This is a genomic window from Flavobacterium sp. FlaQc-30 (genome assembly GCF_044005885.1).
In the GTDB taxonomy this organism is placed as follows: Bacteria; Bacteroidota; Bacteroidia; order Flavobacteriales; family Flavobacteriaceae; genus Flavobacterium.
The window spans coordinates 346,028-403,698 of sequence record NZ_JBIPCO010000006.1 but is presented as its reverse complement, the minus strand read 5'-3'; the positions used below and the strand labels follow the sequence as shown (position 1 = coordinate 403,698).

The 57,671-nt window shown below is 32.6% G+C and carries 49 protein-coding genes (1 of these 49 cut by a window edge); 37 read left to right on the top strand and 12 right to left on the bottom strand.

What is annotated here, in order from left to right:
- Positions 1 to 93: 93 nt before the first annotated feature.
- On the bottom strand, positions 94 to 3,534 hold the full coding sequence (locus ACHRV0_RS15670; RefSeq protein WP_395441508.1) for a methylmalonyl-CoA mutase family protein: 3,441 nt from the start codon (positions 3,532 to 3,534) through the stop codon (positions 94 to 96).
- 290 nt (positions 3,535 to 3,824) lie between these two features.
- Here ACHRV0_RS15670 and ACHRV0_RS15665 point away from each other — a divergent pair, with 290 nt between their 5' ends.
- The 5 genes from ACHRV0_RS15665 (at position 3,825) to purU (ending at position 9,168) form a co-directional block, all read left to right on the top strand.
- Entirely contained in the window at positions 3,825 to 5,387 is a 1,563-nt protein-coding gene (locus tag ACHRV0_RS15665; protein WP_395441507.1) for a murein L,D-transpeptidase, read from the top strand.
- Positions 5,388 to 5,560: 173 nt separating this feature from the next.
- A complete protein-coding gene (locus ACHRV0_RS15660) occupies positions 5,561 to 5,914 on the top strand; it encodes a hypothetical protein (RefSeq protein WP_395441506.1) in 354 nt (117 codons plus the stop codon).
- A gap of 107 nt (positions 5,915 to 6,021) precedes the next feature.
- Positions 6,022 to 7,281 (top strand): hypothetical protein, encoded by a 1,260-nt coding sequence (locus ACHRV0_RS15655; RefSeq protein ID WP_395441505.1) that lies wholly within the window; start codon positions 6,022 to 6,024, stop codon positions 7,279 to 7,281.
- A gap of 217 nt (positions 7,282 to 7,498) precedes the next feature.
- Complete coding sequence (locus tag ACHRV0_RS15650) at positions 7,499 to 8,221, top strand: DUF4197 domain-containing protein (protein WP_129024996.1); 723 nt, start codon at positions 7,499 to 7,501, stop codon at positions 8,219 to 8,221.
- Between the two features lie 92 nt (positions 8,222 to 8,313).
- Positions 8,314 to 9,168, top strand: coding sequence for a formyltetrahydrofolate deformylase (gene purU / locus ACHRV0_RS15645; RefSeq protein ID WP_089055188.1), 855 nt, complete (start codon positions 8,314 to 8,316; stop codon positions 9,166 to 9,168).
- Between the two features lie 329 nt (positions 9,169 to 9,497).
- On the opposite strand, the gene ACHRV0_RS15640 is transcribed toward purU, so the two are convergent.
- From ACHRV0_RS15640 to pyrF, 3 genes are all read right to left on the bottom strand, one after another.
- Positions 9,498 to 10,991: a catalase gene (locus ACHRV0_RS15640; protein WP_129024998.1), complete on the bottom strand. Its 1,494-nt coding sequence runs from the start codon at positions 10,989 to 10,991 to the stop codon at positions 9,498 to 9,500.
- A gap of 734 nt (positions 10,992 to 11,725) precedes the next feature.
- The gene (locus ACHRV0_RS15635) at positions 11,726 to 12,526 is read right to left on the bottom strand and encodes an ABC transporter substrate-binding protein (protein WP_395441504.1); all 801 of its coding nucleotides are present in this window, start codon (positions 12,524 to 12,526) and stop codon (positions 11,726 to 11,728) included.
- 125 nt (positions 12,527 to 12,651) lie between these two features.
- Positions 12,652 to 13,473, bottom strand: a complete 822-nt coding sequence (gene pyrF / locus ACHRV0_RS15630; protein WP_129025002.1) for an orotidine-5'-phosphate decarboxylase — start codon at positions 13,471 to 13,473, stop codon at positions 12,652 to 12,654.
- 272 nt (positions 13,474 to 13,745) lie between these two features.
- On the opposite strand from pyrF, the gene ACHRV0_RS15625 reads away from it, so the two are divergent.
- The 8 genes from ACHRV0_RS15625 to ACHRV0_RS15590 all read left to right on the top strand — a co-directional run bounded on the left by ACHRV0_RS15625 (position 13,746) and on the right by ACHRV0_RS15590 (position 19,380).
- The gene (locus tag ACHRV0_RS15625; protein WP_129025004.1) at positions 13,746 to 14,219 is read left to right on the top strand and encodes a Dps family protein; all 474 of its coding nucleotides are present in this window, start codon (positions 13,746 to 13,748) and stop codon (positions 14,217 to 14,219) included.
- Between the two features lie 431 nt (positions 14,220 to 14,650).
- Positions 14,651 to 15,208 (top strand): AraC family transcriptional regulator, encoded by a 558-nt coding sequence (locus ACHRV0_RS15620; RefSeq protein ID WP_089055193.1) that lies wholly within the window; start codon positions 14,651 to 14,653, stop codon positions 15,206 to 15,208.
- 13 nt (positions 15,209 to 15,221) lie between these two features.
- Positions 15,222 to 15,668, top strand: a complete 447-nt coding sequence (locus tag ACHRV0_RS15615) for a response regulator (protein ID WP_089056501.1) — start codon at positions 15,222 to 15,224, stop codon at positions 15,666 to 15,668.
- Positions 15,669 to 15,678: 10 nt separating this feature from the next.
- Complete coding sequence (locus ACHRV0_RS15610) at positions 15,679 to 17,463, top strand: CHASE3 domain-containing protein (protein WP_089055195.1); 1,785 nt, start codon at positions 15,679 to 15,681, stop codon at positions 17,461 to 17,463.
- A gap of 196 nt (positions 17,464 to 17,659) precedes the next feature.
- On the top strand, positions 17,660 to 18,181 hold the full coding sequence (locus tag ACHRV0_RS15605; protein WP_241686596.1) for a DUF4142 domain-containing protein: 522 nt from the start codon (positions 17,660 to 17,662) through the stop codon (positions 18,179 to 18,181).
- A 132-nt stretch (positions 18,182 to 18,313) separates the two neighbouring features.
- Positions 18,314 to 18,598, top strand: coding sequence for a YtxH domain-containing protein (locus ACHRV0_RS15600; protein ID WP_089055197.1), 285 nt, complete (start codon positions 18,314 to 18,316; stop codon positions 18,596 to 18,598).
- A 34-nt stretch (positions 18,599 to 18,632) separates the two neighbouring features.
- On the top strand, positions 18,633 to 18,992 hold the full coding sequence (locus ACHRV0_RS15595; protein WP_129025008.1) for a hypothetical protein: 360 nt from the start codon (positions 18,633 to 18,635) through the stop codon (positions 18,990 to 18,992).
- A 31-nt stretch (positions 18,993 to 19,023) separates the two neighbouring features.
- Positions 19,024 to 19,380 (top strand): hypothetical protein, encoded by a 357-nt coding sequence (locus ACHRV0_RS15590; RefSeq protein WP_129025010.1) that lies wholly within the window; start codon positions 19,024 to 19,026, stop codon positions 19,378 to 19,380.
- A gap of 547 nt (positions 19,381 to 19,927) precedes the next feature.
- Here the strand turns inward: ACHRV0_RS15590 and ACHRV0_RS15585 are convergent.
- Together ACHRV0_RS15585 and prfA are read right to left on the bottom strand one after the other, a co-directional pair.
- On the bottom strand, positions 19,928 to 21,259 hold the full coding sequence (locus ACHRV0_RS15585; protein ID WP_395441503.1) for a DUF5723 family protein: 1,332 nt from the start codon (positions 21,257 to 21,259) through the stop codon (positions 19,928 to 19,930).
- Positions 21,260 to 21,710: 451 nt separating this feature from the next.
- Entirely contained in the window at positions 21,711 to 22,787 is a 1,077-nt protein-coding gene (prfA, locus tag ACHRV0_RS15580; RefSeq protein WP_089056494.1) for a peptide chain release factor 1, read from the bottom strand.
- 372 nt (positions 22,788 to 23,159) lie between these two features.
- On the opposite strand from prfA, the gene ACHRV0_RS15575 reads away from it, so the two are divergent.
- The 4 genes from ACHRV0_RS15575 (at position 23,160) to ACHRV0_RS15560 (ending at position 28,269) form a co-directional block, all read left to right on the top strand.
- Complete coding sequence (locus tag ACHRV0_RS15575) at positions 23,160 to 25,298, top strand: hypothetical protein (RefSeq protein ID WP_395441502.1); 2,139 nt, start codon at positions 23,160 to 23,162, stop codon at positions 25,296 to 25,298.
- Positions 25,299 to 25,616: 318 nt separating this feature from the next.
- Positions 25,617 to 26,321 (top strand): hypothetical protein, encoded by a 705-nt coding sequence (locus ACHRV0_RS15570; RefSeq protein WP_395441501.1) that lies wholly within the window; start codon positions 25,617 to 25,619, stop codon positions 26,319 to 26,321.
- Between the two features lie 903 nt (positions 26,322 to 27,224).
- Positions 27,225 to 27,776 (top strand): hypothetical protein, encoded by a 552-nt coding sequence (locus tag ACHRV0_RS15565; protein WP_395441500.1) that lies wholly within the window; start codon positions 27,225 to 27,227, stop codon positions 27,774 to 27,776.
- 130 nt (positions 27,777 to 27,906) lie between these two features.
- Positions 27,907 to 28,269, top strand: a complete 363-nt coding sequence (locus ACHRV0_RS15560) for a hypothetical protein (RefSeq protein WP_395441499.1) — start codon at positions 27,907 to 27,909, stop codon at positions 28,267 to 28,269.
- Positions 28,270 to 28,311: 42 nt separating this feature from the next.
- Here ACHRV0_RS15560 and ACHRV0_RS15555 read toward each other — a convergent pair whose 3' ends face one another.
- A complete protein-coding gene (locus tag ACHRV0_RS15555) occupies positions 28,312 to 28,644 on the bottom strand; it encodes a hypothetical protein (protein WP_395441498.1) in 333 nt (110 codons plus the stop codon).
- Positions 28,645 to 28,756: 112 nt separating this feature from the next.
- Here ACHRV0_RS15555 and ACHRV0_RS15550 point away from each other — a divergent pair, with 112 nt between their 5' ends.
- From ACHRV0_RS15550 to ACHRV0_RS15510, 9 genes are all read left to right on the top strand, one after another.
- Positions 28,757 to 28,993, top strand: coding sequence for a helix-turn-helix domain-containing protein (locus ACHRV0_RS15550; protein ID WP_370431869.1), 237 nt, complete (start codon positions 28,757 to 28,759; stop codon positions 28,991 to 28,993).
- 126 nt (positions 28,994 to 29,119) lie between these two features.
- On the top strand, positions 29,120 to 29,320 hold the full coding sequence (locus ACHRV0_RS15545) for a YqaE/Pmp3 family membrane protein (protein ID WP_395441497.1): 201 nt from the start codon (positions 29,120 to 29,122) through the stop codon (positions 29,318 to 29,320).
- Between the two features lie 182 nt (positions 29,321 to 29,502).
- On the top strand, positions 29,503 to 29,934 hold the full coding sequence (locus ACHRV0_RS15540; protein WP_370431871.1) for a hypothetical protein: 432 nt from the start codon (positions 29,503 to 29,505) through the stop codon (positions 29,932 to 29,934).
- Between the two features lie 160 nt (positions 29,935 to 30,094).
- Positions 30,095 to 30,472: a VOC family protein gene (locus ACHRV0_RS15535; RefSeq protein WP_129025031.1), complete on the top strand. Its 378-nt coding sequence runs from the start codon at positions 30,095 to 30,097 to the stop codon at positions 30,470 to 30,472.
- 92 nt (positions 30,473 to 30,564) lie between these two features.
- Positions 30,565 to 31,644, top strand: a complete 1,080-nt coding sequence (locus ACHRV0_RS15530) for an acyltransferase family protein (RefSeq protein WP_395441496.1) — start codon at positions 30,565 to 30,567, stop codon at positions 31,642 to 31,644.
- A gap of 160 nt (positions 31,645 to 31,804) precedes the next feature.
- A complete protein-coding gene (locus ACHRV0_RS15525; protein WP_395441495.1) occupies positions 31,805 to 32,560 on the top strand; it encodes a DUF6597 domain-containing transcriptional factor in 756 nt (251 codons plus the stop codon).
- Positions 32,561 to 32,590: 30 nt separating this feature from the next.
- Positions 32,591 to 33,760 carry an FAD-dependent oxidoreductase gene (locus ACHRV0_RS15520; protein ID WP_395441494.1) on the top strand — a complete coding sequence of 390 codons (1,170 nt, stop codon included), beginning with the start codon at positions 32,591 to 32,593 and terminating at the stop codon, positions 33,758 to 33,760.
- Positions 33,761 to 34,083: 323 nt separating this feature from the next.
- The gene (locus ACHRV0_RS15515) at positions 34,084 to 36,387 is read left to right on the top strand and encodes a DNA topoisomerase 3 (RefSeq protein WP_395441493.1); all 2,304 of its coding nucleotides are present in this window, start codon (positions 34,084 to 34,086) and stop codon (positions 36,385 to 36,387) included.
- 760 nt (positions 36,388 to 37,147) lie between these two features.
- Positions 37,148 to 37,624 (top strand): DUF6265 family protein, encoded by a 477-nt coding sequence (locus ACHRV0_RS15510; protein WP_395441492.1) that lies wholly within the window; start codon positions 37,148 to 37,150, stop codon positions 37,622 to 37,624.
- Positions 37,625 to 37,897: 273 nt separating this feature from the next.
- On the opposite strand, the gene ACHRV0_RS15505 is transcribed toward ACHRV0_RS15510, so the two are convergent.
- Complete coding sequence (locus ACHRV0_RS15505) at positions 37,898 to 39,058, bottom strand: MFS transporter (RefSeq protein WP_089055220.1); 1,161 nt, start codon at positions 39,056 to 39,058, stop codon at positions 37,898 to 37,900.
- Positions 39,059 to 39,382: 324 nt separating this feature from the next.
- Here ACHRV0_RS15505 and ACHRV0_RS15500 point away from each other — a divergent pair, with 324 nt between their 5' ends.
- The 4 genes from ACHRV0_RS15500 to ACHRV0_RS15485 all read left to right on the top strand — a co-directional run bounded on the left by ACHRV0_RS15500 (position 39,383) and on the right by ACHRV0_RS15485 (position 44,910).
- A complete protein-coding gene (locus ACHRV0_RS15500; RefSeq protein ID WP_395441491.1) occupies positions 39,383 to 40,108 on the top strand; it encodes a DUF4198 domain-containing protein in 726 nt (241 codons plus the stop codon).
- Positions 40,109 to 40,381: 273 nt separating this feature from the next.
- Complete coding sequence (locus ACHRV0_RS15495) at positions 40,382 to 42,628, top strand: TonB-dependent siderophore receptor (RefSeq protein ID WP_395441490.1); 2,247 nt, start codon at positions 40,382 to 40,384, stop codon at positions 42,626 to 42,628.
- Between the two features lie 201 nt (positions 42,629 to 42,829).
- Positions 42,830 to 44,143, top strand: coding sequence for an APC family permease (locus ACHRV0_RS15490; RefSeq protein WP_129025864.1), 1,314 nt, complete (start codon positions 42,830 to 42,832; stop codon positions 44,141 to 44,143).
- A 143-nt stretch (positions 44,144 to 44,286) separates the two neighbouring features.
- Positions 44,287 to 44,910, top strand: a complete 624-nt coding sequence (locus ACHRV0_RS15485; RefSeq protein ID WP_395441489.1) for a GyrI-like domain-containing protein — start codon at positions 44,287 to 44,289, stop codon at positions 44,908 to 44,910.
- Positions 44,911 to 45,130: 220 nt separating this feature from the next.
- Here the strand turns inward: ACHRV0_RS15485 and ACHRV0_RS15480 are convergent, their stop codons facing one another.
- Complete coding sequence (locus ACHRV0_RS15480) at positions 45,131 to 47,764, bottom strand: valine--tRNA ligase (protein WP_395441488.1); 2,634 nt, start codon at positions 47,762 to 47,764, stop codon at positions 45,131 to 45,133.
- 274 nt (positions 47,765 to 48,038) lie between these two features.
- Between ACHRV0_RS15480 and ACHRV0_RS15475 the strand changes: the two genes are divergently transcribed.
- Positions 48,039 to 48,419, top strand: a complete 381-nt coding sequence (locus tag ACHRV0_RS15475) for a DUF1573 domain-containing protein (protein WP_089059823.1) — start codon at positions 48,039 to 48,041, stop codon at positions 48,417 to 48,419.
- Positions 48,420 to 48,518: 99 nt separating this feature from the next.
- Here the strand turns inward: ACHRV0_RS15475 and ACHRV0_RS15470 are convergent, their stop codons facing one another.
- On the bottom strand, positions 48,519 to 49,010 hold the full coding sequence (locus ACHRV0_RS15470) for a hypothetical protein (protein WP_395441487.1): 492 nt from the start codon (positions 49,008 to 49,010) through the stop codon (positions 48,519 to 48,521).
- A gap of 173 nt (positions 49,011 to 49,183) precedes the next feature.
- The gene (locus ACHRV0_RS15465; RefSeq protein ID WP_395441486.1) at positions 49,184 to 50,512 is read right to left on the bottom strand and encodes a PDZ domain-containing protein; all 1,329 of its coding nucleotides are present in this window, start codon (positions 50,510 to 50,512) and stop codon (positions 49,184 to 49,186) included.
- A 122-nt stretch (positions 50,513 to 50,634) separates the two neighbouring features.
- On the opposite strand from ACHRV0_RS15465, the gene ACHRV0_RS15460 reads away from it, so the two are divergent.
- The 6 genes from ACHRV0_RS15460 to lgt all read left to right on the top strand — a co-directional run bounded on the left by ACHRV0_RS15460 (position 50,635) and on the right by lgt (position 56,045).
- Positions 50,635 to 51,831, top strand: coding sequence for a pyridoxal phosphate-dependent aminotransferase (locus ACHRV0_RS15460; RefSeq protein ID WP_395441485.1), 1,197 nt, complete (start codon positions 50,635 to 50,637; stop codon positions 51,829 to 51,831).
- Between the two features lie 202 nt (positions 51,832 to 52,033).
- A complete protein-coding gene (gene folE / locus ACHRV0_RS15455; protein WP_129025852.1) occupies positions 52,034 to 52,705 on the top strand; it encodes a GTP cyclohydrolase I FolE in 672 nt (223 codons plus the stop codon).
- 93 nt (positions 52,706 to 52,798) lie between these two features.
- Entirely contained in the window at positions 52,799 to 53,164 is a 366-nt protein-coding gene (locus tag ACHRV0_RS15450; RefSeq protein WP_395441484.1) for a four helix bundle protein, read from the top strand.
- 81 nt (positions 53,165 to 53,245) lie between these two features.
- Positions 53,246 to 54,724, top strand: coding sequence for a cysteine--tRNA ligase (gene cysS / locus ACHRV0_RS15445; RefSeq protein WP_395441483.1), 1,479 nt, complete (start codon positions 53,246 to 53,248; stop codon positions 54,722 to 54,724).
- Positions 54,725 to 54,799: 75 nt separating this feature from the next.
- A complete protein-coding gene (yidD, locus tag ACHRV0_RS15440; protein WP_395441482.1) occupies positions 54,800 to 55,048 on the top strand; it encodes a membrane protein insertion efficiency factor YidD in 249 nt (82 codons plus the stop codon).
- 64 nt (positions 55,049 to 55,112) lie between these two features.
- Positions 55,113 to 56,045 (top strand): prolipoprotein diacylglyceryl transferase, encoded by a 933-nt coding sequence (gene lgt, locus ACHRV0_RS15435; RefSeq protein WP_395441481.1) that lies wholly within the window; start codon positions 55,113 to 55,115, stop codon positions 56,043 to 56,045.
- A 476-nt stretch (positions 56,046 to 56,521) separates the two neighbouring features.
- Here lgt and secDF read toward each other — a convergent pair whose 3' ends face one another.
- Positions 56,522 to 57,671, bottom strand: partial view of a protein translocase subunit SecDF gene (gene secDF / locus ACHRV0_RS15430; RefSeq protein WP_129024225.1) — the 3' end only. 1,826 nt of this gene lie beyond the right edge of the window; 1,150 of the gene's 2,976 nt are visible here — the last part of the coding sequence; its start codon lies off the right edge, out of view — the gene reads right to left on this strand; it ends in the stop codon at positions 56,522 to 56,524.

The following is a 57,671-nucleotide window of genomic DNA, read 5'->3' as shown; positions in this document are numbered from 1 at the left end:
AACTTTAAATTTATGAGCTAAACCTCAATTGAACGTAACAAAAAACCTCCCATTTCTGAGAGGTTCTTCTATATCAATAAAAAGATAAAAATCCTACATATTCCTTCTATACTGCCCGCCAACTTCAAACAACGCCGAAGTAATCTGACCTAAAGAACAAACCTTTGTAGCTTCCATTAAATGATCAAATAAGTTTTCGTTTTTAATAGCCGCTTCTTGCAGTTTACTTAAATGCTCGTTTACTTTTGCTTCGTGAAACTGGTGTAAATTATCCAGCATCGTGATTTGATATTGTTTTTCTTCTTCGGTGGCACGAATTACTTCTGCCGGAATTACCGTTGGCGAACCTTTTGAACTCAAGAATGTATTTACACCCACAATTGGAAAATCGCCATTGTGTTTTAAGGTTTCGTAATACAAACTTTCTTCCTGAATTTTAGATCTTTGATACATCGTTTCCATTGCGCCTAGAACTCCGCCTCTTTCTGTAATTCTGTCGAATTCCTGTAAAACCGCTGCTTCCACTAAATCAGTTAATTCTTCGATGATGAACGAACCTTGAATTGGATTTTCGTTTTTCGCTAAACCTAATTCTTTATTAATAATCAGCTGAATCGCCATGGCACGACGTACAGATTCTTCTGTTGGCGTTGTAATCGCTTCGTCGTAAGCATTGGTGTGAAGCGAATTACAGTTATCGTAAATCGCATACAAAGCTTGTAAAGTGGTTCTAATATCGTTGAAATCAATTTCCTGTGCGTGTAACGAACGTCCAGAAGTCTGAATATGATATTTCAACATTTGTGCTCTTTCATTGGCTCCGTATTTGTTTTTCATGGCTTTTGCCCAAATTTTACGTGCCACACGACCAATAACTGAATATTCAGGATCAACTCCGTTTGAGAAGAAGAACGATAAGTTTGGTCCAAAATCGTTAATGTTCATTCCGCGGCTCAAATAATATTCCACGTAAGTGAAACCATTTGAAAGCGTAAATGCCAATTGCGTAATTGGGTTTGCTCCCGCCTCTGCAATATGATATCCTGAAATTGAAACCGAATAGAAATTACGAACGTTTTTAGTAATAAAATATTCCTGAACGTCTCCCATTAATCGCAACGCAAATTCAGTTGAGAAAATACAAGTATTCTGCGCCTGATCTTCTTTCAAAATATCAGCCTGAACCGTTCCACGAACTTGCGATAACGTTTTTACTTTTATTTCATTATAAACCTCCAAAGGCAAAACCTGATCTCCGGTAACGCCCAAAAGCATTAATCCTAAACCATTATTTCCTTCTGGTAAATCGCCTTGGTATTTTGGTCTTTCAATACCTTTAGCAGCATATATTTTGTTGATTTTTGCCTCAACTTCTTTTTCTAATTCGTTGGCTTTGATGTACAATTCGCATTGCTGATCGATTGCCGCGTTCATAAAAAAGCCTAACAACATTGGCGCAGGCCCATTAATTGTCATACTTACAGATGTTAAAGCATGAACCAAGTCAAAACCTGAATACAACTTTTTAGCATCGTCTAAACAACAAATTGAAACTCCCGCATTCCCGATTTTCCCATAAATATCTGGGCGTAAATCTGGATCGTTTCCGTATAAAGTAACACTGTCAAAAGCAGTCGAAAGTCGTTTTGCAGGCAATCCTGCACTTACATAATGAAAACGTTTATTAGTTCTTTCTGGTCCGCCCTCGCCCGCAAACATTCTTGACGGATCTTCGCCTTCACGCTTAAACGGATACAATCCCGAAGCAAACGGAAATTCTCCAGGAACATTTTCCTGTAAATTCCAACGCAAAATATCGCCCCAGCCTTCATATTTAGGTAAAGCAATTTTCGGAATCTGTAAATGTGACAAACTTTCAGAATGTGTTGCAATCTTGATTTCTTTATCGCGAACTTTAAACGAGTAGACTGGATTTTTGTATTTTGCTACTTTTTCATCCCAATTCAGAATAATTTCCCAATTGTACGGATCTAAGTCCATTTTTACTTTATCAAATTGATTTAGTAAAAGATTTAAAAAGATTCTGTTTTCGTCAAGTCCTTCGACTCCGCTCAGGATGACACTATTGTCGTCAATTCCTGCTTTATTGATTTGAGGAACTTTACCAGAAACCGATTCTATGGTTTTGAAAATTCCGTATAATTTCTGCGCTACTTTTTGCTGCGAAAGTGCTGTTTCATCGTAAGACCTGTTATTCTCTGCAATTTCAGATAAATAACGTGTTCTGTGTGGCGGAATCACAAAGATCTTCTCGCTCATTTCTTTTGTGATTTCAAAAGTCGATTTCAAATCTGAAGCCGTTTTTTCAACCACTTTATCCATAATCGCTTTATAAAGCGTATTCATTCCAGGATCGTTAAACTGCGAAGCGATTGTTCCGAAAACAGGCATTTCGTCAGGATTTTTATCCCAAAGATTATGGTTTCTTTGATATTGTTTTTTTACATCGCGCAAAGCATCAAGTGCGCCGCGTTTATCAAATTTATTTAAAGCTACTAAATCGGCAAAATCAAGCATGTCGATTTTTTCCAATTGCGTTGCCGCTCCAAATTCTGGCGTCATTACATATAAAGAAACATCAGAATGATCCATAATTTCGGTATCAGATTGTCCGATTCCCGAAGTTTCCAAAATAATCAAATCATATTTTGCTGCTTTCAAAACCTGAATTGCTTCGGCTACATATTTAGATAAAGCCAAATTAGATTGACGTGTTGCCAGCGAACGCATATATACACGAGGATTATTAATAGCATTCATTCGGATTCTATCCCCTAAAAGTGCTCCTCCAGTTTTTCTTTTTGATGGATCGACAGAAATTAATCCGATTGTTTTTTCTGGGAAATCAATTAAAAAACGACGAACCAATTCGTCTACCAAAGATGATTTTCCTGCACCTCCCGTTCCTGTAATTCCTAAAACCGGAATTTTAGAATCGGCGTTGCTTTCGTGAATTTTATCAAAAACTGGTTTTGCAATCTCAGGAAAATTCTCTGCAGCCGAAATTAAACGTGCAATTGCCGTTGGAACTTTATTTTCGATATGATCGATTTCTCCATTTAATTTGTCTCCAATAGGAAAATCAGCTTGCTGAACCAAATCATTAATCATTCCTTGAAGTCCTAACGAACGTCCGTCATCTGGTGCATAAATTCTAGTAATACCATATTCATGCAATTCTGAGATTTCGCTTGGGAGAATTACTCCGCCGCCGCCGCCAAAAATCTTGATATGTCCTGCTCCTTTTTCGCGAAGCAAATCATACATATATTTAAAATACTCATTATGGCCACCTTGATAAGAAGTCATTGCAATTGCATTAGCATCTTCCTGAATTGCGGTATTAACCACTTCTTCGACACTGCGGTCGTGTCCTAAATGAATTACTTCAACTCCTGTTGACTGAATAATACGACGCATGATATTGATCGCAGCATCGTGTCCGTCAAAAAGTGAAGCAGCTGTGACAATTCTTACTTTATTTTTAGGAATATATGGTATTTGTTGTTCCATTTTATGAATATGATAATTTTAAGGGAGCAATTTACAAAATATTTTAATATTTGGTTACTCTAATAGCTTTATGTTAACAAAAAAAGATTCACTATTCCTAAACTACTGGGGTAACATTTTAAATCTCTTATTGATCTATAGTATATAAACCTACAACATGGCAATTTTGATAAATCTATATTTAATAAAGAAACTCATTTTCAAGATCTTAAAGTAATTTAGTAAGGTAGAAAAAGCCCCAAATTTTTACCAAACTTAAAATCTAAGTAATAACGTAAAAATTTAAAAAAATGAAAACTACATATCACCTAAGTATAATTATTGCTCTTACTTTTACTATCGTATCTTTTAATAAGTACGAGAACGTTGAATCTAAGAATTATAAAGCTAACGTTTTGGCTTTTTACAATAATTCAGATAATGATGATGTAAAAGACAATGTTTCAAACGAATTCTTCAAGAAATATACTGATTTAAAAAAGTATAAATCTGATGTCATGTCCTTATACAAAAACCGATCTCTTGGAACTATTTGGTACGACGAGAATGAAATCAATCAGTTTGGCACCATTTTATATGACAAAGCAAAAAAAACAAACGATTTGGTTATTCCTTACCAAAAAGAAATAGATCAGCTTTTTGATTCTTCATCAGAAACCAATCTCTCTACAATCGATGCTGATATGCTTTTAAGTTCTTTATACATTGTATATGCTCAAAAAAGCAATTCAGATACAAATAAAAAATTGTCTTATGATGCGATGCTGAAAGATTTTCTAAACTATAATACAATCGAAAAAGCAACAGCAAAAACTGCGGATGATGGAAATCTTTATGACCAATACTATAAACTGCAAGGCGTTTTAAAACAATATAAAAAAATAGAAAAATCTAACAAATGGAAACCTATTACAACAGAAACTCCATACAAAGATTTGCGTCCAGATGCAGTTTCAAATACAATTGCTCAAGTTAGAACACGTTTGTATTTATTGGGCGATTTAAAACAGGATTCTAAAAGTGATGTTTATGATCGTGAACTAATGGATGCTGTTATGAAATATAAAGTTCGTAATGGTTTTAAACCAAATTACATTTTGGCAGAAGAACATATTAAAGAAATGAATATTCCAATTTCTGACAAAGTAAAAACCTTGGTACTTAATATGGAAAGAGTTCGTTCTATTTCGGCTGACTTGGTAAACAATGACGAATATATTATGGTAAATGTTCCGTCCTACGAATTGATTTATGTTAAAAACGGAAAAATTGAATTAACTTCAAGTGTATTTGTAGGCTCTCCTTTGACTAAAACTACCATTTTTAACGGTCAAATCGAAAGAATTGTTTTTAGTCCTTACTGGACAGTGCCGCAAAGTATAGTTGAAAATGAGTTAAAATTAAAAATAGCTGCCAATAAAAATTATCTTGCGGAGCATAATATGGAAATGATAAACGGTCAGATACGACAAAAACCTGGACCAGAAAATTCTTTAGGTTTAGTTAAATTCATGTTTCCAAATCCAGACGATATTTATATGCACGACACGCCGTCTAAAACTTTATTCGATTTTGAAAAAAGAACTTTCAGTCACGGATGTATTAATGTAAAATTAGCCAAAGAATTAGCCGTTGCCATGTTGAAAGATTATCCTGAATGGACTAAAGAAAAAATTGACAATGCGATGGCTGGAAAAGCAGAAAACAGTTTCAAACTTTCTAAAAAAGTTCCAATTTATATCTGCTATTTTACTTCGCTTGTAAATCAAAACGGAGAAGTTGGTTTTTTTCAAGATGTTTACGAAAAAGATGCTGATTTAGCTCCTGAAAAATCATCTGTTGCTGTAAACTAAATTTTGTTCAAAATTAAAAATCAATCGGAAATTCATTAAGTTGAGTTTCCGATTTTTTCATTAAAAAAAACCTTAAACTGCTATTTTTAAAACTTTTACAAACACAAAACCAAAATAATTAATCTGAAATTTGCAAAATATTTAATGTTCTATCTATTTTAAGTAAATTGATTATGAAAACAAATAATACCGAAGGACTAACAACGTTTGAAATAAATGTATTGGTACAACAAGGAGGAAGATTTGTTATTTTTCCTAATACTATTTCAAAACTGGTTAAAAAATTTAAAGGCTCAAATATTTACTTCGTTCGACCTGAAGAAAGCACAATCAAATATGCTTTAAAACATTTCATATTGAATTTAAAATCTTGCTGGAGTGAATCTTTTTTTCAGCCAATTTACATTATCAAATCCCTTTTTTATTTAATGAAAGGCGGAAAAGATTATACAGAATATGTACTAAATGATCTTAATCGAAATAATCCGGTTTACAATACAAATTTTCATCGTATAGAATTCAATTAAAGTATTAAATCCTAACGAAATATAAGTTCATTTTTTTTTCATTTAAAAATATTTAATCTGATACTATATTTATCTGTCATAATCATATATTTGACAAAAATAATCCTATGAAAAAAATTACCCTAATCTTATTACTAACTGCATTAAGCAGTGCATCTTATGCCCAAAAAGCAGACACTAACAAGAAAAAAGTTAAGATAACGATTCCTAAATCTGACTTTTTCAAAAACATTAAAACATACAATATTATTGTTCAAGGAGATGATACTTGGAACGCAGATTACGCTGACAAGACCACAAAAACGTATGAGCATAATGTAGTAAAAAACACTATTGAAGATTACTCTAAAAAAGATGTATCAAACCCAGATGTTCGCGTTTTAATGGGATACAAAGGAGCTACTTACAAAAGAGCTGATAATGGTACTTATCTTTTAGACGGAGATTTCAAATATTTGGTTTTAGGAAAAAACAATGAAATCATATACGAAAAAGGCACAAATGCTAAAATGTATTCTGGAACTTATGTAAACGGAAAGCCAAATCAAAGTTTAGCAAGTGACCTAAATAACATTGGATATAAATATCTTGCTGATAATAATATTTTTACAACAGAAAAAGAATTCACATTAAACTACGGTGTATTCGAAAAAGCGGATGAGTTTCCTGAACTTATTGAATTTAATACTAAAACAAATGAGTTTTTAGACAAAATTGCAAGCAATTCTTTAGATCAATCTTATCTAACAGAACTTGAAAAATTCTACTTGGGTTATGTAGGTAAAGAATACAAAAAATTAAAACCAAAAGATTACAACAAAGTAATTTACCTAAACTTATCACTGACACAATTGTTTCTTTTAAATTTCAATAAAGCTTCAGAATACCTAGAAACTGCAAAACAAGGTGCAGGTATGATGAGTATGTGGCCAGACGAAGCTAAAGCAAACATTACAAGTTTAATGACAGTAAACCAAAGTAACTTTACTGCAAAAGTTGAAAATCCAACATTTGACTCTGCTTACTATATCTATATTAACGGAACTGTATCTCAAAACGGAAAAACACAAACAGGAAAACTTAAAACGGATCGATTTGCTAATCGTACAGAAGGAAGTATTCTATCTTCAAATGATCCAACTGAATCAAAAGTTTGGATTTATAAAGATAATGGTGAAACTGATTTTGTTGTAGTTAACGACAAAACAACTATTACTACGGATAAAGGATTAGAATTGAAATTTATTAAATACAACAACGCCTTTATTTTAGTAGAAAAAACAGCAGATTCATCTTTTAAGAAATACGAATCTTCTGCTACTGAAATTTATGCAGAGAAAGACGGAAAATTTGAAGTAAAGCAATAAGCTCATTTTTTATACCTAATTAAAAAGATTCAACTAAAAGTTGAATCTTTTTTTTTTGCAGTATTGTCGTCTCTCCTATTCATCAAATTTCTATCTCCAAGAAATTGAAAGCTGTTCTAATGTTAATTATAAAACAAATTGTTACAGCTCCTCAAATAAAATTGTGGCTTTATTTTTGAATAAGTAGTATTTTTGAAACTTAAATAAAAACCCTATAATGAAAAAGATTTTAATTCTGTCTCTCCTATTTTCTCTAAGTTCTCAGGCTCAGGTAAAAGAAACCTTAGCTCAAAAAATATCAAAACTATCTACTAAAGTTTCAGGAGTTGGCGGCGTTGATATTGCATCTGGACTAAAAGAAGCTCTAAATAAAGGAATTACAGAACAAGTAAGTAAATTAACCGCCGTAGATGGTTTTTATAAAAATGAAGCTGTAAAAATTCTAATGCCCGAAGAACTGCAAAAAGTCGATGCCACTTTAAGAAAAGTTGGATTGAGTTCGCTTGCCGATGAAGGTGTTAAAATGCTGAATCGTGCTGCCGAAGATGCTGTGAAAGAAGCAACTCCAATCTTTGTTTCGGCAGTGAAAAATATGTCGATTACCGATGCAAAAAATATTTTGCTGGGAAATGAAAGTGCCGCAACAACGTATTTACAAAGCAACACAACTAAATCTTTATACGGAAAATTTAATCCCGTAATTAAAAGCTCTTTTGAAAAAGTAGGTGCCGATGTAGTATGGAAAAACATTATAAATAAATACAACACAATCCCGCTTGTGAAAAAAGTAAATCCAGATTTAACGGATTACACAACGACTCAGGCGTTATCTGGTGTTTTTAAAATGATTGCTGTCGAAGAAAAAGATATTCGTACTAACATTAGCGCAAGAACAACGCCTTTATTGAAAAATGTTTTTGCAATGCAGGATAAAAAATAGTTTTTTTTTGTTTAACTGTTTAATCGTTTATTCGTGCAATCGAACAAACGATTAAACAGTTAAACAATTAACCGATTAAACCAAAAAACGAAATGCAAAAAATAACCATTCTGATTCATTGCAAAGACCAAAAAGGAATTATCGCTGCAGTGACTACTTTTATTGCTAAAGTTGAAGGAAATATCATTTACATTGATCAGCATGTTGATGTAGAACAAAATGTCTTTTTTATGCGATTGGAATGCGAATTGACCAATCCGAAAACTACAATTGAAGATTTTAAAACTGATTTTGATCAATCTATCGCCGCCGACTTTAATATGTCTTGGGATTTGTACAATCAGGAACAAAAACCAAAAATGGCATTGTTCGTTTCTAAATACGATCATTGCTTATTTGATATTTTAGGACGTTACAGCGCTGGCGAATTAAACATCGAAATTCCGCTTATTATCAGCAATCATAACGATTTAAGATCCATTGCAGAGCGATTTGATATTCCGTTTCATTGCGTGCCTTTTACAAAAGACAATAAAGAAGAAGGCGAAGCTAAACAAATTGAGCTTTTAAAAAGATACCAGATCAATTTTATTGTTTTAGCACGCTATATGCAGATTATCACACCCAATTTGATTTCGCTTTACGAAAATAGAATCATTAATATTCACCATTCGTTTTTGCCTGCCTTTCCAGGAGCAAAACCCTATCATTCGGCTTTTAAACGCGGAGTAAAAATTATTGGCGCAACAAGCCATTATGTCACCGAAGAATTAGATGAAGGACCAATTATCGAGCAGGATATTGCAAGAGTTTCTCATATTCACTCTGTTGAAGATTTTATCATGAAAGGCCGCGATTTGGAACGTATTGTTCTTGCAAGAGCAATTAAACTGCATGCAGAAAGAAAAACAATGGTTTATAGTAATAAGACAGTGGTTTTTTCTTAAGGCTCAAAGTGGCAAAGGTTCAAAGGAACAAAGGTTTTTCTTTATATTAAAACGAAACAAACCCGACAGATTTCAAAAATCTGTCGGGTTTGTCATTTTTTTACATTTATACATATCAAACAAACCGGACTGAAGTCCGGCCGTACAATATAGATCGAGACCAAAGCTCTTTTAAAGTTCTAAAGGAAAAAATTATATTGTAGAGCTGGACTTCAGTCCAGTTTAAATAAAAGACAATAAAAAATTAACCCGACAGGTTTTAAAACCTGTCGGGTTAATTTTTAAAATCATGAAGCAAACCTTTGCTCCTTTGTTCCTTTGCACCTTTTTTAACGAACCACAATCGACAATCTTGGATCGTCAAAAGCATCTACTTCAGCCATTGTTAAACCAAGAGCGTTTGCAACTCCTTCTCCATACGCTGGATCCGCTTTAAAGCAGTTTCTGATATGGCGAATCTGAATAAACTTTTGTGCGCCGCCAACTTGTCCTGCAGTATTTTTAAACAACAGTTGTTTCTTTTCTGGAGTTAACAGGTTGAATAATAATCCCGGCTGTGTGAAGTAATCATTATCATCATCTCTAAAATTATGTGCCCACGCATCGCCGTGAAGTTTCAATGGCGGTTCTTTAAATTCTGGCTGTTCTTGCAATTCGCCAAAACTATTTGGCTCATAATGTTTTTTCGAACCGTTATTCCCATCAACACGCATTGCTCCGTCTCTGTGGAAAGTATTATAAGGACATCTAGATGAATTTACAGGAATTTGAAAATTGTTAACTCCTAAACGATATCTATGTGCATCTCCGTAAGAAAACAAACGGGCTTGCAGCATTTTATCTGGTGAAAAGCTAATTCCTGGAACAACATGCGCCGGATTAAATGCGGCTTGTTCTACTTCGGCAAAATAGTTTTCTGGATTTTTGTTCAATTCAAACTCTCCAACTGGAATCAATGGAAAATCTTTTTTCAACCAAACTTTAGTTAAATCAAAAGGATGAAAACGATACGTTTCGGCTTGTTCTTCGGTCATGATTTGAACAAACAATTTCCATTTCGGAAAGTTTCCTTCTTCAATAGCATCAAACAAATCTCGTTGGTGGCTTTCTCTATCTCCTCCTACTAATTTAGCCGCTTCTTCATCAGAAAGGTTATCAATACCTTGCTGTGTTACAAAATGAAATTTCACGTAATGTCTTTCATTTTGTTTGTTTATAAAACTAAAAGTATGACTTCCAAATCCGTGCATTTGTCTGTACGATCTCGGAATACCTCGATCACTCATTACTATCGTAACCTGATGCAAAGCCTCTGGCAGTAAAGTCCAAAAATCCCAATTGTTATCAGCACTTCTCAAATTGGTTTTTGGATCACGTTTTACAGCATGATTTAAATCAGGAAATTTCATTGGATCACGGAAAAAGAATACTGGTGTATTGTTTCCTACTAAATCCCAGTTTCCTTCGTTTGTATAAAATTTCAAAGCAAAACCTCGAATATCTCTTTCTGCATCTGCAGCGCCTCTTTCTCCTGCAACTGTAGAAAAACGAGCAAACATTTCTGTTTTTTTACCAATTTCCGAAAACAAATCGGCTCTTGTATATTTAGTAATATCGTGAGTTACTGTAAAAGTTCCGTAAGCGCCAGAACCTTTAGCATGCATTCGTCGTTCTGGAATAACCTCGCGATCAAAATGCGCCATCTTTTCTAAAAACCAAAAATCTTGTAACAAAACAGGTCCGCGAGGGCCCGCAGTTTGAATGTTTTGATTGTCTGGAACGGGAGTTCCGGTAGCAGTTGTTAATTTTTTGTTTGATTCCATATTGCTGATATTTAATGTTTTATCAAATATACAAACTTATCTTTAGTATATTGATAATCAAAATTGATTGTTATTATATTTTAATAATAAAAAACTATATACCGTTGCAGAAAGCTCAAAATCAACACTTAAAAAATCTTAACGTATGTCCAACAAAGTAATAACAAAACCTTAACAGCAAAGCATCCATATATACCTGATCTTTGTAGTGTAATAAACTGGTTATTTATTATTTTGGTTTTGGTTAGTTAAATGATGCCGGCGTCTTCGAGATGCCGGCATTCTTTTTTGGGTTAAACTCCAAATAAAAAAATTCCAAATCCCAATTTAAGCAAGTTTGGAATTTTGATTTTGAAAATATTAGATTTTTAAATTAAGACATTAACTTATATCCAACAAAGTAATAACAAGATCTTAACAGCATAAGATCGATATATGTCGGATCTTTGTAATGTAATAAACTGGTTATTTATTATTTTGGTTTTGGTTAATTAAACAATGCCGGCGTCTTCGAGATGTCGGCATTTTTTTTGTTTCTCCCGACGCTTCGGGATCAGCTTTAATATTACTTTGCTTTGAACATAATTTAACCGCAAAGAGCGCAAAGTTTTTATCTACGAAGCTTCGTATAAAACACAAAGTTCGCAAAGCTTTGTGTAAAAAACTTTGCGAACTTTGCGTAAACCTTTGCGCTCTTTGCGGTTAAATATCTCCGTACAACTTGAAACAAAAAATTAATTTTTCAATCTTTCGTGGAGTAACTTAAAATAGGAGAAAGCCTTTAATAATCGGCTGCCGTGCCAAGAGAACATTTCGCCGTCTACAAAGATTGTTTTGGCATGATGTGTAAACCTGCCTATTTCAAAAGCATCTTCTTCTTTAAAAGGATAAGGTTCTGAAGAAAGAAAAACAACATCTGGATCGCCCTCTAAACGCATTTTCTTTAATTCGATTTCAGGATAACGTCCTTTAACACTATAAATATTCTCAAAATGATTTAGTTGCAGCAATTCATTAATATATGTATCATTTCCAGCGACCATATAGGGGTTTTTCCAAATGAAATACGCTGCTTTTTTTACTTCAATATCCTGAATGTATTTTTTGAAATCGCTCAAGGCGAAAGTCAATTTATCATTCCACTTTTGCGATTCAGTTCTGCAATTGAATAATTGACCAAAATCTGAAATCATCTGAAAATTATCTTCTATAGAAACTATGTTGGTAACCCAGACTGGACAAATTTCTTGCAGCTGATTTACTATTTCCTCTGTATTCTCTTCTTTATTACAAATGACAATATCAGGCTGTAACAGTTTTATTTTTTCAAAATGAATTTTCTTAGTACCGCCGACAATCTTCTTGGTCGATTTTAAATGATACGGATGAACACAGAATTTTGTGATTCCGATTATTTTATCTTCTAAACCCAAATCATAAAGCAATTCTGTTTGAGATGGAACCAAAGAAATAATTCGTTTGGGAGCGGTTTCAAAAGAATGAACGGTTCCTATTTGATCTGTTAACTGTTTCATTTATTAAGATATCTTTTTAACCGCAAAGTTCGCAAAGATTTACGCTAAGAGCACAAAGTTATTTTCCTTGCGAACCTTGCGAAAAACCTTAGCGAACTTTGCGGTTAATCTATTTATAAAGTTATTTAAAACTTAGCATTAATAATATTTTCCATTTCTTTTTGAACTGATAAAGCCTCTTCTCTAGCCTTTTCAGCAAAGTCAGTTCCTTTTGAAGCGTAAATAATTGCTCTTGCGGAGTTTACCAATAAACCAATTTTATCGTTCATTCCGTATTTGCATACTTCAGACAAACTTCCGCCTTGAGCGCCAATTCCCGGCACTAATAAAAAGCTGTTTGGAACAATTTTTCTAATATCGGCAAAATATTCTGCTTTTGTCGCTCCTACAACGTACATTAAATTTTCACTATTTTTCCATGTTTTAGAAGTTTCTAAAACTTGTTTGTACAATTCTGTTCCGTTTGTATTTAAAGTCTGAAAATCGAAAGCACCTTCGTTAGAAGTTAAAGCCAGCATAATAGTATGTTTATTTTCGAAAGCTAAAAAAGGTTCAACAGAATCTTTCCCCATATAAGGAGCAACAGTTACACTATCAAAATTTAAGTCTTCAAAAAAAGCTTTGGCATACATGCTCGAAGTGTTTCCAATATCGCCGCGTTTCGCATCGGCAATTGTAAAAATTTCAGGATAATTTTCGTTTATGTAGTTAATTGTTTTTTGCAGCGACATCCATCCTTTTATTCCGTATGCCTCAAAAAAAGCGGTATTTGGTTTGTAACCTACCGTTAAATCATGAGTGGCATCGATTATCGCTTTATTAAATTCAAAAATTGGATCTTCTGTTTCTAATAGATGCGGCGGCATTTTACTTAAATCAGGATCTAAGCCAACGCATAAAAATGATTTTTTTTGAAGAATTTGTTCGTGTAGTTGTTGTGTTGTCATATTACATTTTAATAGTGCAGCAAAATTACGAATTATAATTGTGAATTGTAAATTGTGAATTGTGAATTGTTGTCAGGCTGAGCGCAGTCGAAGCTCATTGCGAGCCCTTCGACTTCGCTCAGGGTGACAAGTAGGATATTTCAATTTTCTAATTGCCATATTATCTAATTGTCCAATTAACATTGAATTTTTATAACAACTGCAAAAAATTATGTAAGAAAAAAGAATCGCTTCTTTTTAAATTTGAAAGAAACTCTAAAAAACAGATACTTATGACCCCGAATATTGGAATATCTACACGAAATTTAAAAAAGAGCACAAGTATATTAGCGACTATATTATCTAATGAAATGATTCTGTATGTAAAAACCAGAAAATTTCACTGGAACATTTCAGGAAATAGTTTTATGGAATTGCATAAATTATTTGAAGAGCAATATCGAATTCTAGAAGCTCAAATCGACGAAGTTGCAGAACGCATCAATCAGCTTGGCGAAAAAACAATTGGAACGATGAAAGAGTTTATTGAAAATTCTACACTAAAAGAATCTCCAAAGGAATATGCTTCGCAAAAACATATGCTCGAGGAACTTCTAGAAAATCATGAACAATTGGTAACGGAATTTCGAGCTTATATTCCGATTTTTGAAGACGAAGCCAATGATGCTGGCTCCGCAGATTTTGTGACGAACTTATTGCAGGAACATGAAAAAATGGCTTGGATTCTGCGCCGTTATCAAGTTTAAAAAAAGCTTGAAATGTGAATTATGCAACGATTTCCAAAATAAATATAACACGAAACTCAACATTAATACGCAACTTTACCATGTAATAAGGACCCCACATTCTATTTACAAAAATAAAAAAGGCTTGGTTGAATAAAAACAGAATCTAAAGCTATGAAAGCTTTTCTGACGGTTAATGATTTAATTTTTGCTAAAGATAAAAGTTGCGACGTACCAAAAACTTTAGCAAATACAGAAAAAAAAGAATTTTATCAAATCCTGTCAGAATTATGAAACTTTCTTATTCGATCAGAAGTACCGTCTAGTAGCAAAATATTAGACGGTATTTTTTTGAAAATTTGGTTTTTATACGTTAATATTTCCTTAATACAAAGAGCAAGAAAGACTATAAGCCAAAATAAATTAATTATCTTTAACCAAATTTGTATAAAATGAAACTGTTTATAAAGTTTGACATTAACACCATTTGCTCTCTTTATCTGAAGCAAAATCTCGAGCAGCAAAATATAAATTTTACTACTTTAGGTTTTGGAGAAATCGAGGTTGATGATAGTCTAGATTCTGATGCACTTGAAGCTTTAAAAAACAATTTAAGCCCTTGCGGATTTGAAGTTGTTGAAAATCAAAAGAGTGTTCTAGTTCAAAAAATTAAAGATGCTATAATTGAGCTTGTTTTCATGGAAGACAATAACAATTACAAAAGTTCCGTTTTCTTAGCAGAAAAGCTGAATCATAGTTACGGCTATTTATCGAACGTTTTCTCTGAAGTAACTTATTCTTCTATTGAAAACTTCATCATTTTACAAAAAATTGAAAGAGCAAAGCAGTTAATTATCATTAACGAAATGAGCTTAACAGAAATCGCGTTCTTATTAAACTATTCAAGTGTTGCTCATTTAAGCACACAGTTTAAAAACACAACCGGCATTACGCCATCGGCTTTTCAGCGAATAATTAAGAAACGAAGAGAAAATTTAAAACAAAACTAAATACCACATAAAAATGCAAAACGCATTACATATTTTACTCGCAGATGATGATGAAGATGATCGTCTTTTTTTTAAGGATGCTTTTGAAGAAGTAAAAGTACAAACCAATGTAAATTTTGTTCATGACGGAATGCAGTTAATGGATCATTTAATGAATCCAAACACAAAAATTCCTGATATTTTATTTCTCGATTTGAATATGCCTAAAAAAACAGGAAAAGAATGTTTGATCGAAATCAAAAAAACAGAACATCTTAAAAACATTATTATCGCCATTTATTCAACTTCATCATCTGAAGAAGATATTGAAGATACTTTTATTCAAGGTGCCAATATTTACATTAAAAAACCAAGCGATTTTAATACGCTTAAAAAAATAATCAACGAAGTTGTGACTGTAAACTGGCACTATCATACATCAGGATTAAATCGTGATAATTTTTTACTGCGTCTAAAATAATTGTAGATCAATGAAATGGATACCAAATTTTAATTCTTCAAACTCTTTGAGAGTTATTTTTGTAATCGCAGTTTTCATTCTGTTATTTCTTTCCTCTATTGCATACAAGCACAACCAAGATTTAAACGAATCGAGTAAGCTTGTTATGCATACTTATGAGATAAATATTCAGCTGGAACGTTTAATGTCGGCTATTAAAGATGCCGAAACGGGTCAGCGAGGTTATATCATTACCAGAAATGCACGCTTTTTAACGCCTTATATTTATTCGCGGGATAAAGTAAATACTTCCTTTATCACCTTGCGAAAATTAACGGCTGATAATCCTGTCCAACAGGAAAACCTTCGTAAACTTTTTAAGTTAATTATTCAGCGTTTTGTTTCGTTTGAAAACTGTTTAAAATACAGCGATCCTAAAACATATGACAAACGCAGACTTGACAATCATATGTTTGGCGGCCGAATCCTGATGGAAAATATTCGTTTTAAGGTCGACGAAATGAATGATATGGAGAAAAAGTACTTAAACAAAAGGCTGAAAATCTATGATGCCGAAATATCTTTAAGTCCGCTTTTTTCTATTTCATTATTTTTAGTCGCTATGAGCTTTATTTTATTGGCTTACAGACAAATAAGCAAAGATTTCGAGCGTTTGAAAATTTTCAATAAGAAACTCTTAATTTCCAGCGGTTTAATCGCACAATCTGAAACTATTGGTAAATTCAGTACATGGCAATGGGATTTAGACTCTAATAAAATTGATTATTCTGATAACCAATTTCGCTTATTAGGTTACGAGCCAGGTTCATTTGTACCTGAAAAAGATACTTTTTTAAATTTTGTTCATCCAGATGATAAAGAAACGGTTGCTAAATCTATTGAAGGTATTATAAACAGCGGACGACTTCCTTTTGTTTATTACAAAATATTGCTTCCAAGCCGTGAAGTTCGATATTTTAAATCAACAGGAAAATTATTGACGGATCAACAGGGAAGCAAAATTTTACTGGGAATTAATTTTGATATTACCGATGAGCATCTGCTTAATATAGAATTGCAGGAACGTAATCACGAATTAGAAAAAAGCAATAAAGAACTGGCTTCTTTTAACCATGTTGCGAGTCATGATTTGCAGGAACCGTTAAGAAAAATCCAAACTTTTATTTCGAGAATTTCTGATGCTGATAAAGCTGTAATGTCGCAAAGCGCGAACGATTATATTACTAAAATTCAGATTTCGGCTAAAAGAATGCGCGTTTTAATTGATGATCTTCTTTTATTTTCGAGAACGAATACCACGAAAAAAGAATTTATAAAATCGCAGTTAAATGAATTGCTTCAAAATGCCGAAGCGGAATTAACAGAAATTATCGAGGATAAAAAAGCGGTTATTACAGTTTCAAAACTGCCTAAATTATCTGTGATTCCGTATCAAATAGAACAGCTTTTTATTAATTTAATTGGGAATTCTTTAAAGTACAGCAAACCTAATGTTGTACCTGAAATCGTAATTGAAAGCACTAAAGTACTTTCTGAAGATTATCCTGAGTTGCTGGATCAAAATGTAAAAAAATACCACAAGATTACTTTTACAGATAACGGAATGGGATTTGATCCTCAATTTAAAGACACGATTTTTATATTATTTCAACGTTTACATTCCAAAACAGATTATCCGGGAACTGGAATTGGACTGGCGATCTGCAAAAAAATTGTCGACAACCATAAAGGCTTTATTATGGCGGACAGCGAGCCGGATAAAGGCTCGGTTTTCACCATTTTTCTTCCTGATTAATTCTTTACAAACAGCATCATAAAACATTGTAAAATAACGTTATATAATTTCTTTATGGGAATTATATAACGTTTCTTTTTTATGCTGTAAAGCAAAATACGTCATTCATCGCCAACTTTGTAATATAATACTTTATGAAGTAATAATGAGAGCAACATCTATACTAAAGGGTACATTTTTTAAGGTGTGTTTTTTTTTGATTATCATTTGTGTTTCATCGTGCAAAAAGAATAATCCAATTGAGACGACACTAAAGAAAAATGAAACTTTTGCAAAAAATGAAAAGGAAGAAACAGAAGCCTTTTTTTTTATAGCTGCTGCAAATGTTAGTAAAACGATTATTTCAAAAAGCAAGATTGCACAACAAAAAAGTTCAGAAAGTTCAATAGTAATTTTGAGTTTAAAAATCGAAACGCAGCAAAATCGGTTATTAGAAGATATAAATGAATTAGCTACTAAAAGGCTCATTATTATATCTGAAATAGATGCAGCGCATAGAAGAGATACCTACAATTTGGTTAATGTAAATGCTTTTGATTTTGATACTGTTTATCTAAATTCTATGAAAGAATATTTAGAAGATCAAATCGAATTACTGGAATCGATCTCTAAACAAACAAATGACAAAACAATTTTAAAATTAGTATTGACCTATTTGCCTGAACAATTTGATCTTTTAAGAGAAACGGAACTAAACCTGAAAAAAGAAATAAAATAATGGTTAACCAATTTATTGGCAGCTATTTTAATAATGAAAATAAATCTAATACTAAAGACTTTTTAAAGGCTGGAAACGTAAAAAATGAACCCTTTTTAAATTAAATATATTAATCACTAAAATTCAATTATTATGAAAACGAGTAACACCATTTTAGGAATTGTTGGAGCTGCTGCAGCAGGAGCATTATTAGGAGTATTATTTGCACCAGATAAAGGTTCAAATACCAGAAAAAAAATCAAGGATAAATCAAGAGACTACGGCGATAATCTCAAACATAAGTTTGACGGCGTTGTACACACAATCACTTCAAACGGTAAAGAAATTATTCAAGAAGGAAAAGCAAAGTTTAATGAAGCAAAAGAAGACTTTAATGCGCTTAAAGACGAAGCTAAATCTGTAAAAACAAATTACTAAAAAGTGATTCTTTCAAACCATAAATACCACTATCATGGAACCAAATGCAACAACAAATGAAGATCTAAATCTTTATGAGAAAGCCGAAAATTATACCAAAACGAGTTTAGAATTACTAAAACTTAAAACGGTATCGTCTGTGGCCGATGTTGTTTCAACACTCACATCAAAGATTGCGGTTGCGGTTGTTGTTGCATTTTTTTCCTTGTTTCTCAATATTGGTATTAGTTTGTGGATTGGAAAAGAACTTGGAGAATATTACTATGGCTTTTTTATTATGGCACTTTTTTATTTAATTGTTGCCATTGTGATTCATAAAATGCACCATAGCCTAATTAAAACTCCAATTGGAAACACAATTGTTTCCAGTATTCTAAAAGAAACTAAAAACTGATTTATTCGATTAATAACTAAAAAAGACTACTATGGAGGCTATTTACACTATTGACGAATTGAATCAGAAAATACAACAGCTCGAAAATCGACAAGATAAAGAATGGGATTTGATTAAAGAGGAAATCGAGGATATTAAAGATAACTTGAAACCTATTAATCTAATTCGGAATACGGTCGAAGAAATCAATGAAACAATTGGTTTTAAAAGTCATTTGGCACAATCTGCGATTAGTATTGGAATTGGTTTTCTGGCCAAAAAACTAGTAGTAGGAAAAACCCCTTCGACATTTAAAAACATCTTCGGATCATTGTTGCAGCTTGTTGTAACCAATTTAGTTTCGAAACCGCATGAACCCTCGCGCGAAACAGCAAAAGAGGAATCATGACATAATGAACCATCATAAAGAGTGATTGTCTAACTAAATACATACGATTATGGAAAAGTTAAATGAAATAATAGTCAAAAATAGTGTGAACATCTACTCTAACTTATATAAATGTTTTGAATTTACAAGAGTATTTTTAGGTATCTAACTTGTTTATACGTTTTAAATTATAACAAACGATTAAACGGTTAATACATCACTATAGACCCTGAGGTACTGAGGTACTAAGGGGCTGAGATTCTAAGTTTTTTCTTGAAAACTTAAACTTATCTTAACCCAAAAGCGCGAGTTTCACAAAAGTGAAACTCGCGCTTTTTTATTCTCTAAAATACATCTCAGCAAATAAATTATGACATATTACCTCCCAATGGTTGAAACCATTGCCTATTTATAATCACGATTAATCATTTATCACAAAAAAGCCGAACTTTGTTCGGCTTAACTATTTACAGACTCAAAGAAAAGCCTTTGTGCCTCTGCTCCTCTGCACCTTTGCACCTCAATAAAAAAAAACCTCAGAACCTCAGCACCTCAGTCTCTCAACTCCTTAGTTATAATTTTGATAAATAGGAAATTTCAAGCCTACGTAAAGGTTACAGCCTTTAGAATTGTTTGAAAACAAATTGCTGATTAAAGATCCTGAACCAATAAACAACGGGCCGGCTCTAAAACCAGTTCCAACTTGAGTTCCACCATATTCCATCCAAGTTACAGGAAAGTAAAAACTAAATTTTCCATCTTCAAATCTAGGCGTAAATGTAACCGAATTAGTAATTGCTGTTCCATTTGTTTTTTTAGCGTCAATTAATCCAAAATCACCGCTTAAATTCAGGTAAAATTTGTTATTAATGTTCCAGTCAAAATTGGTGTGCAAAGCCGTTGGTAAATTAGCCTGCATTCCTTTTCTTGTTGCTGTTTTTACATAATTAGCATCAAAGAACTCAAAAATATTATCGGCATTATCAATATCGTCCTGCGTAACTCTTCCTGACAAATCGTAGGTGTTTTCGACCATATTTTTGTAATTAAGCTTTCCAATATCTGTTATCGAAACTGCAGTTTTAAACTTGTATCGATTTCCTCTGCAAGTATGGCAATTGGTACGATATTCATATGTAAACCCTAAATCAACACCAACGCCAGCCGAACTTCCGTCAAACTTAGGATCATTACCGTTTTGATAATCATAACTTGCCGCTGTTTTTAATGTTCCCGTTGAGTAATATTCACTCAAAGCGGGATTTACATCATTTTTATTAAAAGCAACACTCAAATTACTTCCGTTAATATAGCCGTTTACTCCTGCCATCAAATATTTCAGCGTAACACCGCCTTTTATAAAATGTTCTTCCTCATCGAGTAAAACTGTACCATAGCTCGCGCCAATCTCTGCCCACGAATTCGTAACAGCATTTGGATTTCCTCCTGTTATTAAAAAACTATTTGAAACATCTAGATCCTTATTTACCTCATCAACAAGTTGACCATTTACATCGACAACATTAGTTACACTTCGTACACGCGTAAAAAGTGCAACGCTGTGAGCTGGCGTAATATTGAACATAACGGACGGACCTAAAATATCAACATTAAAATTCCCCTTATTATTCGATTTAATATTCTTCTTTCCGTCTCTTTGCAAATCAAAACTGCCATCTAAAATCTCGGCAAAATTAACTCCATACAAGTCATTCTGTCCTGTTGCGCTAGCCGAAAATACGTTAATGTCAACTTGGTATTTAGAATCAACAACAGCCGAAGGGTTAAATAGCACACCTTGAATTCCTGCATAATTATCATCCCGAAATCCAAAATACGATTGCCCTTGGGCATAAAAAAAGCTTCCAAAGAAGCAAAATAATAGTAAAGTTCTCTTCATAAATTAGTTTTAAACAATTGGTTAGTTATGCCTTTTATGGTTGAAAGGGCACACAAATATTAAAAGAAAAATGTTAAAAAAAAACTTTTTTTATAAGGAACAAAGAGGCAAAGGTGCAGAGACTCAAAGGTTTTAAGATTTTTCTTAGAATTGATAAAAACCAAAATATTGCTGATGTCTCAAACTATGGAAAATATTTCGGGAGCTATATTGTGGGAAATGTTTTTTGAAAAATGATTTGCAAATACATTGCGTCCCAATGTTTGAAACCATTGGCTATATTTATATTTTTTATCGAGAATCATCACGATCATAAACAAAAAAAGCCGAACAAATGTTCGACTTTTAATATAGTTTAAATTCAAAGAAAACCTTTGAACCTTTGTATCTCTGCTCCTTTGCCCCTAAGTTTAAAAACCTTAGAACCTCAGCATCTTAGTACCTCAGAACCTTAGAATACCTCCGAAGCCTCTTTCAATTTCTCCATATTGTTAACCAACTGAAGCTCGGCAACAATTTTATGAATATCACCATTCATGATATTTCCTAAATCGTAAAGTGTTAAACCAACACGGTGATCGGTTACACGACCTTGCGCATAGTTGTACGTACGAATTTTAGCCGAACGGTCTCCAGAACTAACCTGAGATGTACGTTTTGTAGCATCTTCAGCTTCTTTCTTAGCCAATTCCATTTCGTACAAACGAGAACGTAAAACCGTTAACGCTTTATCTTTATTTTTGTGCTGCGATTTCTGATCTTGACATTGCGCCACTAATCCTGTTGGAATGTGCGTTAAACGTACAGCCGATTTCGTAGTATTTACCGATTGTCCTCCAGGTCCAGACGAACAGAAGAAATCTACACGAACATCGTTCATATCAATTTGTACATCAAACTCTTCTGCTTCTGGCAAAACCATAACAGTAGCCGCCGATGTATGCACACGACCTTGTGTTTCTGTCTGCGGAACACGCTGTACACGGTGAACTCCTGCTTCAAACTTCAAAGTTCCGTAAACATCCTCTCCCGAAACCTCAAAAATAACCTCTTTGAAACCTCCAGAAGTTCCTTCGTTCATATCTACAACCGAAGTTCTCCAGCCTTGAGATTCACAATATTTAGTATACATTCTGAATAAATCTCCTGCAAAAATACTTGCTTCGTCTCCACCCGTTCCCGCGCGAATCTCCACCATTACATTTTTAGCATCTTCAGGATCTTTAGGAATCAACATAAATTTGATTTCCTCCTCCAGCTGCGGCAAACGCTCTTTTGCTTCGTCTAGCTGCATTTTGGCCATTTCAACCATATCTGCATCGCTTCCGTCAGCAATAATTTCGTTTGCTTCGTCAATATTTGCTAAAACAAGAATGTATTCTTCTCTCTTTTCAACCAAAGCTTTTATGCTTTTATATTCTTGGTTGAGTTGCACATAACGTTTTTGATCAGCAATAACATCCGGCTGAATAATCAAATCCGAAATCTCATCAAAACGCTGCTTTACATATTGAAGTCTATCTAACATTTTCTAATTCCTTTTATTGGACTGCAAAATTACAAAATTTTTGTGGAAAATTCTAGTGGTTATTTTTCGGGAATTTTGATGATGAAATTTAGTGGAATTAGGATGGTTTTTAGGAGCTGTTTCCTGCTATCCGTTACGATCTTTTGTGTCGAACACCAGAACGAAAGGATTTCAACTCTAAATGACAACTGAATTCATTTTGATAATCATAATTTAAAAATACATCATTTGATAATTATCGCTGTAATCTAATCCTAATTGGCTGGCAAATAATGATTTCTTGAATATAATAAAGAAAATATCTTCAATTCCATTAACACATTGTTAAAAAAAAAGTTTTTTTTTATATTTTTACAGAAAATTATTATTATAATGAATGATATTAAAGAATTTTTCAAATTTGCAGAATCTCTAAAATTAAATCAAAAAGCAGAATTAACCGACAACAAAGGAACAAGTTTAATTTCACTCGTATATACCGATTTATTTCCAAATAATGCTATCAATGATAAAGTTAATTTACCAAATACAACAATAATTATAGGTCGAAAAGGCACAGGCAAATCTACAATATTTCAAAAATCTATTGAGGATCAATTTGATTCAAGAAAAGCTTTTCCAATTTATATTGATGTAAAAACCATATTCGACAAAGCTACTCCTACGCTTGACTACAATCAAGTTCAATATATATCTAATAAAGAAATAACTAAGTATTTAATTTACAAAAATTTCCTTAAGGAAATAATTAAGGAGATTAATAAAAAAATCGAGAATTTTATTTCTTCTGGTTTCTTTTCAAAGTATTTATTACTTGATACTGCTAAAATTATTAGAATTCAAGAACAACTGACAGAAATTGATTTAAATTTAAAAAATGTTTTTGAAAAAATTGATATTAACTTATTTGACTCAATTGGTACTGAGCTTGAAAAGCAGACTACAAATAATTCAAATTTCGGTGTTAAACTATCAGAAAAACCGGAAATAAACATATCGGATGATTCTTCTAAAACCAAGAAAATTAAAGAACAATTTAATAGTGTTTTTTTAAATTTCCTTAATATAAAAGAATTAATCATCGACAATTTCTTGATTATTAAGGATATTCTAGAAGTTAAGAACCTTTATTTATATTTAGATGATTTTTCTGAAATTGAAATAGAAGCTCAATCAATATTCATTGATTGGTTTATAGCTCCTCTAAATAATTTGTCGGAAAATTTTATTAAATTTAAAATTGCTACGTACAGAGGTAGACTTTATTTAGGTAAAATAGATCGATCTAAAATCGACTTTATACATTTAGATTTTTTCGAAGCTTATAATATCTATAAAAATATTTCTAAGTCTGAAGAACTTGCTTTAGATTATAATATTAGATTAATTGAAAATAGATCTTCACAATTTTTTAAATCATCAAATTTTTATGATTTTTTCGATATAAAAAAAGAAGAATTACATGAAATACTATTTGAAATATCAATGAATATCCCTAGAAAGCTGGGGTATATTTTATCATATTGCTATGAATCAAATTTAATACACGATCAAAAAGTCACAAAAGCAGCCTTAGGAAATGCAGCACAAAGATATTATGAAGAAGTAACAGAAAGTTATTTCATAGCTAATCAATACATAACACGCCCATTTGACGATAAAATAAATATTGCAAGTCAAATAAATTTACTAGAAAAAGTAATTGAAAAGCAAAAATTTAATAAGCAAAATATAAATAAGTCAACAAGTAAATTGTTTGATGGTAGAGATCAGCCTACAAGTCACTTTGTAGTCAATGAAGATTTTGCACAACTACTAAACAATCTCGAGTTAAATGGTTTTTTAAGTACATACAATAAAATCAAAGATAAAAGTAATATTTCATCCACCTTATTTGCCTTAGACTATGGTTTATGCCGAAAACATAATTTAATTTATGGTAGACCCAAGGATACTGAAAAGAGAAAATATTATAGTGATTCCAGATTTAGTCTTAATCACATTATCAGAGAGCACTTCAATTCAACACAAGTATTTAAATGTATTAATGGTCATGAATTTAATTTCGAATTAAAGAAGAATTTAGAAATGTTCGACATGAGTTGTCCAACATGTTTAAAAGAAGGAACAATGACAAAAGTAAGTCTGTCAGTTTCTAGCGAAGAACTATTGCAAAAAATAAAACGAATAGAGTCTAAATCTCTTATAAATATTGATTATGACGAATTTAAAATTTTACATTCTTTAAGTCAATTTTCACCAGTCTCTTTACCTTGCAAAAAATTAGGTGAACTGACAGATTTCTCATATCAATATGTATCAAAAAGAATTCCTAAACTAATTGAATTAGGTTTAGTTGAAGTAGATTCAGAAAAATCTTTAGCTTTAACTAAAGAACATTATTTACTTACTGCAAAAGCAAAAGAAAATATTATCGATCCGATTTTAAAAAGAGTTAAGGAAAAACTGAATGAAATTGAAAATTTCGAACATTTGGACCTGAATATATAATAAAAGGCCCGCGCTGGCGCGAGCGTCCCGCTCCTGAACGCAATCTACATCAATTTTGAAAAACTAGAAAGGCACGAGCGAGACGCTCGCGCTAGCCGGGGCGTCTCGCTCGTGAACGCAATCTAAATCAGTTTTAAAAACTATACGGGCACGAGCGAGACACTCGCGCTAGCGGGAAGGAGTAAGGGAATTGCCAATATACCACCCAAATTACGCTATTGAAGCAATGACAATGCTGAAACTCAAAAAATGATTGATTTAATTGAAACAGAATAAAAAATGCCATTCTCAGCTAGCAAAAAAACATTAAAAAACAAAATGAATACTATATTAACTGACTTAATTATTGCTCTTAATAATATTGATAAAAAATATTATGAACTGCAAAATGTTGCATTCAATAATGGAACTCTTGAATTTGATTCCGAAGAAGACCTAAAGAACTACGAACGCAGATTTATGATTGAGTTCACTGTTCAATATTCAAAATTAGTTCAATTAGATACAAATCAAATCTACAATGCAACACAAACAGATTTTGAAATTCCAAAAAAATATATGTACTCGGATAAGTCTGACGCAAAAATTAGAGATACCTATGAAAAATTAAATAAGAAAGAATCCAAAAGTGATTCAAATTCTGAAATAATGTTTAAATATTTCACAACTATTCCTGACTTTCTCATTCACAAAAGCCAAAATAATTTTGATGAGGAATTTCAAAAACTAATTATTGAAGCCAAGACAAACCAAAGTCCTTCAAAAATTGAAATATTTAAAGACATCTTCCATATAAATATTTACGCTGAAAAATACAATTATCAAAATTCGGTTATTCTGTTAATTAACTACCCGAAAAATAATTGGCTAGCTGACTTGAGAGGATATTTAGCTAATCGATACTACTTAGCATGTACCGAAAAACAGAAAAAAATATTTGTAATATTTAAGGAAAATTATGAAGCAGAACCGATAGTTAATTCTTTATTTGATTTAAAAAGAATCTGCCAACAATTGCTATAATTATTGGCTGTAAAATCTACTAAATAAAAAGATAAAGAAAAGAAAATCAAACCCGATCGCGCAGATCTATCTCTACGATTCATTAGCTCGGATTTGTAATCCGTGCCCGCAACAGTAAGACATCATAAAAATCATCAAAACAAAAAGCTACAAATCATGTAGCTTTTGTTTTATATTTACAAAGTTAACAAACCAATCTTTGCGGGCACGGATTACAGATACGCGCTATCGTTATGCAACAAACGTTTTTTAATGAACAAAAAGAAAAATTGGCTCAAGATTTTTATCGAAAATTTACTTGATTTCATCTTAATGTGGAAATAAAAAAACTAGCAACTGAAAAAAAATGAAAAAAATTGTATTTCGGTTTTGGATCATTAATTTCTTGATAAGCATTTCATTATTTTTTATTTATAGAATTGTGATTTCAGAAACAAATGTGATCGCGGGAAATTCCTTTGAAAAATTTCTACAGATTTTAGATCTCATAATAAATCTAGGTTTTTCTGCTGTATATTTTATTGTGATGATTATCTCTTCGTTTGCAATTCTTCTAAATTTGAAAGAAAAAATCAGAAATAATTTTTACTGGTCGCTTTTGGCATTTTTAGGAATACCATTATTTTGTGTCATTTTTATCCTTATTAATTTATTAATCGATATTTCCGTACACAATGTAACTATTCTAAAAAGGCCTGCCTTTTTTTCAATAATTTATCTATTTCTAACCACAATAGAATTTTTATTGTTCCGAAAAAGAATCAACAAATTCAAAACTGAATAAACAAGATTCCCTAGCTCTGCGAAGGTTTCTGATTTCAAACAAACCATATAAAACATTCCAAATTCAGCATTATTTACATCAGGCATCAATTGTAAATATGCGTACAGAATTGTCTCAAAATGAAGCTAAAAAATCATCCGTTTTTCAAAAAATATAAAGTCATCAAGGTCGTATTATTAGTTCATCTCGCAACTTCAGTACTTGTATTAACTACTCAATTAGTTCATGGTTTTATAAATCAGGATATTGCAGGCAGTTTCAAAAAACCTTTTGAAAATTATAAAGCATTATACAATCCCGAAAAATATCTTAAAAAAGATATTTTTGTAGTTGACACGGCTTTTGTTCAGAGTGAAGTTTCTTCTAGTCAAGGAAAATCTACTTCAAAAGACCATACCATAATTCGCGGTAATTTATTGCATTCTAAAACAAAAAAAGAAATAGATTGCGCTTACATCAATTCGGCAGTGATTACAGGAGCATACACTTACAATCAAAATGTAAAAACAATCAAAGTGCTTAGAAATACGCTTAATGATGAAGTCTTTTATAACGATAAAACAGATCTTAAATCGCAAAAAATTGATGCTGTTTTGGGGTTGTATTTTTATTATTCTTTTATTCCGCTTCTTATAATTCTATTCCTTTTAAAAAAGAAATCACAAAATTAGAATTTGATCTTAATTGTAAAATTGTCTTCTCGTTTAACCTTTCTAAAAAGTTCTAATGCAAAGTAAAATCAATCCCGAAAGCTTTTGAGATTGCGCAGCGAGGCATTAAATACTAACAAAAACAAACATATTGAAAACACTACTGCTTTTTTTATTTTTTTGCGCAGCTGCAAATGCACAGGACAAGCCAATTGGTAATTTTGAACATAGGTATTTTACAGATCCTGCTTATGACGGTTTTAGTTTTGGACAAATTTTTACTCTTCAATTAAATCAAGACAATACTTATACTTTGATCGAAGACATTGAAAACGATGTCCTTGCTGAACCAACAAAAATTATTGGTTCCTATACCTACAATGGACGCATTTTGACTTTGCAAACTCCCGCTATCCGAGCATTTAAGGTGAATAAAAAAATGACCAAATTAAAATCTGTTCAAAAAACGGAAGCGTTCGGAAATAAAATTCGGGAAATCTATATTAAAAAATAAACGATGCAAAATACCTTATAAATGCTGACTGTTAACACGAGATTATTCTTCTAGATTTTGAACTTTTTTAAGAAACAGTTCATCTATTTCATCCAGAAATTCAAATGCATCCAAAGGAAAAAGCTGGTGCACAACTTCTAAAATTAAAGGCAGATTAATAGTTGTTCTTATATCTGTTTCTGAAATTTTATGCACGTCGTTTTCTACACCTAAAATACATAGTTTCAACATTTCATTAATAGTGCAGCCAAGTTCATAATAACTTGAAAACGCAACTTTGGCAACATACTGCTCATTTTCTTTATTAGCCGATTTTAGAGTTTCAAAATAATAACGCATTAATTTTTTGAATTTTTCTTCGTTTTCCACTTCCATTATTATATAAGATTTAATTTACAATTTTAAACAAATATATAAAAAATCAGTCGCATACAACCCCTTTTTTACATTCACTTAAAAACAATCGATTACTTGTAATTTCATTTCTATGAAAAGAGAAAGAAAAAGTGAAATTCCAGAAGTTGTAAAAGACCTAGGAATCAAGATTAAAGATATAATTGAAGAAAAGAAATTCAAGCGACGAGAGGTTGCTCATGATGCAGAAATGGATGTTGAAAGTCTAAGAAAATATATTAAAGGCTCACAGGAAATGAAAATAGGAACTTTATTTAAAATTGCACAAGCTTTAAAAGTTCATCCGAGCGAATTAATTAAGGATTTGTAATACTTCTTTGATTTTTAATTGCTCGACGAAGAGTTCTAATGAAACTCTGCGCAATCTCAAAAACTTTCAAGATTGATTTTGCGTTTTTTCTTCTTATAAATTATTAAACTTACAAACCAAAAAAGCATGACGCTAATTGCAATTTTCTTTCCCTTTGCTTCTTTCTTTTTGAGAGGAAAAATATTCACTTCTATTGTTTGTCTAATCTTACAAATAACTTTAATTGGCTGGATTCCTGCGGCAATTTGGGCTGTTATTTCTTTACAGAATTCAAGAGCCGATAAACGTAATGAGAAACTAATAAAAGCGATGAAAACCAAATCTTAAAATAAAAATGCTATAAACATATCGTCCCGCTGGGACTTTATTACTTTCCAGACTTTAAAAAACAACTTCCTTCTGCTTCAATATTATTTTATAAAATAGTACGGCTTTACGTAAGGTTTTTCAGTAGAAACGAATTACTTTTAAAAAAACTTTTTAACTCGTTTTTAAAACAACCAAAACCAATGAAACTAATACTTAGCATTTTACTTTTTATTTTCAACTCGATTTTATTCGCACAATCCAGTCAATTTGCAGGCGATTATACGCGTTCACTTTCGGACGACGCAAAACAACATATTATCGAATACAAACTGAGCTTAAATCCCGATGGAACTTTTGAGTTTCATTCCTATTCCAAAATACAAGGCGGAACTCCGCCAGAATCTAACAAATACGGAAAAGGAAAATGGACTGTAAAAGACAATATGATTACCTTTTCTACCAACAAAAAAGAAGATCTTAACGAAAAATACACTTTAGATTTTAATACTTCGAAAGCGAGATTTGTAACCAAAAATCCTAGAGACAAAACAGACCAAATTGTTAAAACAAAACTTCAATTTTTAGATTCGCAAATTCCGTGGATGAAAAAAATCGATATTTTTAAGATATAACAACATACAAGAACAAATGCTTATCAAGAAAGCTGCAGGAAATTATTTTCTGCAGCTTTTTTTTAGTTTATTAACAAAAAAAATCAATCTTTGCGAATGAGATTGTAAATTCATAAAAAATCAAGTTCCAGCAAGTAACTTTCTAACACCTATTTTAATTATGGAAACAAATTTTGAAGCAGGAATAAATATCGCAATTAAAATTCCAAAGCAAAAATACGATCAAACTGTAGCTTTTTATCGTGACATTTTAAAACTAGAAGTAAAAGAAGTGGCTATAACAAATCCGACCGTTTCAAAAACACATTCGGTTAAATTTGGTCACAATGTTATTTGGCTGGATTGTGTGGATAATTACACCCATTCTGAAACTTGGCTTCAATTAACGGTTCCCGATGTCGAAAAAGCGACGGATTATTTAAAACAAAATGGCGTAGAAACCTGCGACGAAATTGAGGAAATTCCAGAAAATATGCATTGGATTATGGATCCTGCAGGTACGGTTTTTAATTTGCAGAAAAACTCAAATCGTGAATAACTAAAAAAACAATTTTACAAGCATCACAACTACTACTAAAAGCAAACGCTAAAAATCTAATCTATAAACCACGAAAAAAAGAATCTATTAACATGACAAAATCTGATACCGAAATTTTAAAAACCAAACAACATTTTGAAATCCTTGACGGCTTAAGAGGAATTGCGGCTTTGGCAATCGTAGTTTTTCATTTTATGGAAATCGTTTATCTGCCCAACGAAAATTTTATTGCACACGGTTTTTTAGCCGTTGACTTTTTCTTTTGTCTCTCAGGATTTGTTATCGCCTACGCTTATCACGATCGTATTGACAAAATGGGAATTAAAGAGTTCTTTAAATCAAGGTTAATACGATTACATCCGTTAGTTGTTTTTGGTGCTGTATTGGGTTTTCTAGCCTTTCTTTTTGATCCTTTCAGCGGTCATTCCGCAACTTATGATACTGACAGATTAATTTTGTTGTTTATTACTTCGCTGCTTCTAATTCCTTTTCCTGTAATGCCAGATCGTTATTTCAATATATTTGGTTTAAATGCACCCGCATGGTCTTTGTTTTGGGAATATATTGCTAATATTCTTTACGCACTTTTCCTGCATAAATTAAGTCGTAAATGGCTTTTTATATTAACCCTTTTGGCTGCTGCAGGAATTTGTTTTGTTAGTTATCGCGCGGGAGGTTCGTTGATGGGCGGATGGAGCGGAGAAACTTTTTGGGATGGCTGCGCTCGTATTTCGTTTTCTTTTTTAGCAGGAATGCTCATTTACCGTTCCAACTGGATTATTAAATCAAAACTTGGATTTATTGGGTTATCTGTATTATTGCTGTTAACATTTGTAATGCCGTTTTCTGGTTGGAACTGGCTTACAGAACCTTTGGTAGTTTTACTGTATTTCCCTTTATTGATTGCATTAGGAGCTGGAGCTTCATTAACAGAAGGTTTTAGAAAAATTTGTGTTTTCTTCGGAAAAATATCCTATCCTTTATACATGACGCATTATGCCGTAATGTGGATTTTTGCAGGTTATTACACCAAATACAAACCCGCAGTTGGCGAACTGACTTTGATTATAATTGCAGGAACTACACTTTTGCTTGGTTTCGCTTATTTGACAATGGTTTTGTATGATACTCCAATTAGAAAATATCTTACTGATAGAAGAAAGAAAGTTTAATTATTTGAAGTACACGAAATTTACTATGTGAAAGAAATATATTTCTTTTACAAACTCCTTTTTTACACCTAAAATCTATGTTTCTATGTGTTAAAAAACAACTATACGCAACAGCTAAGTTAAGTAGTTTTGTATTTTCGTGGTAAAACACTTGTTAGGTATGAGCAACGACTTCTATTATAATTTTCTTTTGCCAGAAGAGCCGCTTGCTGACTTTGTAGAAAACATTGGTATGTTCTGCAATCCGTCAGACAAAGCAAAAGAAGTCGTTTTAATGCCAGACGGAAGAGTCGATTTGTTTTTTCTGCAATCCGATCAAGCGCCTTTTCAGATTCTATTAATCGGGTTGGAAACAATACCCGAAGAACGAGTTATTCCGTCGCACACACTTGCGTTTAAAGTAAGTTTTAAACCGCTTGGTGTCGAGTATCTTTTACAGACTTCGATTGCCGATATTTTAAACAGTGCCAAAGAGCTGCCTAAAGACTTTTGGAATATTAAGACTAATGATTTGAAAGATTTTGAAGCTTTTCAGCAAAAAATAACAGCGCAATTAAAAGAACTTTTGCCTCATTCAATAGACGAAAGAAAACGGCAGATTTTTGAACTTATTTATGCTTCAAACGGCGAAATAAAAGTAAAAGAACTTTCAGAAAAAATAGCTTGGAGCAGCCGAGAAATAAACCGATATTTTAATAAGCAATTTGGACTTTCTTTAAATGCTTTTTGCAAAATTCTACGTTTCAAAGCTTCTTTACAGCATATTGCAAAAGGCAGACTTTTTCCCGAATTAAACTTTACCGATCAAACTCATTTTATAAAGGAAATAAAAAAATTCTCGGGCGTTGTTCCCAGCGAACTTTTAAAAAATAAAGATGACCGATTTATACTATTATCGGTCCTGAAACAACAATAATTTTGCCTCGTATTACTAAAACTATACGAGATGTTACTACAAAATAAACAAGTAGCCATCATAGGCGGCGGTCCCGGCGGACTTACATTAGCAAGACTTTTACAACTGCAAAACGTGAATGTAAAGGTTTATGAAAGGGATTTGAATAAAAACGCAAGAGTACAAGGTTCGCTGCTCGATTTACACAACGATTCTGGACTTGCCGCGATTCGAAAAGCTAATTTGTTTGAAGAATTTAAAAACAATTTTCTACCCGGTGCCGATAAAACTCTAATCGTAAATGAGCAGGCTGCTATATTTTATAGTGACCATGATACTAATCTTGATGAAGATTTTGACAATGAATATTTTCGTCCTGAAATTGATCGTGGTACTTTACGAAAAATACTGCTCGAGTCTTTACAACCTGAAACTGTAATTTGGAACAGTCATTTTGATTCAATGGAAAAACAAAATAACGGCTGGTTGCTGCATTTTAAAAATGGTTCGTCTGCTTATGCAGATGTTGTTATAGGTTCTGATGGAGCAAACTCTAAAATACGCCCTTATATTACAAATATCAAACCTATTTACTCTGGCATAACCATGCTTGAAGGCAATGTTTACGAATCTCAAAAAGCAGTTCCTAACATTGATTCGTTATGCAAAGGCGGAAAAATAATGGCTTTTGGGAATAACAAAAATATATTGCTTGGACAAAAAGGCGGCGGCGATCTTGGTTTTTATGCCAGCTTTAGAGACAATGAAAACTGGACTGCTGAAAGCGGTTTAGATTTTTCGGATAAAACACAAATACTAAATTGGTTCAAAAATGAATATCCAGAATGGAGTACGATTTGGTACGAATTATTCGAAAATGTCACAACGCCATTTATTCCGAGACCTATTTATTGCATGCCTTTAAATCAAACTTGGGAAGCTTTGCCAAATGCCACAATTATTGGAGATGCTGCACACGTAATGCCTCCTTTTGCTGGCGAAGGTGCAAATATGGCGATGCTTGATGCTTTGGAATTAAGCGAATGTTTAACTTCTAACAAATACGATACACTGCAAGAAGCCATTTCGTTATATGAATTGAATATGCGTGAAAGAGCTTCTAAAGCGGCGCAAGAATCTCTTGAAAACGGCGATAAAATGCATTCAGAAAACGCCTTGAAAATGATGTTGGATTTTTTCTCTGAGGGACTAAGAGGCTAAGATGCTAAGGTTCTGAGGTACTAAAATGTTGGAATTCTTAATTCTCTTGTATTTTTGCTGGATCAAATCGTTTTAAATTCTACTATTGCCAATAATCTTGTCAATTCCGATGAACAAGGAATCACCCTCGGGATTTGACAAAAATTGACGATTTAGATTGTGGAATTCCTTGTGTGATCTCTCCTTCGTCGAGATGACATAAAATGAAATAAAAAAAGTACCAATACGTGATTAAAAAAAACTTTGTTCCTTTGTTCCTAAGAACCTTTGCGCCTTTCTTATAAAAAATTCTTAATTTGCGCCTTCAAATAAGAAGGAGAAAAATGAAGGTCTGTATTGCTGAGAAACCAAGTGTAGCACGTGAAATCGCATCCGTTTTGGGTGCCAATACCAAACACGATGGGTATTACGAAGGCAATGGTTATGCTGTGACCTATACTTTTGGGCATTTATGCACCTTAAAAGAACCTAACGATTATAAACCGCACTGGAAAAGCTGGGATTTGAACAACTTGCCAATGCTTCCTGAGAAATTTGAAACCAAAGTAGTTCAGAATTCAGGAATCCAAAAGCAGTTTAAAATTATAAAAAGCCTTTTTGACAAAGCCGAATTGGTTATAAACTGCGGGGATGCCGGGCAAGAAGGAGAATTAATTCAGCGCTGGGTAATGAACGAAGCAAATTACAAAGGCGAAATACAACGTTTATGGATTTCATCTCTAACTACTGAAGCTATAAAAGAGGGTTTTGACAACTTAAAACCTTCTGAAAACTACGATAATTTATTCTACGCCGGATTTTCAAGAGCGATTGGCGATTGGTTACTTGGTATGAATGCCACTCGTTTGTACACTGTAAAACATGGCGGTTACAAACAAGTTTTGTCTATCGGGCGCGTACAAACGCCAACATTAGCAATGGTTGTAGATCGATTTAAAGAAATCGAAAACTTTAAACCTCAGCCCTATTGGGAATTACAAACTTTATATAGAGAAACACTTTTTAGTTATGAAGAAGGTCGTTTTCTGAAAAAAGAAGATGGTGAAATTCTAGCAGAGAAAGTCAAAGAAAGTGATTTTGAAATTGTTTCTGTTGATAAAAAGAACGGAAACGAATATGCTCCAAAACTTTTTGATTTAACTGGTTTACAAGTGTATTGCAATCAAAAATTTGGATTTTCGGCAGAAGAAACACTTAAAATTGCGCAGTCATTATACGAACAAAAAGCCATTACATACCCAAGAGTTGATACTACTTTTCTACCAGGAGATATTTATCCGAAAGTAACTGGTATTTTGCAAAAATTAACGCATTACGCAGAACTGACACAGCCGCTTTTAGGAAAAAAAATAAAAAAATCGCCTAAGGTTTTCAACGATAAAAAAGTAACAGATCACCACGCTATTATTCCAACCGGAATAGAAATTAATCTGCAATACAATCAGCAGCAAGTTTATGACATTATTACAAAACGTTTTATTGCGGTTTTCTATGATGATTGTTTAGTTGCAAATACTACCGTTATTGGAAAAGCTGCCGATGTAACTTTTAAAGCAACAGGAAAAGAAATCTTAAAAAAAGGATTTCGAGTTGTTTTTGAAGATCCAAACGCAAAAGAAAAAGAAGCCGATTTACTGCCAAGTTTTGTTGTGGGCGAAAAAGGTCCGCATGAACCTTCGTTTCTGCAAAAAGAAACTAAACCGCCCAATCATTTTACCGAAGCTACTTTACTGCGCGCCATGGAAACGGCAGGAAAACAAGTTGACGACGAAGATTTGCGCGAATTAATGAAAGAAAACGGTATTGGTCGTCCGTCAACGCGAGCGAATATTATCGAAACTCTTTTTAAACGTCAATATATTGTTCGAAATAAAAAGCAGGTTTTACCCACAACAACAGGAATTCAGTTGATTGATACAATTCAGAATGAATTGATAAAATCAGCAGAGCTTACGGGTTCTTGGGAAAAACAACTGAAAGACATTGAAAAAGGCAGTTTTACCGCTTCGGCCTTTATAAAAAACATGAAACGTATGGTTGAAGCTTTAGTCTATGAAGTACGAAGCGAAACTAAACATGCCAATATTTCGCACGCAGCAACAATCCAGAAACCTGTTGTTAAAGCAGAAAAAAAGAAAGCTGCTGGTATTTTGTCTGAAACCTGTCCGAAATGTAAAAAAGGAAATTTCATCAAAGGAAAATCCGCTTTTGGATGCAGCGAATACAAATCTGGCTGCGATTTTGTCCTTCCTAATGTTTTTGCCGATAAAAAAATTACCGAAAGTCAATACTTGCGACTGCTTCAAAAAGGTTCTACCGTAAATATAAAAGGCTTTAAAACAGATTCTGGAACGGTTGAAGGTTTGATTCGTTTTGAAGAAAATTTCAAACTTAAACTAGAACCAAAGAAAACTGAGGCTAAACAGACTACAAATGAATCATCTGATTCTTTAATCTGTCCGAAATGTAAAAAAGGAACAATCTTAAAAGGAAAAACGGCTTATGGCTGTGCCGAATACAAATCGGGCTGTGATTTTAAAGTGACTTTTGATGAAGTCCGCGCTAAACTAAAAGATCAAAAACCTACTAAAGAATTGGTTTATTCTATTTTGAAGGAAAGCGTTTAGTTTTTTCTTGCCACAGATTAATGGGATTAAAATGATTCTTTACTTTGTGTGTTTGTTGCCACTAATTACACGAATTTCCACGAATTAAATTTTACGCAGATTTAAAAAGATTTAAGCAGATAATCGCAGATCTATTTAACACAGAATCAAAAATAAATCTGCCTAAATCTGCAGAATCTGCGTGAAACAAAATCATTTTAATCCTTTTAATCAGTGGCAAAACATTCTCAATTTTTCAAAGTTTAATTCTTGGGAAAATGGATTCTTTACTTTGTGTGTCTGTTGCCATGAATTTCCACGAATTGATTTTTACGCAGATTTAAAAAGATTTAAGCAGATAATCGCAGATTTATTTAACACAGAATCAAAAATAAATCTGCCCAAATCTGCAGAATCTGCGTGAAACAAAATCATTTTAATCCTTTTAATCAGTGGCAAAACATTTTCATTTTTTCAAAGTTTAATTCTTATAAAAATGGATTCTTTACTTTGTGTATCTGTTGCCACGAATTGCACTAATTTCCACAAATTAATTTTTACGCAGATTTAAAAAGATTTAAGCAGATAATTGCAGATTTATTTAACATAGAATCAAAATTAGATCTGCCCAAATCTGCAGAATCTGCGTGAGACAAAATCATTTTAATTCGCCAATTCTACGACAAAAAACATTACAATTCAAAAAAAACAATTCGTGTAAATTCGTGTAATTCGTGGCATCAATTTTTTTCATACTTTAGTACAATCAAAACTCATAAATATGTTTCAGAAAATTACTCTTTTAGCACTTGTTATAACAGCTGTTTCTTGTCAAAAAAAAGAATCTGTAGAAAAGGATAAAATCAAAATTGCCGACTGGCTTATTGGTAACTGGGAAAACAAATCGACTGACGGTGTTCTTACTGAAAACTGGCAAAAATTAAACGACAGTACTTTTAGCGCTTCCTCTTATTTTATAAAAGGCAAAGACACTATTCATTTTGAGTCTATTATTCTAGCTCAGCTTGGAGAAACTTTAACGTATAAAGCAACTGTAAAAGGACAAAATGATGATAAACCAGTTTCTTTTGCATCAACTTTAGAGTCTGACAAACAATTGGTTTTTGAAAATACCAAACACGATTATCCTCAAAAAATCACTTATACAAAAGGTGTAGATAATACTATAACCGCTGAAATTTCTGGAAACTTGAATGGAAAACCAAGTTCTGAGAAGTTTGTTATGACGAAAAAATAAGTTCTATGTGAATCGAAGATTTGATTTACAACTTTATAATACTCAACAGAAACCTAACAGGTTTTGAAAGCCTGTTAGGTTTAGCCAAAAACAGATAAATTTTGGCTAAAGCCTCCAATCTAAATTTTACTATTTACATCCAACTAAAGCTGGACGCTATTCATTTTTATAGAATACAAAAAAATCAAAAAATTGGTGCCTTTGTATCAAAAAACCTCAGTCTCTTAGTAACTTAGAACCTCAGCACCTTCAAAAAAGCACCTTCAAAAAAAGCTACTCATTCTCCCCTATTTTATTCACCATAAAAATCATAAGTATTCCTAAAAGTGCCATTACTAAAAAGGCCCATTTCATACTTAAATATTCAGAGATAAAACCAACCATTGGCGGCACTAATAAAAATCCGAGATAGCCAATAGTAGATATCGAAGTTAATGCTGAACCGCTGCTTAATGTGGAGGATCTTCCGGCAATACTAAATACAAGCGGAACTACACAAGAAACTCCAAAACCAATTAAAACATAACCAAAAATAGTTGGATAAGCATACGGCAGGATAAAGCAGATACCAAATCCTACTGTGATTAAAACGCCGCTGTAAAACAAAATTCGTTTGGTACCAAATTTCATTACACCATAATCACCAAACAAGCGTCCTAAGGTTACGGCTGTTGCAAAAAAGACAAATGCGGCACTGGTTAACTTTGGCGAAGCTTTTAGTATATTTTCAAAATAAATTCCGCTCCAATCGTACATGGTATTTTCGCAGGCCATTGAAACAAAGCAAATCAAGGCAAATTTTACCAGATTTTTTTCGGGCATCGAAAAGAACTTCTTTTTTACCGGAACGGGTTCATTATGAATACTCATTGGATAAAAACAAGCTGTAAGTGCCATCATAAAAACACTTACTCCTAATAAATGATGTGATGGTGCGATTTGCTGCGTTACCATAACATAACCTAAACCTGCACCTGTAAAAACGGCAATACTCCAAACGGCATGAAAACGTGTTATAATCGATTTGGGATATAATTTTTGAACCTCAAGAGATTGTGCATTTATAGATAAATTGAAAATATTACGCGAAGCTCCAAAAATTAAAAGTACAAAAACCAGCTGCCATACAAACGCAACCAATCCTGGAAGCGACAATACAATATTGAACATGATCGCTCCTAAAAGCATAATGTAACGACTGCTGTATTTGTTCAACAATTTTCCAGTAAAAGGCATTGTAAGCATTAACCCAATTGGAAATGCGAACAAAACTGCTCCAAATTCGGCTTCAGATAAATGCAGTTGTGCTTGTATATGCGGGATTCTAGAAACCCAAGAAGAATATCCAAAACCTGAAAGGAAAAAAAATACAGTATTGGCTATACGATATCCTCTAGGCGTGTTTTGAATTTTTTTAAAGAATGGTAAAATCATGAAGGCTTTTTTCAGATTGCAAAATTAGGGCTTTTTAAAAGGAACTGCGCCCCTTTTTGCTTTTTCTATTTGCAAAATACCAATTCAACTGTTTTAGTTTCAAAAACAGAACAACAACTTCCTTTTTAATAATAAATAATGGCTTTAAATACATAAAAAACAAAAAATACTTAAATGCGTTTTACTTACAAATACAAATCAAAATCAAGGTTTTAACAAGCCAAATAAGAATTAGTTTTAAAGATTTTTACTTTTATTTTTAATTGTTCTAAATAAATTTTAAGTTTGTACCATTATCATACTTAACAAATTAATCTTGATCATATGAAATCAAATACTTTAAAAACACTAACATTTTTATTTTTAGCATTTTTTGCAGCACCTCAGCTTTTTGCACACGCGCTTTGGATTGAAACTAAAGCTGCTGGAACAAAAGGAAAAGCACAAGAAATCTCAGTTTACTTTGGAGAATTTTCAGATAATGACATTACAAAAGCAGACAAATGGTTTTCTGATTTAAAAGATTTTAGTTTAATATTGGTTTCTCCTTCAAAAAAAGAAACTAAACTTACTGCAAAAGCTTTAGACAATAAATACCAAGCCTTTTTTACTCCTGATGAAGACGGAGTTTACACGGTTGTAATGCATCATAAGGTAAAAGATGTTTACGGAACTATGGTTCTTGATTACAACTCTAGCGCAACTGTTGTGGTTGGAAACAAATCTGCTGGAAATTCTGCTTCTGCCAACAAAAATGTAATCAGCGTATTTAGTGAAAATGCTGATAGTACAAAAAAAGACGCAAAAATAAATGGTGTGGCTTTATATGATGGTGCAGCTGCAAAGGAGCAAAAAATAAAAGTTATCGCTCCAAATGGCTGGGAAAAAGAATTATGGACAAATGATAAAGGCGAGTTTTCGTTTACGCCAATCTGGTCTGGAAATTATATGGTAGAATTTGCTTATACTGAAAAAGCTGCTGGTGAACACAATGGCAAAAAATACGATGAAATCTGGAAAATGGCTACTTACTTAATCGCGGTCAAATAATTTTCAATCTTTTTTTTAGATTAAATCACGAAGTTAATCTTCATGAAACCTTGCTCTTCTGAACAAGGTTTTTTTTAGTGTCAAACCGCCAACATTAAAATAACATTAGAACAAACTTATAATAAAATTAAATTAATATTAAAAACTCTTAAGCTAATCTTAAGACAAAACTAAGAATATTTTAAGCGATAAAACACCTCTAAAAATTTTGTTAAAGGCTTTATGCAGTGTTATATTTGCAAAAATTATTTTTATTAAATCTAAATAAGTAAAATGAAATATAACTTACTACTCGCTTTATCCTTGATTAGTTTAGCGTCTTATAGTCAAGATTATTCAAGTGCCGACAATACCACAACTCTTAATGATACGGTAAAAAATAAAAAAGGAGAAATTCTTAATGAAGTTTTAATAACAACAAACAAACCTAAAAAACCTATTGAAGCTGCTCGTTCTGGTATTAAAGTAATGGACTTGCCTCAAAGTGTTCAAATTATCGGAAGCGATGTGATTGCACAACAGCAAGCTATTAGATTGAGTGAAGTTGTTAAAAACATGAACGGTGTTTATGTAGGTTCTGCTCGTGGTGGTGCTCAAGAATCATTCTTTTCAAGAGGTTACGATATGGGTGCAAACAATATGTTTAAAAACGGATTCCGTTTTAGCAGCGGATCTATGCCTGAAGTTTCTTCATTAGAAAAAGTAGAGTTTTTAAAAGGTAGTGCGGCTTTATTATACGGAAACGTTGCTCCGGGTGGAATTTTAAACATGGTAACTAAAACTCCTCAATTTACTAAAGGCGGCGAGGTTTCTATGCAAATTGGAAGTTTCTCTTATTACAAGCCTTCTATTGATATTTATGGGCCTTTAAATAGTTATATTGCTTACCGTTTTACTGGTTCTTATGAAAACTCTGAGAGTTTTAGAGACGTTGTAAAAAATGAGCGTTACTACTTAAATCCTTCATTTTTATTTAAGTTGAGCGATAAAACTCAAATCACGCTTCAAGGTGATTATTTAAGCTACGACTGGACTCCAGATTTTGGAACGGGAATAATTGGAAAAGAAATTGCTGATGTGCCAAGAAACAAATATTTAGGAGCACTTTGGTCTTACGGAAAAACGAATCAAACTAGTGTTTCGGCTTTACTTAACCATAATTTTAATGACAACTGGAAGCTTAATTTCAATACGTCATTCCAAAATTACAAAAGAACTTCTAAAGGAACTGAGCGTGTATCTATCGACAAAACAATTCCAAATTACGTAGATGGTGATTACATTCGCCCATTAGGACAAAATCAAAACTTTGAGCAAATCATTGGTGAGCAATTAAGCTTACAAGGGATTTTTCATACTGGAAAAGTTAAACACCAAATTTTTACAGGTGTTGATTTAGAAAACTCATTCACTCAAGCTTACACTTATGCTTTTGACGAAAAAGCGGTAAAAGATGCTAAAGGAAAATACATTGTTAATGCTTACGACCGTGTAAACATCTACGATCTTACTTATGACGGACAACGTATGGATATTCCAAATGCAAATGCTACAAGACTTGTAAATACAGATTCAAATCGTTTTGGAATTTATGCTCAGGATTTAATTTCTATTTCAGAGCAATTTAAAGTTTTGGCAGGATTACGTTGGTCATGGCAAGAAACTCAAGCTGAAACAACTGATTATACAAAAGCTACAATAACTAAAGGACAAAAATTAACAGATGCTGCTTTTTCTCCTAAAGTTGGTTTAGTTTATCAGCCTACAAAAAACACTTCATTATTTGCAAGTTATGCAAACTCATTTACTCCAAATACAGGAACAACTGTTGATGGTGAAGCTATTAAACCATCTATCATTGACCAATATGAGGTGGGTATTAAAAAAGATTTCTGGAGAGGTTTATTAAGTACAAACGTTACTCTTTATCAAATCACAAACAGTAATTTAGCACAAACTGCTGAATTTAAAGCTGACGGAACTCCTAATACTGATACAAACGTAAAAGTATTAAGCGGTGAAACTAAAAGTAAAGGTATTGAAATCGATGTTACTGCAAGACCAGTTGAAGGTTTAAACATTATTGCTGGATACAGCTACAACGATATGCGTTACAGCAAAACTTCAGGTTTAAACGGTAGTTTTATTGAAGGTGATCGTTTGGCTAGAACTCCTGCAAATACTGCAAACTTAAGTTTCTTTTACACACTTCAAGATGGCTTATTAAAAGGTGTTTCTTTTGGAGCAATCGGAAATTACATAGGTAAGAGAATTGGAGGATGGAACAATTTAGTTGTAATTGATCCTAAAACTGGAGTACAAACTATAAACGACAGAGAAATTCCTCTAGAAGGCTACACTACAATTGATGTATCTGCTGGATATACTTGGAGAAAAATCTCAATTTTATGTAAATTATCAAACATAACAAATGAGTTGAATTATACTGTTCACGAAAACTATAGTGTGAATCCAATCGCACCTCGTCAAATTATGACAAGTTTACGTTACAAATTCTAAAAATTTGAATTAGATTACAATGAACCAAAGCTTTTTCTGCCTTTTCATTTTTTGAAAAACGGAAAGAGTTTTGGTTTTTAAATACACAAACCTTATCTACAACTAGATAAGGTTTTTTATTTCTATAAACAAGGAAGTATTCTAATTGTATTACTTTTGCTGAGCAGATACCTCATATTCCAAAAAACAAAAAATCCAAATATGTCAGATTTCAAGAAAAATCAATTGCAGAAAAGTTTAGGTCTAAGTTTTAATATTGCGGTATTAATTGGAGGAACTATTGGAGTTGGTATTTTACGAACACCTGGAACAATTGCCGAAATGCTTAGTAATTACTGGCTTATAATTGCTTCATGGCTTTTTGGAGGTTTATATGTTTTATTGGGTGCCAATTCGTATGCTGAACTTGCGACAATGTTACCAAAAGCCGGTGGTTCTTATAATTATATTAAAAGAGCTTTTGGAGAATATGCCGGTTTTCTGTCTGGATGGTTCGATTATATTACAAATGTTATTCCGCCCGCTTTTTATTGCATTGTCATCAGCGAATATATTATTATTCTATTCCCTTCGCTTGCAAACTACTCTACAGTAATGGCAATTTCCTTGCTGCTCGCTTTTGTACTAATACATTTAAGCGGTGTAAAAAACGGAAGTGTTATTCAGCAGATTACAAGCTTACTAAAAGTGATCTGTTTTGTTGCTTTAGTAGTGGCCTGTTTTATGTATTCTGGCATTGAAACTGCACCAATAAAAACGGATAGTTCATTTTTTCAAATTGGTTTAATATTCGGTTTTTTCAAATCCTTGCAACTCATCATTGGTACTTATAATGGATGGAACAGCGTTTGCTTTTTTGCTGAAGAAAATGATGATCCTAGCAAAAATATTCCTAGATCATTGTACAGTGGCGTTTTGCTTGTTATGTCAATTTATGTTTTGGTAAATGCCGCTTTTTTTCATGTTTTGCCAATTGAAACTTTAGCCAAATCAAATCTCGCTGCTGCCGATGTTGCTAAAATTCTTTTTGGAAAAAACGGAGCTGTTATAGTTACGGTAATTTCTATTTTTTCGTTAATCAGCATCTTAAATGCTTTTATGATGATTCCGCCAAGAATCCTTTACGGACTGAGTCGTGACGGATTTTTTATTGAAAAAGGAACGCAGGTAAATAAAGGCGGAACTCCTATTGTTGCACTTTTAGTTTCATCACTTTTCAGTTTATTTTTAATTTGCATCGGCTCATTTGAAGTGTTGTTCTCCTTTGCCGCTTTTATCTCGATTATCGTTTGGGGATTGGCTTATTTTTCACTTTTAAAATTAAGAACTCAAGAACCTGATCTGCCAAGACCATATCGTTCTTTTTGGTATCCGTGGACAACGATAATTGCGATTATCATCTCAATTGCTTTATTAATGGGATTTATTTACAGCGACCCGAAAAGCTTTATAATTATTATGGGAATTACGGCGGTTTCATATCCTTTATTTTTGGTTTTGAGAAAGAAAAAATAACTTTTTCGCCACTAATTCACAACTTAGTTTTTAAAATCTATGTGTGAAATAATTCCTGACTATAAAAAATCTTAAAGCTGTATTTCTGCTGACATACTGTTGTCACTTAATGTGATTTAATTTGTTCTATAAAAATAAAAAAGATGAGCAAACTAGATCTAACAAAAACGGACAAAATATATTACAAAGCTAAAACGAGCCCTGAAATACTTCATATCGAAAAAACAAATTATGTATCGATTACAGGAAAGGGAGATCCTTCGGGAAAAGAATTTTCAGAAAAAATTCAAACTTTATATGGTACCGCTTATATTATCAAATTCATGTTGAAAGCTGTAAACAATGATTTTGTTGTTCCAAAATTAGAGGCTTTATGGAGTTTTGATACTGAAAAATACGCTGCTATTTCGATGGATGAAGCACCTCTGAAAATACCTCGAGCGGAGTGGAATTACAGGATCATGATTAGAATGCCAGATTTTGTCACGAAAGAACAAACTGAGGAAGCTATCAATACTGCTGTCAATAAAAAACAAATAGAATTAGCGAAGTCTATCGAATTTTACGAAATGAAAGAAGGTAAAGTTGTGCAGATTCTTCATATTGGTCCTTTTGAAGATGAACCACAGACTTTGAAGAAAATTCAAGAATTCAGCATCGAAAACAAGCTGCAGCAAAATGGGCTGCACCATGAAATTTATTTATCAGACTTTCGTAAAACTGCTCCCGAGAAATTAAAGACTTTACTAAGAGAACCTGTAAAATGACTTTTTTTTGACAGTCACGAATTCACGAATTATTTACAATCATATTATAACCCAATATTTTCATCCAGAAGAACTTGCGATCTCTACAAGCAGCTCAACAAAGATTGACGACTTTAGAAACGAATTTACGTGTGTGATTTCTCCTTTCAGTCGAAATGACAAAGCACAAAAAAAGCTGTCCAAATGGACAGCTTTTATATTCAAAAAGTAACTCTGATTCTTACTTCAAACCAGCTAAACTCTGCTCGATTGTAGCAATTTTTGCTAAAGCATCGGCTTGTTTTTGTTTCTCTATGTTTAGGACTTTTTCTGGAGCTCCGTTTACAAATTTTTCATTAGAAAGTTTTGCTTCTACAGATTTCAAGAATCCTTTTGTATAGTTTAATTCTTCTGTCAGTTTTGCAATTTCTGCTTCAACATCAATATTTCCTGTAATTGGAATGAAATATTCATTTGATTTCACACGGAAAGATAATGCACCATCCACTTTTTCAGCAACATATTCAAAAACAGAAACGTTTCCTAATTTCGTTATAACTGAATCAAAGTAAACAGAAACATTTTCGCTGTTAATTCCTTTTAATTCAATTGCATCTTTAAACGGAATATTTTTGTCTTTACGAATAGTTCTAATTCCAGAAATTACTTCAATTGAATTTTCAAAATCAGCAATTAACTTTGCATCAAAAGGTTTTAATTCTGGCCAAGTTGAAACGATTAAAGCTTCTTCCGGAGTTCTTTCAGCAATTAATTGCCAAATTTCTTCCGTTAAGAAAGGCATGAAAGGATGCAATAACTTCAAGTTACTTTCTAACATTTCGATCGCTTTCGCGAAAGTAACGCTATCAATTGGCTGTTGATAAGCCGGTTTGATCATTTCTAAGAACCAAGAACAGAAATCATCCCAAACCAATTTATAAATTGCCATCAAAGAATCTGAAATTCTGTATTTCTCAAAATTATCTTCAATATCAACTAAAGTCTGCTGTAATTTCGCTTCGTACCATTCGATTGCTACTTTTGATGATTCTGGCTGAGCGATAGTTTCAGAAACTTCCCAACCTTTAATCAATTTGAAGGCATTCCAAATCTTGTTTGAAAATGCTTTTCCTTGATTACATAATTCTTCATCAAACATAATATCATTTCCTGCAGAAGCACTTAAAAGCAATCCTACACGAACACCATCTGCACCAAATTTATCGATCAAATCTAAAGGATCAGGAGAATTTCCTAATGATTTAGACATTTTACGACGTTGTTTATCACGAACTAAACCAGTCAAATAAACATTTGTAAATGGTTTTTCACCAGCGTATTCGTAACCAGCAATAATCATTCTGGCAACCCAGAAAAATAAAATATCCGGACCTGTAACCAAGTCATTTGTTGGATAATAATATTTATAATCTGCACTTTCAGGATCCATAATTCCGCCAAAAACGGACATTGGCCAAAGCCAAGAAGAAAACCAGGTATCTAACGCATCAACATCTTGTTTTAAGTTGTCGGTTGTTAGTTGTTGGTTGTTGGTTCTTTCTTGTGCTAAAACTAATGCATCTTCAATGTTTTCTGCAACTACGAAATCTTCTTTTCCGTCTCCGTAATAGTAAGCAGGAATTTGCTGTCCCCACCATAATTGACGAGAAATATTCCAATCGCGAATGTTGTTTAACCAATGCGCATAAGTGTTTTCAAAACGTTTTGGATGTAACTTAATATCTCCATCAACTAAAACTGATTTAATCGCTGGTTTTACTAAATCTTCCATTTTCAAAAACCATTGATCGGATAATCTTGGTTCGATTACGGCTTTGGTTCTTTCAGAAGTTCCTACTTTATTTAAGTGAATTTCAGTTTTTGCTAAAGCGCCAATTTCTTCTAATTCTTTTGCAATTTCTGTACGAACCACAAAACGATCTTTTCCTTGATAATGTAATCCGAAGCTGTTTAATGTAGCATCTTCATTAAAAATATCAACGATTTCAAGATTGTGTTTTTCTCCTAACGTTTTATCGTTCATGTCGTGCGCAGGCGTTACTTTCAAACATCCTGTTCCGAATTCAACATCTACATATTCATCTTCGATAATTGGAATTACTCTGCCACAAATCGGGACGATAGCTTTCTTCCCTTTTAAATGAGAAAAACGCTCGTCGTTCGGGTTGATACAGATTGCAGTATCTCCAAAAATAGTTTCTGGACGTGTTGTAGCAATCGTCAGAAAATCTTCTGAACCTTCAATTTTATATTTTAAGAAAAATAATTTTCCTTGTTGTTCTTCGTAAATAACTTCTTCGTCAGATAAAGTTGTTTTAGCTTCCGGATCCCAGTTTACCATTCGGTATCCTCTGTAAATTAATCCTTTGTTGTATAAATCTACAAACGATTTAATTACAGATGCAGACATATCTGGATCCATTGTAAATTTAGTACGTTCCCAATCACATGAAGCACCTAATTTTTTAAGCTGCTCCAAGATTGTTCCGCCATATTTATCTGTCCATTCCCAAGCATGTTTTAGGAATTCTTCACGAGTTAAATCATTTTTATTGATTCCTTCTGCTTTTAATTTTGCTACAACTTTTGCTTCTGTAGCAATCGATGCGTGATCCGTTCCCGGAACCCAGCAGGCGTTGAAACCTTTTAAACGTGCTCTACGAATTAAAACATCCTGAATAGTATTATTCAACATATGTCCCATATGCAAGACACCAGTGACGTTTGGAGGAGGAATTACAATAGTATACGGTGTTCTATGATCTGGTTCTGAATGAAAATAATTGTTTTTCATCCAATACTCATACCATTTGTTCTCAATCGTCTTAGCGTCAAATTGTGCTGGAATTGTCATTTAAATAGGTTGTTTAATCGTTGATTTTCTGTTGATTCGTTTAATCGTTGATTCGTTTAATCGTTAATTTCTGAAAGCTTTAGTAAAATCTAAACTCAATCCAAATCAATTAAACAATTAAACAGTTAAACAAATAAACGAAACTTTGGTTCAATTTTTGTAATTATAACTGACAGCAAAAGTAAATAATTAAAGACACTATAAAAAGCGAATTATTAATTTGTGTGTTAATTAAAAGAATGTATATTTACTTACAATTAAAAATAATTTCAAAATGAAAAATGTTGCCTCTTTTATTGCAGTCGTATTGTTTAGCGCAATAGGCTATGCACAAAATGGCCCAAAGATTGAATTTGCAGCCTCAGACAATACGATTGATTATGGAAAAATTTCAAAAAGTGATAATGGAGTTCGCTCCTTTGAATTCACTAATACTGGCGATGCACCGCTTTTAATTATTGGCGCTGAATCAACAGTTAGTTCTATCGTGGTTACTAAACCTGCTGCGGCAGTAATGCCAGGAAAAAAAGGTAAAATCGATGTTAAATACAACATGGTTTCTGGCCCAATTCGTAAAACAATTACGGTTGAAACAAATGCAGTGAACTATCCTGACGGCCGAGTTGCCCTTAAAATTAAGGGAGAAGTTTTATAAAAATAATATCTAAAAATAGTAAAAGCCGTTTCTTTAATTAGAAACGGCTTTTTTTTTGATGAATTAAAAGTCACATTCGTCGAAATGACAAGATTGCGGCTACTTTTCTGTTTTCTCAGCGCATTCCGAGATTTCGAATTTATATTTTACTTTTTCAAAATCAATTGGTTTGTCTTTTACTATATAAGTCACACCCATTGTCGTCTGCATGGTTCCGTTTCCTAAAATAAGCTGTTTGTCTCGTTTTAATAATGCCATTGGGTTTTTGAATGTTGTATTTTTATTGACATTGTCTCTAAAAGTATAATCTACAAATAATGTATCACCGTGAAACTCACCAGCAACTTCGCCTGTTCTTACGGTCGAAGGAGCAACTTTCATAATCATATCACCTGATAATCTGCCGTTTTTTAACGTATTCAATTTTAAATCTATAGTATCTTTCTCGTATATCGCTTTATAACATTCGGTACTTACAACTTTTTCACCTTCGGCTTTTGCTGCTTCGGCTTCTTTTTGTTTTTCTTCATTTTTACAGCTTTGAAATCCAATGCAGATTACAAGCAGACAAGGCAAAACTAGATTTTTCATATTTCGATATTTTATTCAAGGTTATTGCATAAAATTAATAAAAAAGAAACTAATTTTATAGTCTACAGTAAAATTAAAACTTAACATCTTTTAAAATAAGGATTAACCTCTAAGCCAAACCCTTGTCTAAAGTTTTAAATTTAAAAGACTATTTTTTTTAAACAAAAGTAAAATTACAACTCATCTTCAAGCTTAAATCGAAATTTTAAAACAAGACTATTTCTCTCGACTTCTAGATTAATAAATATATCTTCCTCTGATTTCAAAAGCTGATTTATCTGCTGTAAAGTAAACTTATAAGGTCTGTCACCATTAATACTTATGATAATATCCCCTTTTTGAAGTCCGCACTTTTCAGCTGCCGAATTTTTCCGAATATTAACAATCTCAAAAACAGGTTTTAGTGAAAATTTATATCTAAAATTGCCTCCCCCGCCTCTTTCATTTTTTTCGATATCACTTACTGTCGAAGCAAGCTGAACTGTTTCCAGATGCACTGTTTCCTGAACCCATTGCAAACCATTATGCTGAACAGTAATTCCGCTTTTATTATAAGTAAAAGGCTCGGCGTATTTATTGTTCTTTTTAAGATACATCTTTCGGTCTGTATAATCCATTACCAAAGTAAACCTTTTTAAAATTTCTCCGCCTACAGATCCAACTCTTCCAGGAACCATCTTTACATTTCGAATAGATGTCGAATCAGGAAAAGCAACAATTGGTTTTTTAAAATTAAAATCGGCAATCGAAAAACTCTTAATTCTAGCACGATGACCTTCAATATCGCCGCTAAATCCTTTTCCTAAAAAATCAGGAAAATTCTTTTCTGGAAGCTTAATTTTATTGTTTTCAAAAACCCAAAAAGCATCACTATTGCCAATATCAATAAGCAGCTTCGCAGGAATATCAATGCTGTCTAAAACAGCCGAAGCATTAATATAAGGTTTAGATCTTTCTATTGTAATTGGAATTGCTTCAAATTTTGCATCCAGCTTTTTTTGAATCCCCTTTTTGTTGTCGTAAACTGTAATTTTCTTTCTTACGTAATTCACTTCAACAATGTTGTTTTTAAAAAACTTATAGCCAATAATTCCATTAACAGGAATACCAATATGCGATGACAAATTAAAACCTTGATCTAAAATAACATACAGCATGTGATTTTCTGATTTTAATCCATGTGTTTCTAATGTATTATTGGTTGATTTAAGTCCCTCTATTTCCTCTTCGGCGCCAAGCCCTCTAAGTTTTATTTTCTGGACATTATTAAACTTCACTTCCTGCATTTCATCCATACTAAAAAGAATAGTTTCTTCAACACCGGAATCTAAAAGGAAATTAAGTTCTATTCCGTTTACTTTAATCGGAATAAAAATGAGGTTATTTATCAATTGAAAGGGAACAACTACCTTTTTACTATTGTTTTGAATTATGAAATTATCTTGAGCCAGCAGGTTAAAAGATAAGAATAACCCAAAAAACAACATAATATATTTTCTCATCGACAATATTTTATTATAAAATTACTAAATATATTTATAATTGTTACATTTTCATAAGTACTTGTATTGTTTACGTTAAATTCGAAAAAAAAATGCAAATTTGCACTTCAATAATAAATCTCATGCCAACAATTTCTAACAAAGGCAGAAACATGCCCGAATCTCCGATACGCAAGCTTGCTCCTTATGCTGATTTAGCAAAGCAAAAAGGACACAAAGTGTATCATTTAAACATTGGTCAACCGGATATCAAGACACCCGAAGTGGCCATCGAGGCGGTAAAAAATATTGACAGAACTATTATAGAATACAGCCCATCTGCTGGATATGAAAGTTACAGAAAAAAATTAGCAAAATTTTACCAACGCCAAAATGTAAACGTTAACTCAGAAGACATCATTGTAACTACTGGTGGTTCTGAAGCCTTATTGTTTGCGTTGGCCACAATTACAGATCCGGGAGATGAAATCATTATCCCTGAACCTTTTTATGCTAATTATCATGCATTTGCTTCATCTACAAGTGCTACTGTAGTGCCGCTTGTTTCGACTATCGAAACGGCATTTGCTTTACCAAGTATTGAGGAAGTTGAAAAGTTGATTACTCCAAAAACAAAAGCAATTTTAATTTGTAATCCAGGTAATCCAACAGGATATTTATATTCAGAAACTGAAATTAAACAATTAGCAAGTTTAATTAAAAAATATGATCTCTATTTAATTGCTGACGAGGTTTATCGTGAGTTTTTATACGATGGAGATGACATTCATTATTCTGTAATAAATCTTGAAGATGTACAGCAAAATGTAATTATGGTCGATTCCGTTTCAAAACGCTACAGTATGTGCGGCGCAAGAATTGGCTGTTTGGTTACTAAAAACAAAGAAGTACTGGCAACGGTAATGAAATTTGCTCAGGCACGTTTAAGCCCGCCAACAATTGAACAAATTGCCTGCGAAGCTGCGATTGACACTCCGCAAAGTTATTTTGACGAAGTTATCTCTGAATACAAAGAACGTCGTGATACTTTAATCAATGAATTAAATAAAATTGAAGGCGTAATTGTAACCAAACCTAAAGGTGCTTTTTACTGCATTGCTCAATTACCAATTGATAATGCTGATGATTTTGCCCAATGGCTTTTAGAAAGTTATGATTTAAACGGCGAAACTGTTATGGTTGCTCCCGCTGCTGGATTTTATTCTACTCTAGGAATGGGATTGAATCAGGTAAGAATTGCTTATGTATTAAATAAAAAAGATTTAATTACTGCTGTTAATATTTTAAAAGAAGCTCTTTTAGTTTACAACAAAAAATAAAATCATAAAACACAACCCTTTTAAAAGACAATAACCATTTAAGTTATTGTCTTTTATGTTTTAATACCATACTGATTTAGTCTTTATTTAAACTATATCTTAAAAGGATCGATTAAATAATAAAAACCATAGAAAAGGTTTCCTATTTATTAATTATCTTTACCGCCTTAAAAAGATATACCCATTATAATAGTAGTTTTTAATGATAAACAACGAAGATTTTTTAGACGAAATAGGTGACAGTCATTTCAGCAGTAATGCAAAAAACCCTCTAAGAGAGGATGCTTTCGACTTAAGCGATGACGAAAAAATAGAAAAAATTAAAAAAGATGTTGAAAACATTCTCCAAACTCTTGGAATGGATTTGACAGATGACAGCATAAAAGGTACTCCAAACCGAGTTGCAAAAATGTTTGTAAAAGAAATTTTTGGAGGTCTTAATCCTTCAAAACAACCAAAAGCTTCAACTTTTGACAATAATTACAAATACGGTGAAATGCTTGTTGAGAAAAACATTACTGTTTATTCTACCTGCGAACACCATTTACTGCCAATTATTGGGCGCGCTCATGTTGCTTATATTTCAAGCGGAAGAGTTATTGGTTTGTCAAAAATGAATCGTATTGTTGAATATTACGCTAAAAGACCTCAGGTTCAAGAGCGCTTAACAATGCAGATTGTTCAAGAACTTCAAAAAGCTTTAGGAACAGAAGATGTTGCCTGCGTTATCGACGCTAAACATCTTTGCGTAAACTCAAGAGGAATTAAAGACATCGAAAGCAGTACCGTAACGTCTGAATTTGGTGGAAAATTCAAAGATCCTCAAACTAAAAGAGAATTTCTTGACTATATTAAGTTAGAAACACAGTTTTAGTTTAATCGGTAAATCGTTAATTTGTTTAATCGCTTCATCGTAAATATCTTTTTGATTAAACGATTAAACAAATCAACAGTTAAACAGAAAAAAATGTACATTTTTTCCTTTGAGAAACTTGAAGTCTGGCAAAATGCAAGATTGTTTATTTTGGATATTTATAAATTAACTAGTAAATTTCCATCAAATGAATTATTTGGAATAACTTCTCAAATAAAAAGAAGCTCATCATCAATTGCTACTAATATTGCGGAAGGAACCTCGAGGAATACAAACAAAGATAAAGCTCATTTTTTAACAATTTCATATTCATCTGCAATGGAAACTTTAAATCATTTAATTATTTCAAAAGATTTAAATTACGTATCAGAAATAGAATATTTAGAATCTCGAGAGAAAATTGAAAAAATCTGCAATCAAATTAATAGTTTAAAAAAGTATTATCTTTCAAAAGAATAAAAAGAATCAAACGTTTAGACGATTAAACAAATAAGCGGTTAAACAAATAAACGATTAAACAAATAAACAGCAATATCAAATATGCCACTATACAACAGTCAACCCTTAAAAATATACAATTCACTTTCGGGTGAAAAAGAAAGTTTCAAACCAATCCATGAAGGAAATGTTGGAATGTATGTTTGCGGACCAACGGTTTATAGTAATGTGCATTTAGGAAATGTTAGGACTTTTATGTCTTTTGACGTTATTTTCAGATATTTTTCACATCTGGAATACAAAGTTCGTTACGTTCGTAATATTACTGATGTTGGTCATATTGTAGATGATGTTGATGAAGGTGAAGATAAAATTGCTAAAAAAGCACGTTTAGAGCAATTAGAACCTATGGAAATTGTACAACGATATACTGTTGATTTTCATAATATTCTAAAAGCTTTCAACTTTTTACCGCCAAGTATTGAGCCAACTGCAACTGGACACATCATAGAACAGATTGAAATCATCAAGAAAATTATTGATAAAGGAATTGGTTATGAAGCCAATGGATCTGTTTATTTTGATGTTGTTAAATACAACGAAACCAATAATTACGGTATTTTAAGCGGCAGAAATATCGAAGATATGCTTGCTAACACTCGTGATCTTGATGGGCAGTCAGATAAGAGAAACCCACAGGATTTTGCTCTTTGGAAAAAAGCAGAACCAGAACATATTATGAGATGGCCTTCGCCTTGGAGCGATGGTTTTCCAGGCTGGCACTTAGAATGTACAGCAATGAGCACCAAATATCTTGGAAATCACTTTGACATTCACGGCGGCGGAATGGATTTAAAATTCCCTCATCACGAATGTGAAATTGCTCAAAATGAAGCCTGCACTGGTCAATCGCCAGTAAATTATTGGATGCACGCCAATATGCTTACTTTAAATGGTAAGAAAATGGCAAAATCTACAGGAAACAACATTTTACCTGGTGAGATTTTGAGTGGTGAAAACAATATTTTAAGTAAAGCTTTTTCAGCATCTGTAACACGTTTTTTCATGTTACAAGCACATTATAGGAGTATTCTTGACTTTTCTGATGATGCAATTGTCGCAGCAGAGAAAGGATACAAAAGATTAATGGAAGCCGTTGATGCTTTGTCAGAAATTAAAGCTGGTACAACAAGTTCTTTAGACATTGCTTCTTGGAGACAATTGTGTTATGATGCGATGAATGACGATTTTAACACTCCAATTTTAATTGCTCAATTATTTGAAGCAGTTCGATATATTAATTTACTTAAAGAAGGAAAAGAAACCATTTCTGAAGATGATTTAAAGACATTAACATCTACTGTCAATGGTTTTGTTTTTGATGTTTTAGGCTTAAGTAATGAAAAAGGTGCTGACGGTAATAATGACAAATTAGAAGGTACTGTAAATATGCTTATCGGAATGAGAAATCAAGCTCGTGCAGATAAAAACTTTGCTCTTTCTGACCAAATTCGTGATCAATTGATTGCTTTAGGTATTCAATTAAAGGACGGAAAAGAAGGTACTTCTTTTAGTATTTAAAAACGAAGTGTTCAGTAATCAGTTTAAAGTGTTCATATTTAAACTGATTACTAACAATCATTGATTACTAAAAATATGTTTTCAAAAATTCTAATATATCCGTTTGTATTATTGGTACGCTTTTATCAAACAGCGATATCGCCTTTTACGCCTGCTGCATGCCGTTTTGAACCAACGTGTTCTACGTACATGATTCAGGCATTACAAACACACGGATTGTTTTATGGCGGATATTTGGGAATGAAACGAATTTTAAGCTGTCATCCATGGGGAAGATCAGGTTATGACCCAGTTCCTGAGAAAAAATGCTCGCATAAACATTAACTTTAAATAAAGACTTACTCTGTTTTAAATATTTATTTTTACAAAAAACAAAAACTCTTAACATATGACACATGCCTTAAATATCATTTGGAATCCTTCAGAGGGAATAGACTTAGGATTCTTTATGATTCGTTATTACAGCTTAATGTTTGTAATTGCTTTTGGTTTAGGATGGTTTATCATGAAAAAGATTTTCGAGCGCGAAAATGAACCAATTGACAAACTAGATTCATTATTTGTCTGGACTGTTTTAGCTACTTTAATCGGAGCACGTTTAGGTCATGTATTATTCTATGATTGGGAATACTTTAGAAATCATTTACTTGAAATCTTTTTACCTGTTAAATTTGAACCTAAATTTGAGTTTACTGGGTTTCAAGGTTTAGCAAGTCACGGGGCGGCAATTTCGATTATTATTGCGATGTACTATTACAGCAAAAAAATCCTAAAACGTCCATTATTATGGATTTTAGACCGTGTTGTTATTCCAGTTGCGAGCGGTGCAATTTTTGTTCGTTTAGGAAACTTCATGAATTCTGAAATCATTGGTCACGAAACGACATCTCCTTTTGGAATTCGTTTTTTACACGACCAATTCAGCAAAGGCGAAGCTGTTAATGCAACACAAATCGCAAATCCAAAAGATGCTTACACTGCGATTGCAACAGATCCAAAATTTGCTAATTTATTAGCACAAGTACCTGCAAAACACCCAACGCAATTGTACGAGGCATTTTGTTATGTATTTGTATTTGTAATCTTATTTTTCTTGTACTGGAAAACTAATGCAAGACTTAAATCAGGATATTTATTCGGATTATTTCTAGTACTTTTATTTGTTGTGCGTTTTGTAGTTGAGTTTGTAAAAGAAAGCCAAGGCGGTTTTGAGAACGAATTGGGCCTTTTCTCAACAGGACAATGGCTTAGCATACCTTTTATCATAATTGGTCTATTCTTCGTTATTAGAGCTCAAAGAAATCCTTTAGCTACTTCGTGATTAAACATAAAATATTTTATAATAAAAAGTCCAGTATCTAATAAATACTGGACTTTTTATTTATAGCAACTATAGAACCAATCTCGAAATTTCTTTATTGCAAATCGCTTTATTTCTGCTCATCCTCACTTTCAAATACATCTACGCTCACGTCATACTCAAATTATAGTTTCTTTCTTTTTCTCAGAAGAAGCAAACAGAGAAACAATTACAAAAGCAAAACCTAACTCCTTTTACACTTTAAACGCAAAGCTTTTTACCTTTACCAAAACATAATCCTAAAATCTATTCTCTACTTTCCAACTTACATTGTAATCCAAAATTAAGAACAAGAAAAAATCAAGATCAATTCTTTAGTTCTTAAGCACCGAAAACATCAAGAAAATTTTTACTAAACCTAAAATTATATATTAGAACAGCATAAAAAAAAGATCCAGCTTTCACTGGATCTTTTCTAATATAATTGAAGCAATTAATTATGCTTTATTATGCTTGTCTTCGATTGTATGTTTTTCATCATTTGAAATCGTATCTACCAATACTGGTGTTGCGATAAATAATGAAGAATATGTTCCTACAATAATACCAATTAACATTGCAAAGATAAATCCTCTAATAGATTCTCCACCAAAGATAAACATCGTTAATAATACAATGATCATCATTAATGACGTATTCAATGTTCTTGATAATGTAGTATTAATAGAAGCGTTTACAATATCTTCAAAACTTCCTTTACGGTTTCCGATAATAAACTCTCTAACTCTGTCAAATACAATTACAGTATCATTCATTGAGTATCCAATTACAGTAAGAATCGCAGCAATAAAGTGCTGATCCATTTCCATGTGGAAAGGCATGAATTTGTAACATAAAGAGTAAACCCCTAATACAAAGATAACGTCATGCGCTACAGCTGCAATCGCACCTAATGAATATTGCCATTTACGGAAAGAAACCATTAAGTATAAGAAGATAACCGCCATCGCACCAAGAACCGCCCAGTATGAGTTAGTTTTAATATCTTCAGAGATAGATGCTCCAACTTTAGAAGCTTGTAAAACTCCAATTTTCTTACCATCAAAAGAGTTGATGAATTTATCGTAAGAAGTGTTTGGGTAATACTTTTGTAATGCAGCGTATAATTTTTGATTTACTTCTTCATCAATCGCTACACCATCTTCTTTAATTTTGTATTTAGTTGTGATTTTCAATTGATCATCATCACCTAAAATTTTAGCTTCAACCGGAGTTCCAAAAGCAGTAGATAATTCATCTGAAACTACTGTTGCATCGATTGGTTTTTCAAATTTAACTTGGAATGTTCTTCCTCCAACAAAATCAACACCTTCATCTAATCCGTTAACGAAGAAGATAGAAGTCAAACTTACAATTACAACAATTGAAGAGAAGATGTAAGTGAATTTTTTAACTTTAATAAAGTCAAAGTGGAAATTAGTAAACCAGTTTTTAGTAATATTTGTACAGAAAGTTAAATCAGCTTTTCCTGCAATATTTTTATCAATAAAAATTCTTGCAATAAAGATTGACGTAAACAATGATGTTACGATACCAATAAGTAATGTTAATGCGAAACCTTTAATTGGTCCTGTACCAAAGATAAAC

Coding starts and splice junctions, on each gene's coding strand:
- ACHRV0_RS15670 (WP_395441508.1), bottom strand. CDS start 3,534: ATGGAACAACAAATACCATATATTCCTAAAAATAAAGTAAGAATTGTC.
- ACHRV0_RS15665 (WP_395441507.1), top strand. CDS start 3,825: ATGAAAACTACATATCACCTAAGTATAATTATTGCTCTTACTTTTACT.
- ACHRV0_RS15660 (WP_395441506.1), top strand. CDS start 5,561: ATGAAAACAAATAATACCGAAGGACTAACAACGTTTGAAATAAATGTA.
- ACHRV0_RS15655 (WP_395441505.1), top strand. CDS start 6,022: ATGAAAAAAATTACCCTAATCTTATTACTAACTGCATTAAGCAGTGCA.
- ACHRV0_RS15650 (WP_129024996.1), top strand. CDS start 7,499: ATGAAAAAGATTTTAATTCTGTCTCTCCTATTTTCTCTAAGTTCTCAG.
- purU (WP_089055188.1), top strand. CDS start 8,314: ATGCAAAAAATAACCATTCTGATTCATTGCAAAGACCAAAAAGGAATT.
- ACHRV0_RS15640 (WP_129024998.1), bottom strand. CDS start 10,991: ATGGAATCAAACAAAAAATTAACAACTGCTACCGGAACTCCCGTTCCA.
- ACHRV0_RS15635 (WP_395441504.1), bottom strand. CDS start 12,526: ATGAAACAGTTAACAGATCAAATAGGAACCGTTCATTCTTTTGAAACC.
- pyrF (WP_129025002.1), bottom strand. CDS start 13,473: ATGACAACACAACAACTACACGAACAAATTCTTCAAAAAAAATCATTT.
- ACHRV0_RS15625 (WP_129025004.1), top strand. CDS start 13,746: ATGACCCCGAATATTGGAATATCTACACGAAATTTAAAAAAGAGCACA.
- ACHRV0_RS15620 (WP_089055193.1), top strand. CDS start 14,651: ATGAAACTGTTTATAAAGTTTGACATTAACACCATTTGCTCTCTTTAT.
- ACHRV0_RS15615 (WP_089056501.1), top strand. CDS start 15,222: ATGCAAAACGCATTACATATTTTACTCGCAGATGATGATGAAGATGAT.
- ACHRV0_RS15610 (WP_089055195.1), top strand. CDS start 15,679: ATGAAATGGATACCAAATTTTAATTCTTCAAACTCTTTGAGAGTTATT.
- ACHRV0_RS15600 (WP_089055197.1), top strand. CDS start 18,314: ATGAAAACGAGTAACACCATTTTAGGAATTGTTGGAGCTGCTGCAGCA.
- ACHRV0_RS15595 (WP_129025008.1), top strand. CDS start 18,633: ATGGAACCAAATGCAACAACAAATGAAGATCTAAATCTTTATGAGAAA.
- ACHRV0_RS15590 (WP_129025010.1), top strand. CDS start 19,024: ATGGAGGCTATTTACACTATTGACGAATTGAATCAGAAAATACAACAG.
- ACHRV0_RS15585 (WP_395441503.1), bottom strand. CDS start 21,259: ATGAAGAGAACTTTACTATTATTTTGCTTCTTTGGAAGCTTTTTTTAT.
- prfA (WP_089056494.1), bottom strand. CDS start 22,787: ATGTTAGATAGACTTCAATATGTAAAGCAGCGTTTTGATGAGATTTCG.
- ACHRV0_RS15575 (WP_395441502.1), top strand. CDS start 23,160: ATGAATGATATTAAAGAATTTTTCAAATTTGCAGAATCTCTAAAATTA.
- ACHRV0_RS15570 (WP_395441501.1), top strand. CDS start 25,617: ATGAATACTATATTAACTGACTTAATTATTGCTCTTAATAATATTGAT.
- ACHRV0_RS15565 (WP_395441500.1), top strand. CDS start 27,225: ATGAAGCTAAAAAATCATCCGTTTTTCAAAAAATATAAAGTCATCAAG.
- ACHRV0_RS15555 (WP_395441498.1), bottom strand. CDS start 28,644: ATGGAAGTGGAAAACGAAGAAAAATTCAAAAAATTAATGCGTTATTAT.
- ACHRV0_RS15550 (WP_370431869.1), top strand. CDS start 28,757: ATGAAAAGAGAAAGAAAAAGTGAAATTCCAGAAGTTGTAAAAGACCTA.
- ACHRV0_RS15545 (WP_395441497.1), top strand. CDS start 29,120: ATGACGCTAATTGCAATTTTCTTTCCCTTTGCTTCTTTCTTTTTGAGA.
- ACHRV0_RS15540 (WP_370431871.1), top strand. CDS start 29,503: ATGAAACTAATACTTAGCATTTTACTTTTTATTTTCAACTCGATTTTA.
- ACHRV0_RS15535 (WP_129025031.1), top strand. CDS start 30,095: ATGGAAACAAATTTTGAAGCAGGAATAAATATCGCAATTAAAATTCCA.
- ACHRV0_RS15530 (WP_395441496.1), top strand. CDS start 30,565: ATGACAAAATCTGATACCGAAATTTTAAAAACCAAACAACATTTTGAA.
- ACHRV0_RS15525 (WP_395441495.1), top strand. CDS start 31,805: ATGAGCAACGACTTCTATTATAATTTTCTTTTGCCAGAAGAGCCGCTT.
- ACHRV0_RS15520 (WP_395441494.1), top strand. CDS start 32,591: ATGTTACTACAAAATAAACAAGTAGCCATCATAGGCGGCGGTCCCGGC.
- ACHRV0_RS15515 (WP_395441493.1), top strand. CDS start 34,084: ATGAAGGTCTGTATTGCTGAGAAACCAAGTGTAGCACGTGAAATCGCA.
- ACHRV0_RS15510 (WP_395441492.1), top strand. CDS start 37,148: ATGTTTCAGAAAATTACTCTTTTAGCACTTGTTATAACAGCTGTTTCT.
- ACHRV0_RS15505 (WP_089055220.1), bottom strand. CDS start 39,058: ATGATTTTACCATTCTTTAAAAAAATTCAAAACACGCCTAGAGGATAT.
- ACHRV0_RS15500 (WP_395441491.1), top strand. CDS start 39,383: ATGAAATCAAATACTTTAAAAACACTAACATTTTTATTTTTAGCATTT.
- ACHRV0_RS15495 (WP_395441490.1), top strand. CDS start 40,382: ATGAAATATAACTTACTACTCGCTTTATCCTTGATTAGTTTAGCGTCT.
- ACHRV0_RS15490 (WP_129025864.1), top strand. CDS start 42,830: ATGTCAGATTTCAAGAAAAATCAATTGCAGAAAAGTTTAGGTCTAAGT.
- ACHRV0_RS15485 (WP_395441489.1), top strand. CDS start 44,287: ATGAGCAAACTAGATCTAACAAAAACGGACAAAATATATTACAAAGCT.
- ACHRV0_RS15480 (WP_395441488.1), bottom strand. CDS start 47,764: ATGACAATTCCAGCACAATTTGACGCTAAGACGATTGAGAACAAATGG.
- ACHRV0_RS15475 (WP_089059823.1), top strand. CDS start 48,039: ATGAAAAATGTTGCCTCTTTTATTGCAGTCGTATTGTTTAGCGCAATA.
- ACHRV0_RS15470 (WP_395441487.1), bottom strand. CDS start 49,010: ATGAAAAATCTAGTTTTGCCTTGTCTGCTTGTAATCTGCATTGGATTT.
- ACHRV0_RS15465 (WP_395441486.1), bottom strand. CDS start 50,512: ATGAGAAAATATATTATGTTGTTTTTTGGGTTATTCTTATCTTTTAAC.
- ACHRV0_RS15460 (WP_395441485.1), top strand. CDS start 50,635: ATGCCAACAATTTCTAACAAAGGCAGAAACATGCCCGAATCTCCGATA.
- folE (WP_129025852.1), top strand. CDS start 52,034: ATGATAAACAACGAAGATTTTTTAGACGAAATAGGTGACAGTCATTTC.
- ACHRV0_RS15450 (WP_395441484.1), top strand. CDS start 52,799: ATGTACATTTTTTCCTTTGAGAAACTTGAAGTCTGGCAAAATGCAAGA.
- cysS (WP_395441483.1), top strand. CDS start 53,246: ATGCCACTATACAACAGTCAACCCTTAAAAATATACAATTCACTTTCG.
- yidD (WP_395441482.1), top strand. CDS start 54,800: ATGTTTTCAAAAATTCTAATATATCCGTTTGTATTATTGGTACGCTTT.
- lgt (WP_395441481.1), top strand. CDS start 55,113: ATGACACATGCCTTAAATATCATTTGGAATCCTTCAGAGGGAATAGAC.